This is a genomic window from Janthinobacterium sp. GW821-FHT03A03 (assembly GCF_059421435.1).
Genome location: NZ_JBWKUZ010000029.1, coordinates 1 through 55,056 on the forward strand (window position 1 = coordinate 1; position 55,056 = coordinate 55,056).

Below are 55,056 nucleotides of genomic sequence, written 5' to 3' on the forward strand. Positions count from 1 at the left end.
ACAGGACCGTGAAACAACTTTGCGCCGATGATAGTGCTGCAACCAGTGTGAAAGTAGGTTATCGTCAGGCTTGTTATATAAAAAAACCCCGCATCAGCGGGGTTTTTTTTCGTCTGCGGCATTCATCGGTCTAGATGCCCCAGGTGATGCTTTCACCTTCTGCCTTGGCCGAGCGCAGCATTTCCATCAAGGGATAGGCGCGCTGGGAAAAATGCACTTTTTGCGCGCGCGCGTGGGCGCCCGTTTCACCGTCTTCCAGTGTCTCCGGCGTATGCGCATCGTGCTCGATGTCATTTTCCGGATGCAGTTTGCTTTCCGCGACTTCTTTTTCCAGCAAGGTCAGGGCGTCGCCCGCTTCCGCCGGCGTGATGACGCCGCGCGTGGGATTCTTGTGCAGGATGTCGAGGATACGCTGGGCATGTTCCTGGTACATCAGGACTTCAGGGGCGGATTTAGATTTGAATGAGATCAACATAAGCGCTTTCTGAAACTTGTTGTTAGTGTCGAAACAATATCACGACTTGAAATGTCACACAGGCCGTCCGATTGTCCGGATTGCACATTTGCAAGCCGGATACGGCCATCTGTTGGACAACGCACGTATTTACAAGAGCTTGCCGGCCGTGAACATACCCGTTTAAGCGAGCGTTAAGCCTCAATCCAGTTTCACTGAGTCCATGAAAGTGTCGATGGTTTCACGCGACAGCTTGCTTTCCTCGCCGACAATGATGATCTGGAAGATGTGCTTGTCCTGTGCCACAAAGCGGCCGACCAGCAGGACTGGCTTGCCTTGCTGCGTCCCCGTCGCCTCGATAGCCAGTGAGCTGCGTTGGTGGCTGCCGGCCGCCGTGCTGCTGGCTGCCGACGCCAGCTTTTCGCTGCGCACGACGCCATTGATATTTTTCAATAGTGCCGTTTTCATGACGGGCAGGGCCGCTTGCGCCTGTTCTGAGCTGTCGAGAACAGCGTTGCCGATGGCGAAGGTATTGCCGTCGATTTCGCTGGCCGTCATGGTCAGGCTGACTTTCTTGCCATCAAGGTCAATTTCGCGCGTCAGCACGGCCGGTTTGCTGGGAAACAAGGCCGTGAACCGGGCGTCGGGGCTGCGATAGTCGCGCCAGTCGAATTTCGGGCTGCAGGCGGACAGGACGCTGGCAGTGGCGAGCGTCGCCAGAATGCAGGCAAGTGATGTTTTTTTCATCAGACGATGGTAGCAGCGTCGCCCGTCGTGCGCAATCGTGCGCGTGTGCGCGCTCCTATATTTCACGCAGCACGCGCCGGTACTGGATCGCTTCGGCAATATGCGGATGCGCGATCGTGCTGCTGCCTGCCAGGTCGGCGATGCTGCGAGCCACGCGCAGCACGCGGTGATACGTGCGCGCCGACCAATGCAGGCGCAGCATGGCACTGTGCAATAGCCGTTCGCCATGCGTTTCCAATTGGCAATATTGCGTAATTTCCGTGTTACTCAGGCGCTGGTTCGATTTTCCCTGGCGCGCCAACTGCAAGGCAAAGGCGGCCGCTACCCGCCCGGCGATGCGCTGCGTGCATTCGGCGCTTGCCGCTTGCCGGCCCAGCAAGGCTGGCGGCAGGGCGGCTACTTCGATTTGCAAGTCGATGCGGTCAAGCAGCGGCCCGGATAAGCGGCTGTGATAGCGCAACACGGCGTCGGCGGTGCAGCGGCAGCGGCCTGAAGCGTGGCCCAGATAGCCGCAAGGGCAGGGATTCATGGCCGCGATCAGTTGAAAGCGCGCGGGGAATTCAGCCTGGCGGGCCGCCCGTGAAATATTGATAAGGCCCGACTCCAGGGGCTGGCGCAAGACATCGAGCACCTTGCGGTCAAATTCGGCGATTTCGTCGAGAAACAGGACGCCGCAGTGGGCCAGCGAGATTTCACCGGGCCGCGGGACATTGCCGCCGCCCACCAGCGCCACGCCCGACGCCGTCTGATGCGGGGCGCGATAGGGACGCCGCTTCCACTGTTCCACCCTGAAGTGTCCGCCCAGCGAGTGCACGGCAGCCGATTCCAGTGCTTCCTCGTCGCTCATCGGCGGCAAGATGCCGGGAAAACGGCTGGCCAGCATGGTCTTGCCTGCACCGGGCGGCCCCACCATGAGGACGTTATGACCGCCTGCGGCCGCCACTTCCAGTGCGCGCCGCGCCTGCTGCTGCCCTTGCACGTCGGCGAAGTCAGGGTACGGAGAGGTGGCCACCGGCAGCATGGGTTGGTGGCGCTGCAGCGGGGTCTGGCTGGCCGGCGCGGCAAAGTGCGCGCAGACCTCGAGCAAGGTGTGCGCGGGATAGATGCTGGCGTTGCCGACGAGGGCCGCCTCGTCGGCATTTGCGTGCGGCAGGATAAAGGCGCGCGGCAGGCCAGCTTTACTGCGTTGCATGGCAAAGGTCATGGCCAGCGCACCGCGAATGGGGCGCAGCTGTCCCGACAGCGACAGTTCGCCGGCAAATTCATAGTGGTGTAATTGTTCGCCCGGCAATTGGCCGGAGGCGGCCAGAATGCCCAGTGCGATGGGCAGATCGAAGCGTCCAGATTCCTTCGGCAAGTCTGCGGGCGCCAGGTTGGCCGTGATGCGCCGCGCCGGCATTTCGAAGCCGCAGTTTTGCAGCGCGGCCCGCACGCGGTCGCGCGATTCTTTCACTTCCGTATCGGGCAGGCCGACGATGGTAAAAGAAGGCAAGCCATTGGCAAGGTGGACTTCGACATTCACCTCGGGCGCCTCCATGCCGGCCAGGGCACGGCTTTTCAGGACTGCCAGACTCATCAGACCCCCTGCACCGCGGACGCGGGCAGTACCAGTCTAGCCCTTGCAACAGCCTGAAGCTTGATGTGTGCCAGCAAGGCTGCCGATTGCGGCGCCTTGCCTGCGCTGAATTAAGCCTTCGGGTCGTTCAGGCGAGTTTCCAGTTCGATCAGGCGCAATTCCAGTGCATCGAGCTTGGCGCGGGTCTTGGCCAGCACTTGTGCCTGGATATCGAATTCTTCGCGCGTGACCAGGTCCAGGCGGGCGAAGCCCTGGGTCATCATCGATTTGACATTTTTCTCGATATCCTTGGCCGGCGAGTTCTCGATGGCCTGGTGGATCTTGCCTTGCAAGTCGTTAAAGAAGGTATTCATGTCCATGGTCTGTCCTTTTATGGTGCGGCATGTGCATCGCACCATTGCGGTGCACAGCAGTGTTAATCTGGTGCGAAAATAGGCAAATCCACAACGCCTCAACAGCGTATTCCCGCATGCCCAGCGGCGTGCAGGGTATGTATGGACGGAAATGCACCTGTCAAGGTGGCAATATAGCTGGCACGCATTCTGCTATAGAAGTGATGAACGCTTTGTGATCTCCAGCCAAGATTTTAAACCTCAACCGCTTTAAAAGTTCAATAAAAGGGAATCGCCATGAAGAATCTGTCCAAGAACATGACTTTAGCAGCCGCATTGACGTTGGCCATGACCGCCCTGAGCGGCAGCGCCATGGCCCAGGATGCGGCTGCGGCGGCACCGGCTGCGGCCGAGGCCGTGCCCGACAATGTGGTGAGCTACAACGTGGCGCTGACCAGCGATTACCGCTACCGTGGCATTTCGCAAAGCCGTCTGAACCCGGCCGTCAGCGGCGGTGCCGACTATACCCATAATCCGACGGGGCTGTATGTGGGCACCTGGTTGTCGAGCATCAAGTGGATCAAGGACGGTGGTGGCGATACCAATCTGGAATGGGATATCTACGGCGGCAAACGGGGCGAGATCAGCAAGGATTTTACCTATGACGTGGGCGGCCTGTACTATTTCTATCCCTCGAATGGCTTGAGCACCAATGCCAACACCTTCGAGCTGTACGGCCAGCTCGGCTATGGCCCCGCCTATATCAAGTATTCGCACTCGACCACCAATCTGTTTGGTGTCGCCGACAGCAAGAACAGCGGCTACCTTGACGTGGGCGCCAACGTGGACGTGCATGATGGCTACACGCTGAACCTGCATGCCGGCCGGCAGAAAGTCGCGCACAACGATTCCCTCAGCTACAACGATTACAAGATCGGCGTGACCAAGGACTTTGGCGTGGTGACCGTTGCACTGGCGGCCGTGAAAGCCAACATCACGTCGTTGGCGCCCAACGGCAAGAATCTGGCGAAATCCGGTCTCGTGCTGACCGTGTCCAAAACCTTTTAAGCGAGACTGCCATGAAAATGATTACTGCAATCATTAAACCGTTCAAACTGGACGAAGTGCGCGAAGCCTTGTCGGCTATCAATGTGCAAGGCATAACCGTCACCGAAGTCAAAGGCTTCGGCCGCCAGAAAGGTCACACGGAACTCTACCGTGGCGCCGAGTATGTCGTTGATTTCTTGCCAAAAACCAAGATTGAAGCGGCCGTCGATGACGCCATTGTCGACCAGGCCATCGAAGCGATCGAAGGTGCCGCGCGTACCGGCAAAATCGGTGATGGCAAGATTTTCGTCTACAACCTGGAACAGGTTATCCGCATCCGTACCGGTGAAACCGGCAACGAAGCGCTCTAAGGGGAATATTGATGCCTAAAAATATAACAAAATTGCTCGCCGGGATAGCCTGTCTGTGTGCGTTTGGCTTCGTCACGCCGAGCTTTGCCGATGCCCCCGCCAAGACGGAGGCGGCCACGACTACGGCCGTTGCCGCCCCCGCCGTCACGCCGGTGCCTGACGCCGCGCCCGCTGCCGCCGCTCCGGCCCCGGCTGCTGCCGCGCCAGCAGCAGCCCCCGTCGCCAACAAGGGCGATACCAGTTTCATGATGATTTCCACCTTGCTGGTGATCCTGATGACGATTCCTGGCCTGGCCCTGTTTTACGGCGGCCTGGTGCGTTCCAAGAACATGCTGTCGGTGCTGATACAAGTGTTCATGGTATTCGCGCTGGTGATCGTGCTGTGGTGCATTTATGGCTATTCCATTGCCTTCACGGAAAAAAATGCCTTCTTCGGTGGCTTCGACCGCCTGTTCCTGAACGGCATCTGGGATCCGGCCAAGGGCACGTTTGCCGCCGCCGCCACCTTCAGCAAGGGCGTCGTCATTCCCGAGTTCGTCTTCGTGGCTTTCCAGGGCACGTTTGCCGCCATCACCTGCGCGCTGATCGTCGGCGCCTTTGCCGAGCGCGCCAAGTTTGCCGCCGTGCTGGCCTTCGTCGTGCTGTGGTTCACGTTCGCCTACCTGCCGGCCGCTCACATGGTGTGGTTCTGGACCGGTCCTGACCTGATCACCAATGCCGCCACTTCGGCCAGCGAAGCCCTGAAGGCGGGCTGGATCTGGCAAAAAGGCGCGCTGGACTTCGCCGGCGGTACCGTGGTGCACATCAATGCCGCCGTTGCCGGCCTGGTGGGCGCCATCATGATCGGCAAACGCGTCGGTTATGGCCGCGAATCGATGGCGCCGCACTCGCTGACGATGACCATGATCGGCGCTTCCTTGCTGTGGGTGGGCTGGTTCGGCTTCAATGCGGGCTCTTCGCTGGAAGCGGGCGACGTGGCGGCATTGGCTTTCGTCAACACCTTGCTGGCAACGGCCGCCGCCACCCTGTCGTGGGTATTTGGCGAATGGATCACCAAGGGCAAGCCCTCGATGCTGGGCGGCGCCTCGGGCGCCGTCGCCGGCCTGGTGGCGATCACCCCGGCGGCCGGCTTTGTCGGTCCGATGGGCGGTCTGGTAATGGGCTTGCTGGCCGGTATCATCTGCCTGTGGGGCGTGAACGGCCTGAAACGCCTGATCGGCGCCGACGATTCGCTCGACGTCTTCGGCGTGCATGGCGTGGGCGGTATCCTGGGCGCCTTGCTGACGGGCGTGTTTGCGGCACCGCAACTGGGCGGCCAGGGCATCTTCGACTATGTCACCAACAAGATGTCGGCCGACCCGTACTCGATCGGCCATCAGGTGTGGGTGCAGGCGCAGGCAGTCGGCACGACCATCCTCTGGTCGGCCCTGGTCTCCATCGTCGCCTATAAGCTGGTCGACATCGTCATCGGCTTGCGCGTGCCGGAAGAAGAGGAGCGCGAAGGTCTCGATATCACCAGCCATGGCGAGCAAGCTTATCATGGCTAAATGATAATTATCTGGTGTGCCAGCGCTGCGGCGCGGCATGCCAGACTGGAAAAGGCGCCTCCTTGAGGCGCCTTTTTTTCGTTATGGGAATGGAAAAGGTCTTTAAAACAAGGCTTTTGCCCCGATTTGGGGTACTTACACGGTAATATAGTCGGCAGTTCTGTGTGCTTTTTTGAATACTGCACATAATTTAAGGATGTAACTATGGTTCCCCATCTCGTCACGGCCCTGACCGGACCGCTGCTCGACCTCGAAAAAAAGATTCTGGCAGCGACGCCGGCCATTGAGCGCTGGTTTCGCATGGAGTGGCAGGAGCACACGCCGCCCTTCTATTGCTCGGTAGACTTGCGCAACGCCGGCTACAAGCTGGCCCCTGTCGATACCAATCTGTTCCCTGGCGGTTTCCATAACCTGGCCACGGAAATGCTGCCCCTGTCCGTGCAGGCGGCCATGGCCGCCATCGACAAGTATTGCCCGGATGCCCGCAACCTGCTGATCGTGCCGGAATTGCACAACACCACGCCGCAGTACCTGCAGAACGTGGCGCGCCTGATGCAGATCTTCCGCCAGACGGGGCTGCACGTGCGCTTCGGTTCGTGGTCGCCCGACATCACCCAGCCGACGCCCTTGGCGTTGCCGGATGGCAACATGCTCGTCATCGAGCCCCTCGTGCGCCTGAACAATGGCCGTCGGCTGGGCTTGAAGGATTTCGACCCGTGCACGATTCTGCTGAATAACGACTTGTCGGACGGCATCCCCGATATCTTGCAAAATATTCATGAGCAAAGCCTGTTGCCGCCCTTGCACGCGGGCTGGGCCTTGCGCCGCAAGAGCAACCACTACACGGCCTACGATGAAGTGGTGAAAAAATTCGGCAAGATGATCGATGTCGACCCGTGGATGCTCAATCCCTTCCACGCCAAGTGCAGCGACGTCAACTTCCAGGAAGGCGAGGGCGAGGACGCGCTGGCCGCCAGCGTCGACGTGCTGCTGGCCAAGATCCGCAAGAAATACAAGGAATACGGCATCAAGGAAAAGCCGTTTGTCATCGTCAAGCCCGACGCCGGCACGTATGGCACGGGCATCATGACGGTGCGCGACGCCAGCGAAGTGCGCGACCTGTCGCGCAAGCAGCGCGACAAGATGTCCATCGTCAAGGACGGCAAGGTCGTCACGGACGTGATCATCCAGGAAGGCGTGCCGACCTTCGAAAGCATCAAGGATGCCGTGGCCGAGCCGGTCGTCTACATGATCGACCGCTATGTGGTGGGCGGTTTCTACCGCGTGCACGCGGAGAAGGGCGTCGACCAGAACCTGAACGCGCCCGGTTCGCAGTACGTGCCGCTGGCGTTTGCCCAGCAGCACGCCGTGCCGGACTTGAAGGCCAAGCCGGGCACGGCCGCGCCGAACCGCTTCTATGTGTATGGCGTGGTGGCGCGCCTGGCCTTGCTGGCCGCCTCGCTGGAAATGGAACGCACGGACCCGAATCCCGAGGTGTATTGATCCATCAAGGAGACGTGCCGGGCGCGGCGACCACTGCGCCCGGCGATCTCGGCTAGAATCAGGCATTACCCAGGCACCCCGATTGGACCGACTCATGAAAATTGCATTCCTCGCCGACCCGCTGGCAGGCTTCAAGACTTACAAGGATTCCACCTTCGCCATGATGCGCGAGGCGGCCAGGCGTGGCCATGCCGTGTATGCCTTTGAACAGAAGGACATGGCGCTCGAGGAAGGTATCGTCACGGCCCACGTGCAGCATATCGAGCTCACGGGCGACGGACACGACTGGTACAAGGTGGTATCCAGCGAAGAAGTGCGCCTGTCGGCCCTGGACGCCATCATCGAACGCAAGGATCCGCCGTTCGACATGGAATACGTGTACGGCACGTATCTGCTGGAACTGGCGGAAAAGCAGGGCGCGCGCGTCTTCAACAAGCCGTCCGCCATCCGCGACAACAATGAAAAGCTGGCCATTGCCCAGTTTTCCGAATTCACCTCGCCGACCCTGGTGACGTCGAACGAAGCGCGCCTGCGCGCCTTCCACGCCAAGCACCAGGACGTCATCTTCAAGCCGCTCGACGGCATGGGCGGCACGGGCATCTTCCGCGTCAAGGCCGATGGCCTGAACCTGGGCGCCATCATCGAGACGCTGACGGACAACGGCGCGCAAACCATCATGGCGCAGCGTTTCATCGCCGATATCGTCAAGGGCGACAAGCGCATTCTCGTCATCGGCGGCAAGCCGGTGCCGTTTTCGCTGGCGCGCATCCCGCAGGCGGGCGAAGTACGGGGCAACCTGGCGGCCGGCGGCACCGGCGTGGCGCAGCCATTGACGGCGCGCGACCTGGAAATCGCCGAAAAGCTGGGCCCCATCCTGGCCGCGCGTGGCCTGATGCTGGTAGGATTGGACGTGATCGGCGACTATTTGACGGAAGTCAATGTCACCAGCCCGACCTGCTTCCAGGAAATCATGCAGCAGACGGGTTTTGATGTGGCCGCCATGTTCATCGATGCGGTCGAACACGGTGTTGCGTCCGCGCAGCAGCGATAACAGGCGAAATGACTATGGTAGGGATATTGCTCATGACACACGCACCGCTGGGACAGGCGTTCATCGCCGCCTGCGCGCATGTGTTTCGCGGGCCAACGGAACGTTTTGAAGCCATCGACGTCGTCGCCGACCAGGATCTGGCGGAAGTGCAGAAGCTGGCATCGGAAGCCATCTGCCGCCTCGACGACGGCTCCGGCGTGCTGGTGATTACCGATGTGAAGGGCGGTACGCCGTCGAACTGCTGCAACAAGCTGGCCGATGCGGGCCGGGTGGAAGTCATCGCCGGCATCAGCCTGCCGATGCTGCTGCGCGCGATCACGTATCGCCGCGATACGCTCGACGTGGTGGTGGAGATGGCGCTGGCCGGTGCGCAAAGCGGCGCCGTGCGTGTCGATAACCGCATTCGCGTGGGCGAATAAGAGAGTGAATGGCCGCCGCCTTGAAGGCGGCGGGTTTTATAGGCCAAGATTGTCATCAGCGTAGTGCATTCAGGGATAGAGACCATACAAAAATGATTCAAAAAGAACTCGAAATCATCAACAAGCTGGGATTGCACGCACGCGCCTCCGCCAAATTTACCCAGTTGGCCGCCAAGTTCAAGAGCGATGTCTGGCTGACCCGCAACGCGCGCCGCATCAATGCCAAGTCCATCATGGGCGTCATGATGCTGGCTGCCGGCAAGGGCGCGAAAGTGACGCTGGAAGCCGAGGGCGATGATGAGCAGGCATGCGTCGACGCGCTCACCGCCCTGATTAACGACAGGTTTGGCGAAGGCGAGTAATGCCCGCCGAACGCAGCCGCAGCCGCATTCCGACAGGTCAACCCATGGCATCCTTCACGCTCCACGGCATCCCGGTTTCCCGCGGCATCGCCATCGGCCGCGCGCACCTGCTGGCGCCGGCCGCCCTTGACGTCAAACATTACCTGGTAGCCCAGGAACAGATCGAAGCCGAAGTACAGCGCCTGCAAAACGCCATCGCTACCGTTCACAAGGAACTGCAAACCTTGTGGAACGATTTGCCCAAGGATGCGCCCACCGAACTGGGCGCCTTCATCGACGTACACGCGCTGATCCTGTCGGACCCGATGATTTCCGAAGCGCCGCTCGACATCATCCGTTCGCGCCACTACAACGCCGAATGGGCGCTGTTGACGCAGATTGACGAATTGTCGGCCCAGTTCGACGAAATCGAAGACCCGTATTTGCGCGAACGCAAGGCCGACATCCAGCAAGTGGCCGAGCGCGTGCTGAAGGTCTTGCTGGGGACCGAGCAGCTGCTGCCGAAAGCGGCCACTGCGGACGAGTTGGTGGCGCAGATGATCGTGGTCGCCCACGACATTTCTCCGGCCGACATGCTGCAGTTCCGCGACCGCTCCTTCATCGGTTTCATCACCGACGTGGGCGGGCAGAACTCGCACACGGCCATCGTCGCGCGCAGCCTCGATATCCCCGCCGCCGTCGGCATGTCGCAGGCGTCGATGCTGATCGAGCAGGACGACTGGCTGATCATCGACGGCGACGCCGGCGTCGTTATCGCCAACCCCAGCGCGCTGGTGCTGGAGCAGTACCGCGAGCGCCAGGTGGCCATGCAGCGCGCGCGCAAAAAGCTGGGCAAGCTGAAAAAGACGCCGGCCGTGACCAAATGCGGCACGCCCGTCACCCTGCTGGCGAATATCGAACTGCCCGACGATTGCGCGTTTGCGCTGGAATCGGGCGCCAGCGGCGTGGGCCTGTTCCGTTCCGAATTCCTGTTCATGGGCCGTGCCCACAAGATTCCCACCGAGGACGAGCAGTTCGAGGCTTACCGCAACACCGTGCAGTCGATGAAAGGGCGCGTGGTGACCATCCGCACGCTCGACATCGGCGCCGACAAGCCGCTCGACCAGTCCGAGCACACGGCCCTGAACCCCGCCCTGGGCTTGCGCGCCATCCGCTATTGCCTGGCAGAGCCGCAGCTGTTCCTGACGCAGCTGCGGGCGATTCTGCGCGCCTCGGCCTTCGGCAAGGTGCGCATCCTGATCCCGATGCTGGCGCATGCGTTCGAGATCGACCAGTCGCTGGCCATGATCGCGCAAGCGAAGGCCAGCCTGCGCGAGGAAGGCGTCAAGTTCGACGATGAGGTCGAAGTGGGCGCCATGATCGAGATTCCCGCCGCCGCGCTGGCGCTGCCCATGTTCGTCAAGCGCATGGATTTCCTGTCGATCGGCACGAATGACCTCATCCAGTACACGCTGGCCATCGACCGCGTCGACTATGAAGTGGCGCATTTGTACAATCCGCTGCATCCGGCCGTGCTGCAACTGATTTCCATGACGATCGCCGCCGGTCACAAGGCGGGCATCGACGTGGCCGTCTGCGGCGAGATGGCGGGCGACGTAAAGCTCACGCGCTTGCTGCTGGGCATGGGCTTGCGCGAGTTTTCCATGCATCCGGCCCAGCTGTTGGCGGTCAAGCAAGAGATTCTCAACAGCGATCTGGCCCTGATTGCACCACAAATGCGCAAAATTATGCGTTCGATGGAGCCAAATGTGATCGCGGAAGCCGTCCAGCAACTGCAGCTCATGTAAACTGTCACCTTAAGCATCAGGACACATCGCGCGCGGCAAGATGTGTCCTGGTGTTAAAGTTGCAGCACCTATCATCGCGGTGCTGCATCGACCATGGCCCGTGGGGCCGCCCCCCTTTTATAAACCGACACACATGTCATCCATTGGAATCGTTTCGCCGCAAACCATGTATTTTGCGCAACCCCTGCAGCTGCAAAGCGGCGCATCGCTGCGGGACTATATGTTGATGTATGAAACCTACGGCACCCTGAACGCCGACAAATCGAACGCGGTGCTGGTCTGCCACGCCCTGAACGCCTCGCACCACGTGGCCGGCGTGTATGCGGACGAACCGAAGAGCACTGGCTGGTGGGACAATATGGTCGGTCCCGGCAAGCCGCTCGACACCAACAAATTCTTCGTCATCGGCGTCAACAACCTCGGCTCCTGCTTCGGCTCGACGGGCCCCATGCACACCAATCCCGCCACCGGCAAGCCGTATGGCGCCTCCTTCCCCGTCGTCACGGTGGAAGACTGGGTCAGCGCGCAGGCGCGCCTGGCCGATGAACTGGGCATCCGCCAGTTCGCCGCCGTGATGGGCGGCTCTCTGGGCGGCATGCAGGCGCTGGCGTGGAGCATCATGTTTCCCGAGCGGCTGCGCCATTGCGTGGTGATCGCCTCGACGGCCAAGCTGTCGGCGCAGAACATCGCCTTCAACGACGTGGCGCGCCAGGCCATCCTGTCCGATCCCGATTACCACGGCGGCGACTTTTATGCGCATGGCGTGGTGCCGAAGAACGGCTTGCGCGTGGCGCGCATGGTGGGACACATCACCTATCTGTCGAACGATGACATGGCGGAGAAATTCGGCCGCAAGCTGCGCGACGCGGCGCAGACGGGCGACTACAAGTTCGGCTTCGGCATCGATTTCGAGATCGAGTCGTATCTGCGTTATCAGGGCGACAAGTTCTCCGAGTACTTCGACGCCAATACCTACCTGCTGATCACCAAGGCGCTCGACTACTTCGACCCGGCGCGCGCGCATGGCGGCGACCTGGCCAAGGCCCTGTCGGGCACCAGGGCCAAGTTCTTCCTCGCCTCGTTTTCCACCGACTGGCGTTTCTCGCCCGAGCGCAGCCGCGAAATCGTCGAAGCCCTCGTGCGCAACCGCCGCCAGGTGACCTATGCCGAAATCGATGCGCCGCATGGCCACGACGCCTTCCTGCTGGAAGATCCGCGCTACATGAACATGGTGCGCGCCTATTATGGCCAGGTTTGGAACGACATCGGCGCGGGCTTGCCCGCTCCGGCACAGCACACCGCCGTCCGCCAGGGCGCCAAGGAGACCGCATGACTTTTGACGAATTGAGCGCGCTGCGCCCCGACCTGGCCTTCATCGCCCACTGGGTGCCGAAGAACGCGCATGTGCTGGACGTGGGCTGCGGCGAAGGCGTGATGCTGCAGTACCTGCAAAGCGACAAGGAATGCAGCGGCTACGGCATCGAGATCGCCGACGACAAGGTGCTGGCCAGTACTTTGCGCGGCGTCAACGTGATCCAGCAGGATATGGAAAAAGGCCTGGCCATCTTTGGTGACAACAGCTTCGACACGGTGCTGTGCCTGTCGTCGCTGCAGATGATGAAGCAGGTCGAGCCGCTGTTGCGCGACATCGTGCGCGTGGGCGCCGAGGCCATCGTCTCGTTTCCCAACTTTGCCTACTGGCCGCACCGCGTGGCACTGCTGAAAGGCCGCATGCCCGTGTCGAAGTCGCTGCCTTACCAGTGGTATGACACGCCCAACGTGCGCTGCGCCACCATCAACGATTTCCGCGAACTGGCCGAGGAATGCGGCCTGGAAGTGATTGAATGCGTGGCCCTGGCAGAAGGCAGGATGGTCTCCGTGCTGCCTAACCTGCGCGGCGACCTGGCCGTTTTTCGCCTGCGTAAAAAAGCGGTGCATTGATGAATGTCAGCCCGGCGCCAGGATGGCGTTCCTATGCCAATGGCCGCATGCTGGCCGTGCTGGTGCTGGGCTTCAGTTCCGGCCTGCCCCTGTTCATCCTGCTGTACCTGCTGCAGGCATGGCTGGCCAAGTCGGGACTGAACGTCAAGGCACTGGGGCTGTTCGCCCTGGTGCAGTTCCCGTACATCTGGAAATTCCTGTGGGCCCCCCTGATGGACCGCTACCGCATCCTGGGACTGGGACGCCGGCGCGGCTGGATGGCCGCCACGCAGGTGGCGCTGTTTTTCTCCATCGGCGGCATGGGCATGCTGGACCCGCTCACGCAGATCGGGCTGATCGCGGCCGCTGCGGGCGGCGTGGCCTTTTTGTCCGCCAGCCAGGACATCGTCATCGACGCCTACCGGCGCGAAATTCTCAGCGATAACGAGCAGGGCCTGGGCGCCGCCGTCATCGTCAACGCGTATAAAGTGGCTGGCATGGTACCGGGTGCGTTGTCGCTGATCCTGGCCGACCGCATGCCGTGGCAGCCCGTGTTCTGGATCACGGCCGCCTTCATGCTGCCGGGCCTGGTCTGCACCTTGCTGATCAAGGAACCCGCCGTGTACGGCTCGCCGCCGAAGACCATGCGCGAAGCCATCATTTTGCCATTCCAGGAATTCATCGCGCGCGATGGTTGGCGTAACGCAATGTGGATCCTCGCCTTTGTATTACTCTACAAGATAGGCGACAGCATGGCGACGGCGCTGGCGACGAAGTTTTATCTCGACCTGGGTTTTTCCATGACGCAGATCGGCCTGGCCGCCAATACCACGGGTTTCTGGGCCAGCCTGGCCGGCGGCGTGGTGGGCGGCGTGTGGATGCTCAAGCTGGGCATCAACCGGGGTCTGTGGGTATTCGGCGCGCTGCAGGCGATCGCCATTCTCGGCTTCGCCTGGCTGGCGCAGGTGGGGCCGAACACCATGTTATTGAGTGCCGTGATCGGTTTTGAAGCGTTCGCCAGCCTGGGGCTGGGCGCGGCCGCCTTTGTCGCGTTCCTGTCGCGCAGCACGGACCCGCGCTATACGGCCACGCAATATGCCTTGTTTTCCAGCCTGAGCGCCGTGCCGCGCACCCTGATCAATGCCTCGGTGGGCTTTCTGGTCGCCGAGCTGGGCTGGTTCTCATTTTTCATCGTCTGCTTCTTCCTGGCCTTCCCGGCCATGATGATGCTGCCTAAAATTGCTCCATGGAGGTCTGCCAATGGCACCAATATCCCTTAAACGTTATGCCGTCCTGGCCAGCCTGTGCGCGCTCACCGCGCTGGCGCCGCTGTCCGCCTATTCACAGCAGGCGGTGCTCCAGGATGGCATCAAGGTACGCCCCCTGTCGGGCACGCGCATTTTCGCCGGCGGTGAAAATTTCAATGAAAAATCGAAGCTGCAGTACGCGGAACTGGTGCGCGACGCGAAGGAAAAGAATGCGCTCGTGCCGGACAGCGATCCGCAGGTGAAACGCCTGCGTGCGATCGCCCAGCGCATCATCCCGTATGCCGCCCGCTGGAACGACGCGGCCAGCAGCTGGCAATGGCAGATCAACCTGCTCAATTCGGACGAGGTGAACGCCTTCTGCATGCCGGGCGGGCAGATCGCCTTTTACAGCGGCATTATCAGCAAGCTGAATCTGACCGACGATGAAGTAGCCGTCGTCATGGGCCACGAGATCTCGCACGCACTGCGCGAGCACGCACAGGCGCAGGCGGGCAAGGGCAATCTGGCGGCCGTGGGCGCCAAGCTGGCCGGCGCCGGCCTGTCGGCCTGGCTCGGCGTCGACCCGAACCTGACCAGCACCGCGACGAATATGGCGGCCAAGGGCGTGATGCTGAAGTTCTCGCGCGACGACGAACGCGAAGCGGACCTGATCGGCATGGATCTGGCCGCGCGCGCCGGCTTCGACCCGCGCGCCGGCGTGGTGCTGTGGCAGAAAATGGCGGCAGTGAGCAAGGGCGCGCCGCCGGAATTCCTGTCCACCCATCCTTCGGGCAGCGACCGCATCTCGCAGATGAATGAGCACATGGCGCAAGTGCTGCCCTTGTACGCGCGCAGCAAGGGCGTCAGCGTCGACGCCTTGCCGCCGTACCGCAGCACCGCCATCGCGACACGCTAGCATGCCTGGACGCAGCAGCAAACCGGCGCCCCTGCCCATGCGCGACGGCGTCGCACCCAGCTATCTGTGGCTACCGGAAGGGCAGTGGCCGGACATGCTGGCCTTTCTCGTCGAACGCTATCCGCAGATCGGCGCCGCGCAATGGCGGGAGCGCATGGCGCGCGGCGAAGTGGTCAACGGCGACGGCGCCGTGCTGGGACCGGGCAGCGCGTACCGGCGCGGCATGCGTATTTTTTACTACCGTGAACTGGCGCGTGAAACACCGATCCCGTTTCACGAAGAGATCCTGTTTCAGGATGAGCATTTGGTCGTGGTCGACAAGCCGCATTTCCTGCCGATGACGCCGGGCGGCCGCTTCGTGCAGGAGACCCTGTTGACGCGCCTGAAGAGAAAGCTCGATTGCGCCGACCTCACGCCCATCCACCGTCTCGACCGCGAGACGGCCGGCGTGGTGATTTTCTCGCGCCAGATCGCCAGCCGCGGCGCCTATCAAACGCTGTTCCAGCGCCGCGAGGTGCGCAAGACATATGAAGCGCTGGCGCCCGTTCTGGAGGGCCGTGATTTTCCGTTTACCTACCGCAGCCGCATGGTCGATGGAGACAAGTTTTTCCTCATGCGCGAGGAAGCGGGCGAGCCGAACTCGGAAACCATCATCGACGTGATCGAGCGGCGCGGCGGCGTGAACTTGTACCGGCTGCAGCCGCACACGGGCCGCAAGCACCAGCTGCGCGTGCACCTGGCGTCGCTGGGCATTCCCATCGTCAATGATGCGTTTTACCCGGTGGCCCTGCCGTGCAAGGAAGACGACATGTCGCAGCCCTTGCAGCTGCTGGCGCGCGCGATCGATTTTACGGACCCGTTGACGGGTGAGCCGCGCCACTTCGAAAGCCGGCGCAGCCTGTAGCGGTGCTTACGCCTTGGTGGTGTAATCGATGATCAAGGGCGCGTGATCGGAAAAACGTTCGTCCTTGTAGACGCTGACCGTATGCGCCTGGGCCGCGATGCCTGGCGTGGCGACGTGATAATCGATGCGCCAGCCCACGTTCTTCGCATAGGCTTGTCCGCGGTTGCTCCACCAGGTGTACTGGTCTTCGCGCTTGTCCAGGCCGCGGTGCACGTCGACAAAGCCCACTTCGTCGAAGACGCGCGTCAGCCATGCGCGTTCCTCGGGCAGGAAGCCGGAGTTCTTCTTGTTGCCCTTCCAGTTTTTCAGGTCGATTTCATGGTGGGCGATGTTCCAGTCGCCGCAGATGACCACTTCGCGGCCCAGCGCCTTCAATTCCAGCAGGTGCGGCAGGAACAGTTCCATGAAGCGGAACTTGGCTTCCTGGCGCTCCGGGCCGGACGAACCGGACGGGCAGTACACGGAAATGACGGACAGGTTGCCAAAATCGCAGCGCACGTAGCGGCCTTCGGCGTCGAATTCGGGGCTGCCGAAGCCGATATGCACGGCGTCCGGTTCGACCTTGCTGTACACGCCCGTGCCGGAATAGCCCTTTTTCTCGGCGTAGTGGAAATGGCCATGGTAGCCGTGCGGATTGAGGAATTCCGGCGTCATGTCGGGTAGCTGCGCCTTCAATTCCTGTACGCAGATGAAATCGGCCGTCTGTGTGCCCATCCAGTTGAAAAAGCCTTTTTTGGCGGCGGAACGGATGCCGTTCAGGTTGGCGGAGATAATTTTTGGCATAGATTGAGAGTGAAAAGGGCGCTGGACGGGGCCGGCGGGCGCGGCATGGCGATTGTCTCGCCGCTGCGCGCGGATTAAAATACAGGCACTTTTAAAAAATGAGGCTAATGTGAATAATTTACGCCAGCAGTTTATCGCGTTTTCAGTATCCAAGGGAGTCTTGCGGTTTGGCGAGTTCACCACCAAAGCCGGGCGCCAGTCGCCGTACTTCTTCAATGCAGGCCTGTTCCACGACGGCGCCACCCTGGCCGAGCTGGCGCAGTTCTACGCGCAGACCCTGCTCGACTCGGGCGTGGAATTCGACATGCTGTTCGGCCCCGCCTACAAGGGCATCACCCTGGCGTCGGCCACCGCCGTGGCGCTGGCCGGCAAGGGCCGCAACACCTCGTTCGCCTTCAACCGCAAGGAAGCCAAGGACCACGGCGAAGGCGGCACCATCGTCGGCGCCAAGCTGCATGGCAAGGTTGTCATCATTGACGATGTGATCTCGGCCGGCACCTCGGTACGCGAATCGGTGGACATGATCCGCGCCGCCGGCGCCGAACCATGCGCCGTGCTGATCGCCCTCGACCGCATGGAGCGCTCGGGCCCGGACGGCCAGCTGTCGCCAAGTTCGGCGGTGCAGGAAGTGTCGAAACAGTACGGCATTCCCGTCATCTCGATCGGCAACCTGGACGATTTGTTCGGCTACCTGAACGGCGCGGGCGCCGATCCGGAACTGCTGAAACATAAAGAAGCTGTCTCCGCCTACCGCGCGCGCTACGGCATCTGAGGTTCAGGCGCGCTTGAACGTCCTGTTCGTTTGCAGCCGCAACCAGTGGCGCAGTCCCACGGCGGAGCGGGTATGGCGTCGCCATCCCGCCCTGTCCGTGCGTTCGGGCGGTACCAGTCCGAACGCGCGCCATCCCGTCAATGCGAATGACCTGGCCTGGTGCGAGGTGATTTTCGTGATGGAGGAGAAGCACAAGTCGCGCTTGCGCGCGCAGTTTGGCCGCCTGCTTGAGCACAAGACCATCCACGTGCTCGATATCCCCGACGAGTATCAATTCATGCAGCCGGAACTGGTCGAGCAACTCGAATTGTCGGTCGCGTCCATTCTCTGCCTCGATTGACCCAGCGCACCTGTGCATAGCGCCGCTGGATTTCGCGCATCAATGCCCTGGCCACGCCGCGATGGCGAAATGGCGGTTTCACGAACAGCATATTGAGCGTGGCCTCGCCGCCGCAGGGGCTGAAATCGAGCATGGCCACCTGTTGCCCGTCGATGCAGGCCGACAGCGCATGCTCGCCCCAGGGCACCACGTCTATCATCCCAGCCATGGTTTGACCGCCGCATGCAGGCCCAGGGCGAACAGGCCGATAAAAAAGCAGCGCTTGAATACCTGTTGCGCGATGCGTCCGCGCAGCCATTGTCCGGCCAGCATGCCGGCCAGCGCCGGCAGCAGCGCATACGCAGAAGCGCCGGCCGCGCCGGGACTGAAGTCGCCGTGCAGGGCCAGGCTGGCCGCCAGCGCCACGGTCGATGCCGTAAAGGCCAGGCCCAGCGCCTGTACCAGCGTGTCGCGCGCCAGTCCGAGTCCCTGCAGATACGGTACGGCGGGAATCACGAACACGCCCGTGGCGGCCGTCACCAGTCCCGTCGCGGCGCCCGTCACGGGCCCCAGCCAGGCTTCGTGCCGCGCCGGCACGCGCAGCTGCAGCGAGCATAGGCCCGCCAGCGCATATACCATCAGCGCCGCGCCCAGCGCGACGACGGCCCAGGCGCCGCTGTCCTTCGGCAGCAGCGCGCCGCCCGCCAGGGTGCCGGCCATGACGGCGGCCAGCATGGGCCACAGGCGCCGCAGCAGGACGCGCAGGCCGGGGCCGGCCGCCAGTTGCCACAGGTTCGTCACCATCGATGGCACGATCAGGAGGGCTGCCGCCTGCACGGGCGGCATGACGAGGCTGAGCGTGCCCATGGCTACCGTCGGTAGGCCCAATCCGACTACGCCCTTGACGAAGCCAGCGACGAGGAAGCTGGCGCCGACAGCCAGCAGGAATGACGTCTCCATTTTTTCTATTCCACAGTGATTTGCGTGGATTCTGCGCGTGCTTGCGGATTTCGCCAAGGTGGATTATTTTGAGTCAGCCTCAGTAAAATACGAAGGCTGGTAAGATGGTGAAAAGGGGAGCCGTTATGCGCTTTGATCTGGTTGATTTGCAGCTGTTCGTCAACGTGGTGGAGGCGGGGAGCCTGACGGCGGGCGCCGCGCGCAGCCATCTGGCGCTGGCGTCAAGCAGTGCGCGCGTGCGCGGCATGGAAGAGATGCTGGGCATGCCCTTGCTGCTGCGCGGCCGGCGCGGCGTCGAGCCGACCCCCGTGGGCCAGACCCTGCTGCATCACGCGCGCCTGGTATTGCTGCAAATGGAGAAAATGCGCGGCGAACTGGGCGAATTTACGCGCGGCTTGAAAGGGCAGTTGCGCCTGCTGTGCAATACGGCGGCGCTCAGCGAATTCCTGCCCGAGGCCCTGGGCGCTTTTCTCGACCGCCATCCGAACCTGACCATCGACCTGGAAGAGCGTCTCAGTTACGATATCGTCAAAGCCGTCTCGGAAGGGCTGGCCGACATGGGCATCGTTTCCGACTCGGTCGACATGCGCGGCTTGCAGACGTTTTTGTTCCGCCCCGACCGGCTGGTGGTCATCGCCGCGGCAGATGGCGTGCATCACCGCGCGCTCGGACAGGACGGCGCCGTCGATTTCGCCAGTGTGCTCGATCACGATTTCATCGGCCTGGCCGACGACAGCGCGATGCAGCAGTACCTGGGCCTGCATGCGGCGCGCCTGGGGCGTCCGTTGAAGGTGCGCGTGCGCCTGCGCAGCTTTGATGCCGTCTGCCGCATGGTGGCCAGCGGCGTGGGCATCAGCGTGGTGCCGCTGGCGGCGGCGCGCCGCAGCCAGCAGTCGATGGCGCTGCGCTGCCTGGAATTATCGGATCCCTGGTCGGTACGCAACCTGACAATCTGCGTGCGCCAGTTCAGTGAATTACCCCTGTATGCGCGCCAGTTGATCGATCATCTGAAGGCGTGACAGGGCATGACAGGAGTTGCGATGCGTTTTTCAGAAGACAAGATGGCCAGCCTGCTGTGCAGCGACCAGGTCGAGCGGCCCATCCACATCTGGCAGCCGGAGCAGCCGCCACAGCCACGCGCCGTGATCCTGGCGATCCACGGCGGCATGGCGCATGCGGGCGACTACGTCACGCCGGCGCTGACCTTCCGCCAGCACGGCATCGCCACCGTCAGCTTCGATATGGTGGGCCACGACGGCAAGCGCAAGGTGGACATCCCCTCGTTCGAGGCCTTCCTCGACGACGAGGAGCTGTTCCTCGCCTGGGTCAAGCAGGCGTATCCGGGCGTGCCGATCTTCGTCATGGGCCACTCCATGGGCGGCCTGATCGCCACCCACCTGGGGCTGCGCCGCTTTGCGGGCGATCCGGCCATCAAGGGATTTGTGATTTCATCGCCGTATTACGTGAATGCGATACCCGTGCCGAAGGTGCTGCAGATGCTGTCGGGCTGGCTGGCGCAGCGCTTCCCGACGATGAAAGTGCCATTGGGCAACTTGACCATGCTGCTCACGCATGATCAAACCATCACCGCGCGCCATTTCCAGGACGAGCGCGACGGCATCCGCGCCAGTGCGGCGTCGGTGCGTTTCGCCCATGCGCTGACGTCGGCGCAAAAGGAACTGGCGGGCGGCCTGTCGGACTGGCGTTTCCCCCTGTTCGCCGCGGTGGCGGGCGACGACAAGCTGGCCGACAGCCGCGCCACGGAGAGCCTGCTGCGCAGCGTGCCCGATGGCTTGCTCGACTATCATTTTTATCCGGCCAACTATCACGAGAATTTCAATGAAGTGAACCGCGAGGCGATCTTTGCCGCCATCCTGGCCTGGATGGAAAAATTGCTGGCACCCGTGCAGGCTTGACGGCCGGGTATCGTTATAATCGGTTTGACTGCATTTACCGCCGGCGCATGCCGGCCCGGTCCCCGCGGTACAGGGGAATACTCAAGGAACGAACGATGCGCTTGCTGATTGCCCTGTTACTGCCGTGGCTGACCTTTTTCACGATCGGCCGCCCCATTGCCGGCATCATTTGCCTGATCCTGCAAATCACCTTGATCGGCTGGCTGCCGGCGACGATCTGGGCCGTGTATGCGCTGAGCCAGTTCAAGACGGACCAGAAGATCGCCGAGGCCATGCGCCGGCGCTAACCTAAGACTGGCCTAAGCTGCGCTTCCTATCTTGATTCAACCGACACGAGGAGAGTGAGATGGCACCAGACAGATGCAGTACCTTGACCCTGGCGGCGGCAATGCTGGCCGCCGGGCTGTTGCTGGGAAGTGCGGCGCAGGCGCAAAGCGACGCCGCACTGCCGCCTGTGCAGAAGAGCGGGGCGGTGGAATACCTGAGCGGCGGCATCGGCCTCGATGAGTCGGCGGCCATCAAGAGCGCCAGCCGGCATTGGCCTTTGAGCCTCGTGTTTTCCGTGCAGGCGGCGGGCAAGGCGGAATTTGCTTCCGACGTGAAGCTGGAAATACGCGACGCCAAGGGCGCTGCGGTGCTGGAAACGACGGCTAGCGGACCGTTCCTGCTGGCGAAACTGCCGCCGGGCAGCTACAGCCTGCGCGCTACCCTGGCCGGCAAGACATTGGAACGCAAGGTGCAGGTCAAGGCAGGCAGTTCCGCGCAGGTGGAGCTGGTCTGGCCGGCGGGAACGAACCAGGGCCGGCCTTGATGTAGCGACGGCAGCCCGATCAGCTGACCGCGAGCACGCGCCCTTCGGCGGCGCTTTGCAGCGCCAGTTCGATCAGGCGTATCGTCGCTGCCGCATCCTCGGCAGCCACGGGTGCCGCTGCGCCGTGGCGGATGGCGTCGGCCATGCCCTGGTAGAAATCCTGGTAGCAGCCAGGCTGCATCGCCAGGTGGTCGAAATGGCCGTCTGGCTGCGTGCCCAGGTGCAGCGCGCCGCGCACGGGATCGACGCCCCAGCCGGGCTGGCCCGGCCTGGCGCCCGCCTTCAGCGCGTCTTCCTGCGGGTCGAGGCCGAATTTCACGAAACTGCCTTTATCTCCATGCACGGCGAAGCGCGCCGTCGGCGCCTTCACCAGACAGCCTGCTTGCAGCACCACGCGTAAGCGGTCATAGTGCAAAACGATGTGCATGTAGTCGACGGCTTGCGCGCCATCGCGCTGCAGGACGATATCGGCGTACAGCTTTTCCGGCTTGCCGAACAGCTGCATGGCCTGGTCCAGCATGTGCGGACCCAGGTCGTACAGCAAGCCGCCGCCCGGTGCGCCGGACTCGCGCCAGCGCTGGCGGATCTCGGGGCGGAAACGGTCGAAGTGCGATTCGACGCTGGCGATGCGCCCCAGGGTGCCCTGCGCCAGCAGCGCTTTCAGGGTCAGGAAGTCGCCATCCCAGCGCCGGTTGTGGTACACGCTGAGCACCAGCTTGCGCTCTTTCGCCAGGGCGATCAGGCTCTGCGCTTCAAAGCTGGAAATGGTGAAGGGCTTGTCGACCACCACGTGCTTGCCCGCCTGCAGGGCCGCTTGCGCCAGGCTGAAATGGGCCTCGTTGGGAGCGGCGATGACGACCAGTTCGATGGCTGGATCGGCAAACAGCTGTGCGGGTTCCGCGTACACGGTCGCCTGCGGCCAGTCCTTGTGCACGAGTTCCGGCTTGCTGGAGGCGACGGCCGCCAGTTCCAGGGCATCGATGGCGGACAGCACGGGAGCGTGGAAGGTGGAGCCGGCAAAGCCGTAGCCGACGAGGCCGGTTTTGATCTTGTTCATGGCGTGTTCACAGGTGCGTGGATGAATCCATGATCATACCCGCAAGCGGGCGGCAGCTCCGCTGTTGCGATGCTGCCGCTGATACATTAGTTCAGGCTCCAGACATATTGCACCTTGACGCTGGCGCTGACCGGCTTGCCGCCAGCCAGGGCCGGCTTGAACGTGCACTTGGCAATGCCGCTGCGCGCCGCCTCGTCGAGGGCTGGATGGCCGCTGCTTTTGACCACGCTTGAGTCCAATACCTTGCCGGTGGCATTCACGTCGAAGGACATGATGACCGTGCCCTCTTCCTTCGCCTGCAGCGATGCCGCCGGGTAGACCGGTTTGCCGCACACGCCAAAGTCGATGACGGGGCGGCGCTCCGGCACGGGCGCGCTGTCGGCGGCGACGGCCTGGCCGTAGATGCCGAGGCAGGCGCTGGCCAGTGTCAGCAGCGGCACGGCCGCCTTCCAGTTCAGCGCTTGTGGTGCGGGGCGCAGCAATCGTTTGATACGTGACATAAGATCTCCTCCGTTGGCCGCCTGGGCCAGGTGGTGGGTTGAGAACTGGAGACGTTCCAGTTCCGAGAGTGCAAGAGCCAGACGCCGCGGTTCGCCCAGTTGTCTTGCTGCGAAATCATCTGCAATATGTTCGCGTTCAAGGCGCACGCCGCGTGAAATCCACCAGACGGCAGGGTGGAAGAACAGCAGCGCCTCGATGGCGTTTTGCAGCAGGTTGAGCAGATAATCGTGGCGCCGGATGTGCGCCAGTTCGTGCGCCAGCAGCGCGTCGAGCAGGTGGGGCGGCATGCCGGTGATCAGTGCAGCAGGCACCAGTACCATGGGACGCCAGATGCCGGCCGTGAGCGGACTGGCGATGTTGTCGAGCACGCGCAGCCGCACGGGCCGCGCCACGCCGGCATCGTGCGCCATGCGCGACAGCCTTGTCTGGAGCTGTCCATGCGTGGCGCCCGTGTTCCTGGCGCTGCGCTCTATCCACAGCATGCCCAGCGCCATGCGCACGGCCAGCACGGCGGCGCACAAGGCCCACACGCCGACGACGGCGCGCAGCAGCAAGTCCAGGTCGGGCAGGCTGTCGGGCGCCAGCAGGGCGGCAGGCAGCAAGGCGCTGGAGTACAGCGCGCCCGTGGCCTCGCCACCGGCCAGGCGCAGATACAAGCCCGCCGCCGGCCACGCCAGGCAGGCCAGCAGGGCGCCGCAACCGACGGCGTAGCGCGCCTCCGGACGCGCATTGCGCAAGGCCCCCCACGCCAGCGCCGTGGCGCAGCCGATCAGCAGCCCTTGCCACAGGAAGTGCAGCAGGGTCCAGCCCAGCGCCGGCACGAAGCCGCTCATGACTGATCGTCCTTGAGCATTTTTTCGATTTCCTCGCGTTCGGCGCGCGACACGCCCGTGCGCAGCGCCGCCAGCACCAGCGCCTTGGCCGAACCGGCAAAAGCCTTCTGCATCAATTCCTTGAGCAAATTCGTCTGCAGGCTGTCCTGCGCCTGCGCCGGCGCATACACGTGTGAGCGCTGGCTTTCGTCGCGGATCAGCAAGCCCTTGCCGTGCATGATCTGCATCAGGCGCAGCACCGTGCCATACGTGATGGCCGGCTTGGCCATCGCCATCGCCTCGTGCACCTGCTTGGCTGTGGCCGCACCCAGCGGCCACAGCGCCTGCAGCAGATCGAGTTCGGCTGCCGTCGGTTTCGGGATGTCGTGCGTCTTGGTCATGCGGTTTTCCTCTTGCCTGAAATTCAATAGGGCTAGATTAAACCTTGTAGACAAAAATGTATACTTTAATTTTCAGTGGCGTATAAACGCCTTTCAGGCAAGGGATAAAAGCTAGACAAACTTGTTTATGCGCGGATCGTTCAGACGAAAAAAAAGACGCCGCAGCGTCTTTTTTTGGGGCGAGTGAAAATTATCCCGCCAGCTTGGCTTTCAGCAGTTCCGTCAGCTGGGCCGGGTCGGCCTTGCCTTTGGAGGCCTTCATGGACTGGCCGATCAGCGCGTTGATCGCCGCTTCCTTGCCGGCGCGATACTGCTCCACCGACTTGGCGTTGGCCGCCAGCACTGCGTCGACGATGGCTTCCAGGGCGCCCGAGTCCGAGATTTGTCTCAGATCCTTGGCATCGATGATGGTATCGACCAGGTGCTCGTCGTTTGACTTCGCTTCCCACATGCCAACGAAGACTTCTTTTGCCGCCTTGTTCGAGATCGTGCCATCGGCGATGCGTTTGAGCATGGCCGCCAGCTGCGCGGCAGAGACAGGCGCCTCGTCCAGGTCCACGCCTTCGCGGTTCAGGGTCGACGATACGTCGCCCATCAGCCAGTTGGCGGCGGCCTTGGCGTTTTCCTTGCCGGCCTTGTCGACCACGGCGACGAAATAGGTGGCCATGGCTTTCGACTGCGTCAGCACCAGCGCGTCGTAGTCCGGCAGCGCGTATTCGCTGATGAAACGGGCGCGCATGGCGGCCGGCAGTTCCGGCATCGAGGCCTTGACCGTGGCGATCCACTCGGGCGAGATGACCAGCGGCGGCAGGTCCGGGTCCGGGAAGTAGCGGTAATCCTGTGCGTCTTCCTTGCTGCGCATTTCGCGCGTTTCCTTGCGCTCCGGATCGTACAGGCGCGTGGCCTGCACGACCTTGCCGCCGTCTTCGATCAGCTCGATCTGGCGGCGCACTTCGACGTGCACGGCTTCTTCGATGAAGCGGAAGGAGTTCAGGTTCTTGATTTCGCAGCGCGTGCCGAATTCCTTCTGGCCGACGGGGCGCACGGAGACGTTGACGTCGCAGCGGAACGAGCCTTCCTGCATGTTGCCGTCGCAAACGCCCAGCCACATGACTAGCGAGTGCAGGGCCTTGGCATAGGCCACGGCTTCGGCGGCGCTGCGAATTTCCGGCTCCGAGACGATTTCCAGCAGCGGCGTGCCGGCGCGGTTCAAGTCGATGCCGCTCATGCCCGCGTAGTCTTCGTGCAGGGATTTGCCGGCGTCTTCCTCCAGGTGGGCGCGCGTCAGGTTCACCGTCTTGGTGACGAATTCGCCATCCTTTTCATAGCCGAAGGTCAGGGCGCCGCCGATGACGACGGGGTCCTCGAACTGGCTGATCTGGTAGCCCTTGGGCGAATCCGGATAAAAATAGTTTTTACGCGCGAAGACCGAGTGCGGCGCGACGGTGGCGCCCACGGCCAGGCCGAAGCGGATCGCGCGGTCGACGGCTTGCTTGTTCATCACGGGCAGCACGCCTGGCAGCGCCAGATCGACGGGGCTGGCCTGCGTGTTGGCGTCGGCGCCGTACTTGATCGGCGAACCGCTGAAAATTTTGGATTCGGTCGTGAGCTGCACGTGGTTCTCAAGACCGATGACGACTTCCCATTGCATAGTGTTCTCGCTTATTTTTTGGTGGCGCCGCCTGGGCGGCGCAAATTTTTTCTTAGATGCCGGCCGGGCTGCGCGTATGCCAGTCCGTCACTTGCTGGAACTGGTGGGCCACGTTCAGCAGCTTCGCTTCGCCAAAATAATTGCCGATGATTTGCAGGCCGACGGGGCGCTTGCCGTTTTTCTCGCCTGCGCCGAAACCGCAAGGGATCGACATGCCGGGCAGGCCGGCCAGGCTGGTCGACAGGGTGTAGATGTCGGCCAGGTAGTTTGCCACCGGGTCGTCCGTCTTGTCGCCCAGGTTCCAGGCGACGGTTGGCGCGACGGGGCCCATGATGACGTCGCAGACGGCGTTCGGGCCATTCAGGACGGCGTCGAAATCCTGCGCGATCAGGCGGCGGATCTTCTGCGCCTTCAGGTAGTAGGCGTCGTAGTAGCCGTGGCACAGCACGTAGGTGCCGACCATGATGCGGCGCTGCACTTCCGGACCGAAGCCCTGGGCGCGCGACTTCTTGTACATGTCCTGCAAGTCCTTGTACTCGGCGGCGCGGTGGCCGTAGCGCACGCCGTCGTAGCGCGACAGGTTCGACGACGCCTCGGCCGGCGCGATCATGTAATAGGCGGGAATCGACAGGGCCGTATTCGGCAGCGAGATATCGACCAGGGTGGCGCCCAGCTTTTCATACTGCGCCAGCGCGTCGCGCACGGCCGCTTCCACGTCCTTGGCCAGACCCTCGCCGAAGTACTCGCGCGGCACGCCGATGCGCAAGCCCGTCAGGGGGTGATCCAGGTCGCGCGAAAAATCTTCCGCCACGCCGCCCTGTTCCGGCGACAGGCTGGTCGAATCACGCTCGTCGAAGCCGGCCATGGCGGTGAGCAGCAGGGCGCAGTCTTCCGCCGAGCGGGCCATCGGGCCGCCCTGGTCCAGCGACGAGGCAAAGGCGATCATGCCGAAGCGCGACACGCGTCCGTAGGTCGGCTTGATGCCGGTGATGCCGCAAAAGGCGGCCGGCTGGCGGATCGAGCCGCCCGTATCGGTGCCGGTGGCCGCCGGCGTCAGGCCGGCCGCCACGGCGGCGGCCGAGCCGCCGGACGAGCCGCCCGGCACGGCCGTCTTGTCCCATGGGTTCTGTACGGCGCCGAAGGCCGAGTTCTCGTTGCCGGAACCCATGGCGAATTCATCGCAATTGACCTTGCCCAAAGTGACCATGCCGGCCGCCTGGAATTTTTCCACCACGGTGGCGTCAAACGGGCTGGCGTAGTTGGCCAGCATTTTCGAGCCGGCCGTCGTGCGCCAGCCTTTCGTCACGAACAAGTCCTTGTGGGCGATCGGCACGCCCGTCAACGGCGTGGCCGTGCCGGCGGCGATGCGCGCATCCGCTGCGGCAGCTTGCGCCAGGGTCAGGGCACGGTCGACGTGCAGGAAGGCGTTCGAGTTGTCCGCCTCGATGCGGTCGAGGAAATGCGTCGCCAGTGCAACGGCGGAAATTTCCTTGTTCTGCAAAAGCGTGGACAGCTGTTTGATGGATTTTGTATGCATGGCGTTTCTATTTTGATATTCAGCAAGAAGGCGGGAACGGCGCAGCGGCGAGTTTATTCGATAACCTTGGGGACGAGATACAGGCCATCCTGGACTTTCGGCGCCACGGCTTGGTAGGCGTCGCGGCGATTCTGTTCCGTGGCGACGTCCTCGCGCAGGCGCAGGGCGATATTGTCCATGTGGGCCGCCAGCGGGTGGCTCAGGGGAGCCACGCCATCGGTATTGACGGCTTGCATTTGTTCCGCCAGGGCAAAAATCTTGTTTAATTGTTCCAGCGAGGTGACGGCCTGGTCGTCGGCCATGTCAAGTTGTGCCAGATGGGCGATGCGTTTTACGTCGGAGAGTGTCAGGGACATGGCGAAGGGCGCGGAGTGCCGCGCATTAGTATTAAGTTGGCGTTTTGATAAAACGCGGGTATTTACTGCTATTTTGCTCACAAAAATCGAGGAATGCCGCGTAACTCGCGGCTGCAAGAGTCGCACTTTTCCATGGTTTTTGAGCAAATCGCATTCAAATTATAAGGTAGAATGGCGGGTTAATGCGTTGCCGGCGCTGATGGACTGCTGCCGCAGCATAGAAAAGATTGCGCAAGCGCCAAGCGAAACCCGGAAAAATCGCCTTTTGGATTTTCAGGGTGCCTGAAAGCGCCCGCTTTGAAACTCCCCATAAACAGCTTTTGCGCAGCTCGATGCGCTACAGGACACTCATGTTTGGTTTTTTACGCAGGTATATCTCCACCGATCTGGCCATTGACTTGGGCACGGCCAACACCCTAATTTATGTACGCGGCCTCGGTATCGTCCTGGACGAGCCATCCGTCGTCGCCATCCGCCAGGAAGGCGGTCCGAATGGCAAGAAGACCATTCAGGCAGTCGGCAAGGAAGCCAAGCAGATGCTGGGCAAGGTGCCGGGCAATATCGAAGCGATCCGTCCGATGAAAGATGGCGTGATCGCCGACTTCACCGTGACCGAGCAGATGCTCAAGCAATTCATCCGCATGGTGCATGACTCGAAATTCTTCCGTCCATCGCCGCGCATCATCATTTGCGTGCCTTGCGGTTCGACCCAGGTCGAGCGCCGTGCGATCCGCGAATCGGCACTGGGCGCCGGCGCCTCGCAGGTGTACCTGATCGAAGAACCGATGGCGGCAGCCATCGGCGCGGGCCTGCCCGTGTCGGAAGCGACCGGTTCGATGGTGGTCGACATCGGTGGCGGTACCACCGAAGTGGGCATTATCTCGCTGGGCGGCATGGTCTACAAGGGTTCCGTGCGCGTGGGCGGCGACAAGTTCGATGAAGCCATCGTCAACTACATCCGCCGCAACTACGGCATGCTGATCGGCGAACAGACGGCCGAAGCCATCAAGAAGGCCATCGGTTCGGCCTTCCCTGGTTCGGAAGTGAAGGAAATGGAAGTCAAGGGCCGCAACCTGTCCGAAGGCATCCCGCGTTCGTTCACCATCTCGAGCAACGAGATTCTCGAAGCGCTGACCGACCCGCTGAACAACATCGTCTCGGCCGTGAAGAACGCGCTGGAACAGACGCCACCGGAACTGGGTGCCGACATCGCCGAAAAAGGCATGATGCTGACGGGCGGCGGCGCGCTGCTGCGTGACCTGGACCGCCTGCTGATGGAGGAAACCGGCCTGCCGGTGCTGGTGGCCGAGGACCCGCTCACCTGCGTGGTGCGCGGTTCCGGGATGGCACTGGAACGTATGGACAAGCTCGGCTCGATCTTCTCCTACGAATAATCTGACAGAAGGGCCGGAACTTCAGTTTCCGGCCTTTTTTTGGTTTTGGCGCCGGCGTTTGCCCGGGGCCCGCACGTTGGCGCACTGCGCCTGATTACTGGATGTCATGGAATACAGTCCTCCGCCACTTTTCAAACAAGGCGCCTCCGCCCGCGTCAAGATGATGGTGTTCGCCGGCATTTCTATCGCCCTGCTGCTGGTCGATTCGCGCATGCACGCGCTGACGGCCGTGCGCCAGGCCGTCGGCACCGTGCTGTATCCGGTGCAGATGGCGGCCCTGGTGCCGCGCGATGTGGCGCTCGGCGTCGGCAATTACTTTTCTTCGTTGTCCGCGCTGGAAAAGCAGGTGCGCGACCTGAAACACGAACAGATCGCCTCGGCGCAGATCCTGCAACAGGCGCAACTCAACATCGTTGAAAACAACCATTTGCGCAAGCTGATGGAAGCGCGCGAAAGAGTCCCTGTCAAGACCATGATGGCCGAAGTCCTGTATGACACGCGCGACTCGGCCTCGCGCAAGATCGTGCTGGACCGGGGCATTCAGAACGGCGTCGAACTGGGCCGTCCAGTGATCGATAACCTCGGCGTGGTGGGGCAGGTCACGCGCGTGTTCCCGTTCACCTCCGAAGTGACCTTGCTGACGGACGAAGAGCAGGCGATCCCCGTGCAACTGCTGCGCAATGGCGTGCGCAGCGTGGCCATCGGCCGCGGCAAGTCCGGCACCATGGAATTGCGCTTCACGGCCCCCAGTGCTGATATCCAGATCGGCGACATTGTCATTACCTCGGGCCTCGATGGCCTGTACCCGGCCGGCCTGGCCGTGGCCCGCGTGACCCTGGTCGAACGCAATGCACACGGTCCGTTCGGCCGCGTCGTGTGCCAGCCGCTGGCCGGCATCGAACGCAACACCCAGCTGCTCATCTTGATGACATCGCCCGAGATTGCTCCGCGCCCGCCCGCCGAAGATATCAAGACGGGCCGCAAGATCGCCGGCAAGATGGCGCCGATCAAGGACCCTGCCAAGGAGCCTGCTGCCGTCCCGGCGGGCGCGCCGGCCAACGCGGCCGCCGCAACGGCCGCGAAACCGCCTGCCAGCCCGGTAGCGAAACCGGCAGCGCCGGCTGCCGCAACAACACCTGTCGCCGTGCCACCGAAGGAGGCGACACGATGAACCGCCCGCATTACATCCTGCTGCCTGTCAGCCCCCTGTTCATCGGCTTTTCCCTGCTGTGCGCGTTCCTGTTGAATTTGCTGCCCTGGGGGCAGTTCGTCGGCGTACCCGATTTCGTCGCGCTGGTACTGGTCTTCTGGGGCGTCCATCAGCCACGCAAGGTTGGCATCGGCGTGGCTTTCTTCATGGGTTTGATGATGGACGTGCACGACTCGACCCTCCTGGGCGAAAATGCGCTGGCCTACACCCTGCTGTCGTATTTCGCCATCATGATGCACCGCCGCGTACTGTGGTTCCCCATCATGACCCAGGCGCTGCATGTGCTGCCGCTGCTGCTGCTGACGCAGGCGCTGCAATTGCTGACGCGCCTGATCGTCTCGGGCCGCTTTCCTGGCTGGCTCAATTTCATCGAGAGCTTCGTCGCCGTCGCCCTGTGGCCCTTCGTTACCTGGATCCTCCTGGCGCCGCAACGCCGTGCCGTGGACCGGGATCACAACCGGCCGATTTGACGGGCGCCTGCAATGACTGAACTTAAGAATAACGAGCGCGAACTGCATTTCTTCCGGATGCGCCTGACCGTCCTGGGCGCGCTCGTGTTTATCTGCTTTTCGCTGCTGCTGGCGCGCTTCATCTGGCTGCAGGTGATCAAGCATGAAGACTATGCCACCAAGGCCGAGGACAATCGCATCGCGGTGGTGCCCATCGTACCCACGCGCGGCTTGATCCTCGACCGTAATGGCGTGGTCCTGGCGCGCAATTACTCGGCCTATACGCTGGAAGTGACGCCATCGAAGCTCAGTGCCAGCCTCGATTCCGTGATCGACGAGCTGTCGACCCTGGTGCAGATCGACGTCAAGGACCGCCGCCGCTTCAAAAAGCTGCTGGAAGAATCCAAGAACTTCGTCAGCGTGCCGTTGCGCACGCGCCTGACGGATGAGGAGGTGGCGCGCTTCACGGCGCAGCGTTTCCGCTTCCCAGGGGTGGAAGTGCAGGCGCGCCTGTTCCGCCAGTATCCGATGGGCGAAGTGGCATCGCATGTGGTGGGCTTCATCGGCCGCATCAACCGTAATGAAGCCAAGGCACTGGAAGAGGGCGAGGACGCGGCCAATTACAACGGTACCGATCATATCGGCAAGGAGGGCCTGGAAAAAAGCTACGAGAAGCAGCTGCACGGCACCACCGGCTATGAGGAGGTGGAAGTGTCGGCCGGCGGGCGCGCCATGCGCACGCTGTCGCGCACCGCCGCGACTCCTGGCAACAACCTGATCCTGTCGATCGACATCGAACTGCAAAAGGTGGTCGAGGAAGCGTTCGGCGAGTGGCGCGGCGCCGCCGTGGCGATCGACCCGGCCACGGGCGACATCCTGGCCTACGTGTCCAAGCCAGGCTACGATCCGAACCTGTTCGTCGACGGCATCGACCAGCAAAGCTGGAATGAACTCAATACCTCGCTGGACCGGCCGATGGTCAACCGGCCCCTGTCCGGCACGTACGCGCCCGGCTCGACCTTCAAGCCCTTCATGGCGCTGGCCGCACTCGAATTGGGCAAGCGCACGCCGAGCCAGTCGATTTCCGACCCCGGCTTTTTCATCCTCGGCGGGCACACCTTCCGCGACGACAAGGTGGGTGGCCACGGTACGGTCGACATGCACAAGTCCATCGTCGTCTCGTGCAATACCTATTATTACCAGCTGGGTCGCGACATGGGCATCGACGCCATCCACGACTTCATGAAGCCGTTCGGCTTCGGCCAGCTGACGGGCATCGACCTGAATAATGAAAAGACGGGCGTGCTGCCGTCGACAGAATGGAAGCGCAACCGCTTCAAGACCCCGCAGCAGAAAAAATGGGTGGGCGGCGACACGATTTCGGTGAGTAACGGCTCCGGCTACAATTCCTACACGCCGCTGCAGATCGCCCATGCGACGGCCAACCTGGCCAATAACGGTGTCGTGATGAAGCCGCATCTGGTGAAAATCATCGAGGACGCCAGCACGCGCGCGCGCACCCTGACGGTACCTAAGGAAAGCTACCGCATCGCGCTCAAGCAGGAAAATATCGACATCATCAAGCGCGCCATGGTGGGCGTGACGAGCGAACAGGGCGGTACGGCCGCGCGCATCTTCACCGGCGTGCAGTATACGGTGGGCGGCAAGACAGGCACGGCGCAGGTGGTGGGGATCAAGAAAAACGAGAAGTACAACGCCAAGCTGCTGGCCGAGCGCCTGCGCGACAATGCCCTGTTTACGGCTTTCGCGCCGGCCGACAAGCCGCGCATCGCGATCGCCATCGTGGTGGAAAACGCGGGCTTCGGCGCCGGCGTGGCCGCGCCGATCGCGCGCAAGGCGCTCGACTACTACCTGTTGGGCAAGCGCCCGAGCGACAAGGAAAAGGACACCACCAAGGTGCCGAAGGAAGATGTCGACGAAGTGCGCACCCTGGAAGAAATCACGGACGAGCAGGCTGCCCCGGCGCCGCCTGCCAGGCAATAAGGAAGCACATGCCCATTAACGAGAGGCGTTCGCTGTGGCGGCGCGCCAAACCCTACCTGGCGGTGTTTGATCCGCCGCTGATGATCATCATCCTGATGCTGCTGTGCACCAGCCTGCTGACCCTGTATTCGGCCAGCATCGGCATCCCCGGCAAGATCGAGGATCACCTGCGCAACATCCTGCTGTGCTTTTTCGTCATGTGGGTGGCGGCCAACGTCACGCCGCAGATGATGATGCGCATCGCCGTGCCCGCGTATACGGTGTCGGTCATACTGCTGGTGGCCGTGGCCCTGTTCGGCACCATCAAACTGGGCGCGCGGCGCTGGCTGCATATTGGCGTAATCGACATCCAGCCTTCCGAATTCCTGAAGATCGCCACGCCGCTGATGCTGGCCTGGTTCTTCCAGCATAATGCGGGCGCCTTGCGCTGGAAGTCGTTCCTGATGGCGGCCGTGCTGCTGCTGGTGCCCGTCTACCTGATTGCGCGCCAGCCCGACCTGGGCACGGCGCTGCTGGTGGTGGCGGCCGGCTTTACGGTCATCTTCCTGGCCGGCCTGTCGTGGAAGGTGCTGGCTGGCTTGCTGATCACCTTTGTCTCTTGCCTGCCGATCGCCTGGTCGCACCTGCATGATTACCAGCGCGACCGCGTGATGATGCTGATCGACCCGACCAAGGACCCGCTGGGCAAGGGCTTCCATATCATCCAGTCCATCATCGCCATCGGTTCCGGCGGCATGACGGGCAAGGGCTGGACGCACGGCACACAGGCCCACCTGGAGTTCGTCCCGGAGCGCACGACCGACTTCATCTTCGCCGTGTATTCGGAGGAGTTCGGCCTGGTGGGGAATCTGATCCTGATGCTGATGTATTTGCTGCTGGTGGGACGGGGGATGATGATCGCCGCCAACGCCCCCAGTTTTTTCACTCGCCTGCTGGCAGGAGCGATAACAATGATTTTCTTTACGTATGCGTTTGTAAACATGGGCATGGTCAGCGGCATTGTGCCGGTGGTCGGTGTTCCCCTGCCTTTCCTCAGCTACGGCGGCACTGCGCTGCTGACCCTCGGCGTCGCCTCCGGCATCCTGATGAGTATTCAGCGCCACCGCAAGTTGGTGCAGACCTGATGCGCGCGCCAGTCGATACCTTCGCCCTGCGTGGCCTGGGCCTTGCGGCCTTGCTGACCCTGGCCGCCTGCGGCACCACGCCGCAAAAGCCCGCTTCGAGCAACGTGCCCATGCCATCTGGAGGCAAGGTCAAGGCGCCTGTGCGCCAGGACCCCACCTTGCCGGCCTTGCCGGCGGCAGGTTCCGGACGCGGCGGCTACTACAAGGACGACGGTCCGGGCGACAATCCGCCGCCGAACCTGCGCGACGTGCCCGATGCGGAAGTGCGCAACGAGCCGTATTCCACGCGCTCGAACCGGCCCTACGTCGTCTTCGGCAAGACCTACACGCCGATCACCGGCAACGAACCGTTTACGCAGAAGGGCACCGGCACCTGGTATGGCAAGAAATTCCATGGCCAGCGCACCTCGTCCGGTGAAATCTACGATATGTACAAGATGACGGCCGCCCATCCGACCTTGCCGATTCCGTCTTACGCGCGCGTGACGAGCATCGACAGCGGTGAGCAGGTGATCGTGCGCATCAACGACCGCGGGCCGTTCCACGCCACGCGCGTGATCGATGTGTCGTACACGGCGGCGCTGAAACTGGGCTTCCTGGGCAAGGGCAGCCACCAGGTGGTGGTCGAACGGCTGCTGCCGGCCGATATCGATGCCATCCTGGCCGCCCGCGCGGCGCCGAAGCCGGCGCCATTGACGCCATCCGTGGTAGCCATCTCCATCGACACGCCGGTGGAGACGGGCGCCGTGGTACAGCCGGAAGTGACGACGCAGATGCTGCCGGTTGACGCGACGGTGGCCGCACCCGCGCCGGCGGCCCTGGCCAGCGGCTTTTATTTGCAACTGGGCGCCTACTCGCGCGCCGACAATGCGGAAACGGGGCGCTCGCGCCTGGCGCCATATGCGGCGGCCCTGGGCACCTTGGGCGTGGTGCAGGCAGGTAACCTGTTCCGCCTGTACGGCGGGCCTTTTTCCAGCCGCGCCGAGGCTGCGCGTGCGGCGGCAAATCTGCCGGAATCGACGGGGATCAAGCCTATCGTCATCCAACGCTAGGCGCGCGCCTGGGGTTTATTTGCAGTTGCGCAGTTCCTGCTCCGGGAACTGCGCCTTGATCTTTTCCAGGCGCGCGCGCGTGGCGGCGTCGAGGTCGCGGAACTGGTAGGCCAGCTGCTTGCTGGAGCTGTAGCGGGGGCCGATGCGCGCGCTGTGCACCCCCTGTTTGTTGAGCGACGCCAGCTGGCTTTGCGCACCGCTTTCCGACTTGAATACGCCCAGTGAGATGCCCCAGCGCATCGGGCTGCCGTCGCCCATGATGAAGTAATTCGTCACCCCCAGCTGCTTCAACTCGCCAGCCTTGCGCTCGGCGCCTTCCTTGCTGCCCTGCGGCGGGATATACACCATGTAGCTCGATATTTCCTGGCCGGCCACGTTGCGGCGCGACTGGCGGTCGCCCAGGTCCAGCGCGGCCACTTGCGCCTCGAAACGGCGGCCATCGGCCAGCACGAAATTGCCCACCTCCGTGCAGGCATACGATTGCGGCAGCGGCGTCGGTGCCGGCGTTTCCGCGGCCGCCGGCGCTGGCGTTGCCGGCATGGCCGGTGCGGTCGCCTGTTCCTGGGTCAGCAGCTTGATTTGTCCGGTGTGCAGCTGGTTCTTCAGGCGCGCCGGTTCGCGCGTCTCGCTGCGAAAACTGCCCAGGTAACCCTGGCCGATGGCCAGCACCAGCAGGTTCACCCCGGCCAGCAGCCAGAAGACGAATTTCAGCATGCGTGTTCTCCTTGCGTGTCGCCCGCGGCGCGCGCGGCGGCCTGCAGGCCGATCATGACGATGTTGTCGACCAGGTGCAGCGGAATCGGCAGCGCCAGGGCCGGCGCGATGCGTTGTGCGGCGCCGCCCGACAGCAGGCAGACGCTGGCGCCATGCATGCGCACGGCCCGTTCGATGGCGCCCGCCTGCGCCGCCAGGCAGCCGGAAAGGATGGCGTCGTCCGTATTGTCGGCAAAGCCGTCCGGCAGCCCGGCGTCGCTGGCGATTTGCGGCAGCTGCGCCGTGTTGCGCGCCAGCGAACTGGCCATCAGTCCCAGGCCCGGCAGGATCATCCCGCCCAGGAAGACGCCGTCGGCCGTGATGGCGTCGATGGTCGTGGCGGTGCCGCAATTGGCGACGATGACGGCCTGGCCTGGCGCCAGCGCATGCGCGCCGATGGCGGCAGCAAAGCGGTCGCATCCCAGTTGGGCAGGATCGCGATAGTGATTACTCACACCCGCCTGCTGCGGCAACGAAGCGAAGGTGGTGATGGCGGGCGCCGGCAGGGCCGGAAGCTGCGCCCGCAGGCGCGCGCCGATGGCCGCTCCGGCCACGTTCGACAGCAGGACATGGGAAATATCCAGGCCGGACCATGCCGCCTGCAAGGTGTCGAGCTGGGCGTGGGCCACTGCGCCGCTGGCCAGCCAGGCGCCTGCCGCGCCGACGGAGTCGCTCAAGGCCCATTTGATGCGCGTGTTGCCGGCGTCGATGAGGAGCAGCATGCGCCTACTCCTGCGCCAGGCGCAGCGAGACGTCGCCGGACATGATTTCCTGCAGGCCGTCGTCGGTACGCAGCAGCAGCCGGCCCAGCTGATCGACGCCGGCCGCCACGCCTTGCTGCAGCAACTGGCCATTGTCGACGATTTTCACGTGTTGGCCCTGCCACGCGTGCAGGGCGTTCCAGCGCTCCGTAAATGGCGCAAAGCCCGTGTCGTCGAATTCGGCCAGCACGCCGGCCAGGCGGCTCAGGAGCGCCGCCACCAGGGTGTTGCGCTCCATCTGCGCCAGCCAGGGCACGGCCGAGACGCTGCGGCCGATCCGCTGTTCCAGCGCATCGGGCATCAGCAGATTGATGCCGCAGCCGATGACGGCCCACACGCCGCCGTCCGCCACCTGCTGCGTCTCGACGAGGATGCCGGCCAGCTTGTGGCCATCCTTGAGCAGGTCATTCGGCCATTTCAGTTGCACCGGCACGCCCAGCGCCGTCATGCTTTCGGCCAGCGCCACGCCGACGGCCAGCGGCAATCCCACCAGCTGGTGCAGCGGTCCCTTGAAGCGCCAGGCCAGCGAGAACATCAGACTGGCGTCCGGCTGCGACAGCCACGGCCGTCCGGCGCGTCCGCGTCCGGCCGTCTGCTGGCCGGCGACGCGCAGGGTTGGGCCGGCCAGGGTGGCGCAGCGTGCCAGCAGGTCGGCGTTGGTCGATCCGGTTTCGTCGACCACTTCGATGGCCACGTGGGCGGCGCCCGTGGCGCAATGGGCGGCGATGGCCGCGCTGTTCAGGTCTGAGTGCTTCGTCATGGTGATGGGGTCAGTTGCGCGCCTTGTGCGGCGCATGGGCGAACGCCAGGTCGTACACGGCATTGGGCAGCACGCGCAGCAGCTTGGCGACGACGCCCATCTGCCATGGAATCACGCGGTAGCTGTCGCCGTCGGCGATGGCGCGCGCGGCGCGTGCGGCGAATTTATCGGCCGGCATGAGGAAGGGCATGCGGTAGGCATTGTGGCGCGTCATTGGCGTGTCGATGTAGCCTGGCGTGATGGTGACGACCTTGATGCCGGCAGGTTTCAATTCCAGGCGCAGCGATTCGCAGTAGCTGATGACGGCCGCTTTCGAGGCGCTGTAGGCTTCGGCGCCGGGCAGGCCGCGGATGCCGGCCACGCTGCCGATGCCCACCAGGCGTCCGCTGCCCTGGGCCTTCATGGCGGCGATGAATGGGGCGAAGGTGGCCACGGTGGCCGTGACGTTGATGGCGATGAGGCGTTCGAAGGCGTCCAGGTCTTCCGCGTGTTCTGTCAGGGTGCCGTACGACACGCCGGCGCTGGCGATGACGGCGTCGATGCGGCCGGCGCAGGCGATGAAGTCCTGCGCCGCGCTTTTCAGGGCGGCGTGGTCGCACACATCGACGGCGTAGGCGCGGTGGCGTTCAGGGTGGGGCAGGGAGGCGATCAGCTGCTGCAGCGCGTCGCCGCGGCGCGCCAGCAAGCCCAAATGGGCGCCCTGGCGCGCGTACTGCAGCGCCAGGGCGGCGCCCAGTCCGCTCGACGCCCCCGTGATGAAAACGCCGTGCATCAGGCGATGCGCGCGTGCCGGGGCTGCGCCAGGGAAGTCGACATGCTTATTTCTTTTCCGCTTTGGCTTTCGCGACCAGCACGTCCATCACGGTGAGCGCCTGGGCGTTCAGCTGTTCTTCGTTCCTGGCCGACTTGCTGCCTTGATCGGCCTGCGATGGCGAGGTGATGTAGCGGCCGTCGATGGCGATCATGGGCCAGAACGTGACGTTATAGGCCTGCATCATGGCATCGGCCTTGCGCACGCGTGCCGAGATACCCATCGAGCGGTAGGTGTCGATGAATTTCTGGCGGTCCACGCCTTGCCGGGCGGCGAAGTCGAACACGGCTTCATCGGTGGCCAGGCGGTTGCGCTCGACGTGCATGGCGTGGAAGACCGTGGTGTGCAGCTTGTCGAGCAGGCCCATGGCTTGCAGGGTGAAAAACAAACGCTGTTGCGGCGCCACGCTTTCGTCGCGCGACACGTGCACGCGCTTGAAGACGATGTTGTCGCCCTGTTTCTTGACCCAGGCGGCCAGCTGCGGTTCGAGCACATTGCAATGCGGGCAGTAATAGGCGAAGAATTCCGTCACTTCGATCTTCTTGCCCGATTCCGTCGCCTGCGGCGCGGGCAGGGTTTCGTATTCGACGCCGTTCTTCGGCTCGGACGGCGAGGCCGATGCGCCCATGGCGGCGCTGCACAGGGCGGCGGCAAACAACAGCTTCTTCAGAAAACGCATGCTGGTTCCTTATTTTTGGTTGCGGACGACGGCGACATCGATGCCGTTTTCAGACAGCTTGGTGCGCGCGCGGTTCATCGCTTCGAGCTGGTTGAACGGACCGACGCGCACGCGGTGCAGCACGCCGGCGTCGGTGCTGCGGTCGCTGATGGCCGCTTCGAAGCCGAGCAGCGCCAGTTTGCCGCGCGTGCTTTCGGCGTCCGCCATGTCATGGAAGGCGCCGGCCTGCAGATAATAAATCCATTTATCGCCGGCTGCATCGGCCTTGGCCTCGGTCTTCGTTTCGGCCTTGGCCTGCGGCGCCGGTGCGGCGGCAGGCGTTTTCGGCGCCGGCTTGTCCTTCAGGGTGCCGATCAATTCCTGCAGCGCGTCCGGTGGCGGCGCCTTCGGCTGCTGCGCCGGTACTGGTGCCGGTGCCGGTGCCGGTGCGGCCGGCTGCGCCGGCGTGGTGATTTCGCGCGGCTCACGGGAGAAGTCGCGCGCCGCTTCCTTGGCCGCTTCCTTGTTGCCGTACATCGGCTTGTTCGGGTCGGCGATCTGGCCGGCCGTCGGTTCGGCCGATTTGCCGGCCTTGGGCGACTTGTCGGTGAATGGCGATGAACCCTTGGTGATCACCAGGGCGACCACTACGGCGATGCCCAGGCCGATGACCAGGCCGATGATGATGCCGACCAGGGTGTTGCCCTGCTGGCGCCGGGTCGAAGTAAAGCGGGAAGCGTGATTCATTGACGGTTAGACCTTCGCGATTACATTTTGTTTGGCGCGGATACGCCGATCAGTGCCAGGCCGTTGCGCAGCACCTGGCGCGCGGCGATCACCAGCGCCAGGCGGGCCATCTTGACGGCTTCGTCTTCGACCAGCACTTTTTCAGCGAAGTAGAAGCTGTGCAGGTTGGCGGCCAGTTCGCGCAGGTAGAAGGCGACCTGGTGCGGCCCCAGTTCAGCTTGCGCGCGCGCCAGCATTTCCGGGTAGGCGGCCAGGGTCGCCAGCAGGGTCGCCTCGGTCGGCGCCGTCAGGGCGGCCAGGTCGACGCCGGCGATGCTGCTTTCGTCGCCGCCCCAGTTTTCCAGGATGCGGCAGATGCGCGCATGCGCGTACTGCACGTAATAGACCGGGTTTTCATCGGTGGTTTTCAGCGCCACGTCGACGTCGAAGACGAATTCCGTGTCGGCTTTGCGCGAGATCAGGAAGAAGCGCACGGCGTCGCGGCCCTTGGCGATGTCGCCGCCGCCCGACCATTCGATCAGGTCGCGCACGGTCACGTAGGAGCCGGCGCGCTTGGAAATCTTGACTTCTTCGCCGTCCTTCATGACGGTGACCATCTTGTGCAGCACATAGTCTGGGTAGCCTTGCGGGATGCCCATGTCGACGGCCTGCAGGCCGGCGCGCACGCGCGCGATGGTGCCGTGGTGGTCGCTGCCCTGGATATTGATGGCCTGCACGAAGCCGCGCTGCCATTTCACCAGGTGATACGCCACGTCCGGCACGAAATACGTGTAGGTGCCGTCCGTCTTGCGCATGACGCGGTCCTTGTCATCGCCGAAGTCGGTGGTGCGCAGCCACAGCGCGCCATCCTGTTCATACGTGTGGCCGGCCTTGATCAAGGTTTCCACTGCGCTGTTGACCTTGCCGTCGGCGTACAGCGACGATTCCAGGTAGTAATTGTCGAACTTCACGCCGAACGCCTGCAGGTCGATATCCTGCTCGTTGCGCAGGTAGGTGACGGCGAACGGGCGGATCGAATCGATGTCGTCGACGTTGCCATTGGCCGTGGCGGGCAAGCCATCGCTGGCCGACACCGTCTTGCCGGCCTTGAAGTCGTCGGCGATGTCGGCGATGTAGTCGCCGTTGTAGGCCGACTCCGGCCATTCGGCGTCGCCCGGCTTGAAGCCGCGCGCGCGCGCCTGCACGGAACTGGCCAGGGTCTGGATCTGCACGCCCGCGTCGTTATAGTAAAACTCGCGCGTCACTTGATAGCCTTGCGCGTCGAACAGCGACGACAGGGCGTCGCCCAGGGCCGCCTGGCGGCCGTGGCCCACGTGCAGCGGACCGGTCGGGTTGGCCGAGACGAACTCCAGGATGACCTGCTTGCCGGCGCCGGCCGTGCTGCGGCCATAGCTGGCGCCTTCGGCCAGGATGGTCTTCACCACGGCTTGCTTGGCGGCAGCGGACACGCGCACGTTGATGAAGCCGGGACCGGCGATTTCCACCGCTTCGACCAGGCCCTTGCCGGCCGGATTGGCCAGCACGGCGGTGACGATGGTTTGCGCCAGTTCGCGCGGATTCTGTTTCAGCTGCTTGGCCAGTTGCATGGCGATATTGCAGGCGACGTCGCCATGCGATGCATCGCGTGGTCGCTCGAGCACCACGATAGGGGTCAGCGAGGTGCCGGCCAGGACGGGAGCGAGGGCGGCCTGGAACAGGGCGATGATTTCTTGTTTCTGTTGGGCGAGCATGAGCAGGATGGCGGCGAAACCGCGTTAAGAATGAATAGAATGAATCAAAAAGCAAAACGGACGGCAAGTACCCAAGCCGCCCAGACTGCGTTAATTATACTGGTTTGCTGCCGGGAACAATACGCTTGCCGGCGGGCGCGCCGTCGCGCCGCTTTTCACGATATTATCAGGAAGGCATGTCCATGTTGGTGCATGAAAACATCAGCATGGCGCATTCTGCTTGTATATATGCGGTTTTTTGCCGCAATTTACATTTATCACTGCAATCGCTTGGGCCAGAGGGCGCTACAAACGCTACAATCGACCCTTTATTGATGACGCGCGGCCGCGAGTGCCACCAGCTGCGCGCAGCTACACCGGATAACTATGAACAAGCGCCCCACGCTGAAATTGAAAACCAAGCCGGCGCCAGGCCAGGCGCCTGCCGCACCGAAATTGCGTCCCAGCTACCATCCCGACCTGAAACCGGTCTTGCAGCCGGGCTTCCAACCCGATTTGCGGGCCGACTCGCTGGCGTTTTGCCTGCTGGGCGCTGCCAATGCCGTGGCGCAAGTGCGCACGGGCACGGCCCTGCCGCAGGCGCTGGCCAAGGTATTTGCGCAATCGAACGCCAGCCCGCAGGCGCGCGGCGCCATCCAGGATATTTCCTACCGCACCATGCGCCAGCTGGGCCGCAGCGAAACCCTGGTCGGCCTGATGACGTCGAAGGCGCCGGAGCCGCCGATGCTGGCCGCGCTGCTGTGCTGCGCGCTGTCGTTGATGTCGGCCGAGCCGGGCGAACAGCCCTACGAAGAATTCACCGTCGTCGACCAGGCTGTCACGGTGGCGACATCGCACCCTGACCTGGCGCATGCCAAGGGCATGGTCAACGCCGTTTTGCGGCGTTTCTTGCGCGAGCGCAAATCCTTGCTGGAAGCGGCACTGCAACAGCCATTGGCGCAATGGAATTATCCGCAGTGGTGGATCGATTCGCTGCGCCTGGCCTATCCCCGCGACTGGCAAGCCATTTTGACGGCAGGCAATGCCGTGCCGCCGCTGACCCTGCGCGTGAACCGCCGCAAGAGCACGGTGGAAGCCTATCTGGCCGTGCTGGCCGGGGCGGGCATCGCCGCGCGCCAGGTGGGGCCGTTCGCCGTGCGCCTGGACAAGCCGATCGGCGTGGCCCTGATCCCCGGCTTCGAGCACGGTGTCGTCTCCGTGCAGGATGCTGGCGCGCAACTGGCCGCGCCGTTGCTGGACTTGCACGACGGCATGCGCGTGCTTGACGCCTGCGCGGCGCCGGGCGGCAAGACCTGTCATATCCTGGAGCTGGCCGACGTGCAGGTGACGGCCATCGATGCGGACGCCAAGCGCCTGCCGCGCATCGCGGAAAACCTCGAGCGCCTGGGCCTGGAGGCGACCCTGAAGGCGCAGGATGCGCAATCGGGCGCGTGGTGGGACGGCCAGCAGTACGACCGCATCCTGGCCGACGTGCCGTGCACGGCGTCGGGCATCGTGCGCCGCCATCCCGATATCCGCTGGTTGCGCCGTAAGGGCGACGCGTTCCAACTTGCAACACTTTCCTCCAAAATTCTGGACAACCTGTGGCAGATGCTGCGCCCCGATGGTAAATTGCTGTTCGTGACTTGTTCATTGTGGCCGCAGGAGTCCGAGGCACAGGCGGCTGCATTTGCGGTGCGCAATAATGCGACCCGTTTGACGGCGCCCGGTCAGCTGTTGCCAACTGGCAGCGCGGAGCAGGACCATGACGGTTTGTTCTATGCGCTGTTCCAAAAAAATGCGGCTTGAGCGATTCGTTCATACTTTTCCTACGGACACTATCGGCACACTTGTGACAACACGACTCTTCCGACTCCTGGCCCTGCTGCTGATGCTGGCATGTACCATGCCACGCGCGCATGCCGCCGATATGGTCGAGATCACGCGTGCCTACATCGAGGCTAGCGAAGAGGGCTACAAGCTGGCCGCCGCCTATTCGTTCGAGCTCAATCACGACCTCGACGACGCCGTGCAGCACGGCGTCCCCCTGTTTTTCACGACGGAAATTGAACTGACCCGGCCCCGCTGGTACTGGTTCGATGAAAAAGCCATCGTCGCGCGCCAGACCAGCCGCCTGTCGTACAACGTGCTGACGCGCCAGTACCATGTGTCGGGCGGCGGCCTGCAGCAAAGCTTTGCCAGCCTCGACGACGCCCTGCTGCTGATCCGCCGTCCCAGCCGCTGGCTGGTGGCGCGGCGCGGCGAGCTGAAAGTGGGGCAAACGTATAACGTGACCTTGCGTATGGGCATGGACCGCGACTATCTGCCCAAGCCGATACAGGTCAATGCCTTCAATAACAGCGACTGGCGCCTGGCTTCGAATAAAAAAACCTTCTTGTATACGGCGGAGTAGTGAGTCAAGCATTGCGCTATTTGCTGGTGGTGGGCGGCGGCATTGTCAGTATCCTGCTCTTCCTGCTGGCGTCGGCTTCCGACAATTCCGGCTTCTTCGACCGTTATTATTCCTGGCTGCTGGGGCTCAACGCGGCCGTGGCCGTGTCGCTGCTGGCGCTGGTCGGCATTTCGCTGGGCCGCCTGTACGCGCGCTACAAGAGCGGCAAGTTCGGTTCCAAGCTGATGACGCGCCTGGTGATGCTGTTCGCCGCCGTCGGCATCCTGCCCGGCCTGGTGATTTTTCTTGTCTCCGTGCAATTCGTTTCCCATTCCATCGAATCGTGGTTCAACGTCAAGATCGAGGCGGCGCTGGAATCGGGCCTGGAACTGGGCCGCGCGGGTCTCGATGCGGCCCTGGTCGAACTCGACCGCCGCGGCCACAAGGCCGTCGACGAGCTGCGCGCCGATCCCGTGGCCGGCCCGGCAGTGCTGACCAGCCTGCTGCGCGAAGAGGGCATGCAAAATGTCATGATCGTCAGCGGCGACGGCGTCCTGCTGGCCAGCGCCGGCCCGCACAGCGCGGCCGACCTGCCTACGCCGGCCATGCTGGCGCAGGCGGCCTTGCCGGCCGGCTACGCTTCGGCCGAGGGCGGACTGGAACTGCATGACGATGGCACGGAATCGGGCGGCGGCGGCATCCGCGCCGGGCCGCCGGCGGCGCTTGATGCGGCCGCCAGCCTGCGCCTGCGCGTGCTGGTGTCCGTGCCGGGGCCGTCCGTGTCGCCCCGCTACCTGCAATTGCTGCAATCGGTGCCGCCCAAGCTGGCCACCAACGGCGAGATGCTGCGCGCCGCCTACAGCGAATACAAGGAACGTTTCGTCGCGCGCGTGGGCTTGCGCAAGATGTACATGGAAATCCTCACCTTGACCTTGCTGCTGGCCATCTTTGGCGCCATCGGCAGCGCCTTCCTGATCGCGGGCAACCTGGCCCAGCCCCTGCTGCTGCTGGCCGAGGGCACGCGCGCCGTGGCCGAGGGCGATTTGTCGCCGCGCCCCATCGTCGCTAGCAAGGATGAATTGGGCACCCTGACGCAATCGTTCAACATCATGACGCGCCAGCTGCTCGATGCGCGCACGGCCGTGGAAAGCAACCGCGCCGCGCTGCAGAATGCCAAGGCCCACCTCGAATCGGTGCTGGCGAACATGTCGGCCGGCGTGATGGTGCTCGATGGCGATTTCAAACTGGTGACCTGCAATGAATCGGTGGAACGCATCCTCCAGCATTCGGGCGCCAGCATGGTGGGCCAGCCGCTGGCAAATATTGCCGGGATGGAAGAGTTTGGTTCCGCCATCATCAGCGCCTTCACGGCGCAGAGTGCGCAGTCGGCGTCGGGCCGCAACCTGCAGCGCCTGCACTGGCAACGCCAGATCGAGATCCCGCGCCGCCTGGGCAGCAGTGCCGACGAACACGACATCACCCTGCTGGCGCGCGGCTCGCGCCTGCCGCTGGAATCCGGCAACGGCTACATCGTGGTGTTTGATGATATTTCCGACGTCATTTCCGCGCAGCGCTCGATCGCCTGGGGCGAAGTGGCGCGCCGCCTCGCGCATGAGATCAAGAACCCGCTGACGCCGATCCAGCTGTCGGCCGAGCGCCTGCAGATGAAGCTCGATGGCAAGCTGGAGCCGCGTGACGCCGAACTGCTCAGCCGCGCCACCACCACCATCGTCAAGCAGGTGGACGCCATGAAGCGCATGGTCGACGACTTCCGCGACTATGCGCGCACGCCGCCGGCCGTGCTGACCCCGCTGCGCTTGAACGAGCTGATCGAAGAGATCCTGAACCTGTATTTGCGCGGCGACGACGGCGACATCATCCACCCGCAGCTGGCGCCGAATTTGCCGATGGTGATGGGCGACCCCACGCAATTGCGCCAGGTCATACATAACCTGTTGCAGAACGCGCAGGACGCCATGGCGGACCTGCCGCCGGAATCACCGCATCCGCGGATTGACGTGAGGACGGAAGCAATTCATTATCGCAGTGCGGACGGCGGCGTGAATATCGCCGTGCGGCTGGCCATCACCGACAATGGCCCCGGTTTTGCGCCGAAGATCCTGGCGCGGGCCTTCGAGCCCTACGTCACGTCGAAGGCGCGCGGCACGGGGCTGGGCCTGGCGATGGTGAAGAAAATTATCGATGAACATGGTGGACGCATCGATATCGAGAACCGGGTCGACGGCAATGGCGCTTCGGTGGTCATTTTGCTGTTAAAGTTAGCTCCCGACGCTCCGGCCCAGGAATTCCTGGCTTGAGAGTCTGGTTTAGTATTTAAAACACTAATAAAATCATAGTTGTCCGCGCGTGCCTTTTGTACGCGACGGCCGGCGAAATGAGGAAGGCAAGACACGAATGGCAAACATACTCGTAGTGGATGATGAAATGGGTATCCGTGAGTTGCTCTCGGAAATTCTGGGCGACGAAGGGCATGCTATCCAGCTGGCCGAAAATGCGCAGCAGGCGCGTGAAGCGCGTGCCGCCGGTGCGCCGGATCTGGTATTGCTCGATATCTGGATGCCGGACACCGATGGCGTGACCCTGCTCAAGGAGTGGCAGCGCGATGGCTTGCTGACCATGCCGGTGATCATGATGTCGGGTCATGCCACCATCGATACGGCCGTCGAGGCGACGCGTATCGGTGCGCTGAATTTCCTGGAAAAGCCGATTGCCCTGCAGAAACTGCTGAAAGCGGTCCAGCAAGGCTTGACGCGGGCGCAGGAAACCGTGCGCTCGCCGAGCGTGGCGCCGCGTCCCGCGGCGGCCGTCGTGGCCGAGGAAAGCAGCCATCCCGTGCCCAGCTTTGGCGGCAGCGCGCCGCAACAGCTGATGGTGCGCCCGGGCATCGCCGTGCCGGCGGTGGCCGAAGGCCATGGCTACAACCTGTCGTTCGACCTGCCGCTGCGCGAGGCGCGCGATGCCTTCGAGCGCATGTACTTCGAACACCACCTGGGCCGCGAAGGCGGCAGCATGACGCGCGTGGCGGAAAAAACGGGGCTGGAACGCACCCATTTGTACCGCAAGCTGAAACAGCTGGGCGTCGAACCGGGCAAGCTGGCCAAGAAAAGCCTGTGACGGCAGCCGCACGGCACGCTACGCCGCTGACCCTGGTCAGCGGCGGGCGTGCCGGTGAGCGCGAGGCTAGCATTGCGCAAGTCTTGCTGCCGCACCAGCCGTCGGCCGTGATCCTGGAAGGGTTGGCTGACGGCAACTCCATCCTGGCCGACCTGGCCGAGCACACCTCTCCATCGTTTCCATTGCAACTGTTGCGCATCGCGCCCGGTTGCCTGTGCTGCAGCGGCAATCTCGTATTGCGTGTAACATTAAATCGTCTGCTGCGCCATCCACCCGCGCGCCTGTTCATCAGCCTGGCCGACGCCTCGCACATCGAACAGCTGCGCACCTGGCTCACCGCCAGTCCCTACGATGCCCTGCTGGCGCTGCAAGCGGACATACTGGTTTCCTGATCGACGCTTTCCTGATCGAATTACCGCAGTCGCAGTTTGCATCTCGTTACAACTCTGTAGCCCCGCAGGGTGGCCCGGCCGCTTGAAATGGCGGGTGGGAACCCCACCTCTGTCCTGAAACCGCAGGAGCGTCTCCTGCCTGAGCGAAGGATGCAAAATGAACCTGATCTATAACAGCGAACAATATAGCGTCGTGGAATTCGGCGCCGACGTCGACCTGGAAGCCCTGCGCTTTGGCGGCTATGAAATCGTCGACAAGGGCGGCAAGCGCGAGACTTTCATTGCCGGCGTCCTGGCCCAGCATTTTCGCCGCGACGTCACGGAACTGATCGCCAGCGAACCGAGCATGGAAGAAATCGATGAATTTTTGGGCAGCTATGATTCCCTCATGAGTCAACCGGTCCTGTTGCACTGATGCTGGCTCTCTGATGGCCATCGACACCATACCCAACCGCCGCGCGGCATGGTATGGTGGCCGTGTTATTGAGCTGCAAACAGACCATGTGCCAACTTCTCGGAATGAATTGCAATGTCCCCACGGACATTGTCTTTAGTTTTACCGGCTTCGCCATGCGCGGCGGCCAGACCGATACCCACCATGACGGCTGGGGCATCGCCTTTTTCGAGGGCGCCGGCGTGCGCCATTTCGTCGACCACCAGGCGGCCATCGCCTCGCCCGTGGCCGAACTGATCAAACGCTATCCGATCAAGTCGCGCAATGTCATCGCGCATATCCGCAAGGCCACGCAAGGCCAGGTGGCACTGGAAAACTGCCACCCGTTCGTGCGCGAGCTGTGGGGTCGCTACTGGGTATTCGCCCACAATGGCGACCTGAAAGCGTTCCACCCCGTGTTGACGGGCAGTTACCGCCCCGTCGGCTGCACCGACAGCGAGCTGGCCTTTTGCTACCTGCTGCAGGAGCTGCACGCGCGCTTTGGCGACGCCCCGCCTGCCTTGCCGGCGCTGCATGCGGCGCTGGCCGAGCTGCTGCCGGGAATTGCCGCCCACGGCACCTTCAACATGATGCTGTCCAGCGGCGAAGCCCTGTTTGCCCATTGCTCCACCAGCTTGCACTATCTGGTGCGACAACATCCATTTCCAACTGCTACACTCTCCGATGACGACTTGAGCGTGGACTTTTCCCAGGTGACCACGCCGCTGGACCGGGTGGCCGTGATTGTCACGCAGCCGCTGACGACCGACGAGCAATGGACGGCGTTTGCGCCAGGCGAATTGAAATTATTTGTCGACGGGATGGTGCAAGTGGCCCCCGCCGCCTGATTTTTGACGACAATCGCCTTGATTGCTGCCAAAATACCCACAGCGCGGGCGGAATTCAGCTAAAGTATTGTCAATAGTGAACCTTGATGCGGGCGCTGCGCGGCCGGTGTCACTCGACGTGATTGATGAAGAGTTAATGATCGATATTTCCAGCAACGACATCACCCCGAAACCCTTGCGCGTGCGCGAGTTCTATCTGGGGCGACAACCTATCCTTGACCGCAATCAAGCCTTGTTTGGCTATGAGTTGCTATTTCGCAACGCCCCGGTCGGGCCCGCCAACATTACCAGCGACCTGTCCGCCACGGCTTCCGTCATCGCCCACGCTTCCCAGCTGGGCATGGAAAAAGTCATCGGTGACGCGCTCGGTTTCGTCAACGTCGATGCCGACGTGATCATGAGCGATATCTTCGTTTTCCTGCCGCGCGAGAAAGTCGTGCTGGAAATCGTCGAATCGATGCAGGTCACGCCTGCCTTGCGCGCGCGCATCAGCGAACTGGTGGGCCATGGCTTCACCTTCGCGCTGGAAAACGTGGTGTCCGATACGTCGCAGGTGCAGGAATTGTTGCCGTTGGTGCAATACGTCAAAATGGATATGAGCACCGTCGACCCGAAGGTGCTGGCAGCGCTGGCGCCCCGTTTCAAGCAGGAAAACAAGAAACTGGTGGCGGAAAAGGTCGAGACGCGCGAAGAATTCAAGTCGGGCCTGGACCTGGGCTTCGATTACTTCCAGGGTTATTACTTTGCCAAGCCCGCCATCATGACGGGCAAGAAGCTGTCGCCGTCGCAACTGGCCGTCATGGAACTGATGACTTTGGTCACCTCGGACGCCGACAACATGGATATCGAGCGCGCCATCAAGCGCGACGTCTCGCTGGCCCTGAACCTGTTGCGTTTGGTCAATACACCAGCCGTGGGCGCCCGCCAGCGCATCGATTCGCTGAGCCAGGCCGTCACCGTGCTGGGCCGCCGCCAGCTGCAGCGCTGGCTGCAAATCATGCTGTACGCGGAACCAAGCAAGCGCGGCCATAGCATGACGCCGCTGCTGATGCTGGCGACCACGCGCGGCCGCCTGCTGGAATTGCTGGCCCATAAACTGCGCCCGAACCACGCCCACTCGGCCGATATCGCCTTTACGGTCGGCATCATGTCCCTGATGGACACCCTGTTCGGCGTGCCGATGGCGGAAATCCTGAAACAGATCGAAGTGATCGACGAAGTGTCCGAAGCGCTGCTGTCGCGCGAGGGTTTTTACGGCGACCTGCTGCGCCTGGCCGAATGCATCGAGCGCATCGAAGACATGGAAGGCGAGATCGTGCCGACCCTGCGCGACCTGGCCATGTCGCCGGACGACCTGGTGGAGCTGGAAATGGCGGCCTACGAATGGAGCGACAACGTCGTCCGCTACGCTCTGTAGTTGGCACCTGACCAAACCTACTGCGCGTCGGCATAGGCGGCTTGCGATGCTCACCGGCTCGGCTTCCCCGTACTGAGTACGGCTCCGCTTCTCGGCCACCTCTTCCTTCCGCTCGCTACGGTTTTGTCAGGCGCTGAGACGTCGCGTATCTGCGGTGCTGTTCGTATTTTGAAAAGCCCTGCACGGCTTAGCCGTGGCAGGGCTTTTTTGCGCCGCTACGCGGCGGCGCCGGGCCAGTGCTTGTGCAGCTCGGGGTCGGTGCGCAGTTCCCACAGGGCCAGCACGACGACGGCGATGCCGACGAGCAGCTCATTCCACATGACGACGCGCTGATCGGCCAGCCGCAATACCCACGGCGAAACGGCGACCCAGACGCCTACCAGCAAATTGACGACGACGGCCCAGAAATAGGTCTTGTACAGGTCGAAGGCGGCCAGCACGGCGATCACCAGGCCCGAGATAAAGGCGTTGAGCATCTGCGGCGAGCCTTCGGGATAGGAAAAGGCCCAGGGCGAAACGATCAGCCACAGGCCCAGCAACAGGATCACCTGATCCTGCCAGCGTTTCAGTTTGAAAGTGGTTGCCATAATACCTCCTTGCCGGTTAGGGAACGGGCCGGAGCGGGCATGCAGCATGCCGGCCGGCATACTGCGTTAGTGCGCTGCGGCGCGCGATAAGTTCCGCGCGCCTTGTGCTTATATTATGACAGATTCGGCGCCAGCCAGCGTTCCACGTCCTCGACCCTGGCGCCGCGGCGCCTGGCCATGTCTTCCACCTGGTCCATGCCGACCTTGCCGACGACGAAGTATTTCGACTCCGGGTGGGCGAAATAGAAGCCGGAGACGGCCGCGCCGGGGAACATGGCATACGATTCCGTCAGCTGCATGCCGATTTCCCCGGCCTGCATGACTTCGAACATCTCTTTCTTGACCGTGTGCTCGGGGCAGGCCGGGTAGCCGGGCGCCGGGCGGATGCCGACATATTTCTCGGCGATCATGTCGTCGTTGCTCAGGTGCTCATCGGGCACATAGCCCCACAAATCCTTGCGCACGCGCTCATGCAGGTATTCGGCAAACGCCTCGGCCAGGCGGTCCGCCAGCGATTTGAGCATGATGGACGAGTAATCGTCGTGCGCATCCTCGAAGCGCTTTTCGTACTTTTCGATGCCCAGGCCGGACGTCACGGCGAACATGCCGATGTAATCCTTCACGCCCGAAGCCTTCGGCGCGATGAAGTCGGCCAGGCACTGGTTCGGCCGCTGCACGCCGTCGACCACGGGCTTGACGCCTTGCTGGCGCATGCCGTAATACGTGAACGCCACCGTACTGCGCGTATCGTCGGTGTACACCTCGATATCGTCGTCATTGACGCTATTGGCCGGCAGCAGGGACACGACACCGTTGGCCGTCAGCCAGCGCCCGTCGATGAGCTTTTTCAGCAAGGCCTGGCCTTCCGCATACACCTTGGTGGCCGCGTCGCCCACCACTTCATCCGTCAAGATGGCGGGGAAGGGGCCGGCCAGGTCCCAGGTCTGGAAGAACGGGCCCCAGTCGATGTAGTTGGCCAGGCTGGCCAGGTCGACATTTTTAAACACGCGGCGGCCGATGAACTTCGGTTTCACGGGCGTGCACGGGCCGTCGAAGGGCACCACCATCCGGTTGGCGCGCGCCTGCGCCAGCGGCAGGATGGGCAGGGCCTTCTTGTTGGCGTGCTGTTCGCGGATGCGCGCGTAGTCGAGTTCGATGTCTTCCACGTACTTGTCGCGCTGTTCCGGCGTCAGCAGCGATTGCGCCACGGACACGGAACGCGAGGCGTCCGGCACGTAGATGACGGGGCCGTCGTAGTTGTGCGCGATTTTCACGGCCGTGTGGGCGCGGCTGGTCGTGGCGCCGCCGATCAGCAGGGGAATCTTGAGCATGCGGAAGTGTTCGTCGCGCTGCATTTCCTTGGCGACATACGCCATTTCTTCCAGCGACGGCGTGATCAGGCCGGAAAGGCCGATGATGTCGGCGTTTTCCACCTTGGCGCGGGCGAGGATTTCCGAGCAGGGCACCATCACGCCCATGTTCACCACTTCGAAGTTATTGCATTGCAAGACTACCGTGACGATATTCTTGCCGATGTCATGCACGTCGCCTTTCACGGTCGCCATGATGATCTTGCCTTTCGGCTTGGCCACGATGCCCGTGCGCTGCTCTTCCAGCAGCTTTTCTTCCTCGATGAACGGAATCAGGTGGGCCACGGCCTGCTTCATCACGCGCGCCGATTTCACCACTTGCGGCAGGAACATCTTGCCCTGGCCAAACAGGTCGCCGACCACGTCCATGCCGGCCATCAAGGGACCCTCGATCACGTGGATGGGGCGCCCGCCATTGTGCAGCAGTTGCTGGCGCGCTTCTTCCGTGTCTTCCACGATGAATTGCGTGATGCCGTGCACCAGCGCGTGCGACAGGCGTTCCTGCACCGTGCCTTCGCGCCAGGCCAGGGTTTGCGCTTCGGCCTTGCCGCCCGCCTTCAGGGTGCCGGCAAATTCGATCATGCGCTCGGTCGAGTCTTCGCGGCGGTTCAGCACCACGTCTTCCACGCGCTCGCGCAATTCCGGGTCCAGGTTGTCGTACACGCCCACCATGCCGGCGTTGACGATGCCCATGGTCATGCCGGCCTTGATGGCGTGGTACAGGAAGACGGTATGGATGGCTTCGCGGGCTGGATCGTTGCCGCGGAAACTGAACGACACGTTCGACACGCCGCCCGAAATTTTCGCGTATGGCAAGTTTTCCTTGATCCAGCGCGTGGCGTTGATGAAGTCGACGGCGTAGTTGTTGTGCTCTTCGATGCCGGTGGCGACGGCAAAGATGTTCGGGTCGAAAATGATATCTTCCGGCGGGAAGTCCAGCGCATCGATCAACAAGTGATATGCGCGGGCGCAAATCTCGATCTTGCGCTCGAAGGTGTCGGCTTGCCCTTTTTCATCGAAGGCCATGACGATGACGGCGGCGCCGTAGCGGCGGCACAGTTTTGCCTGGCGCAGGAATTCCTCTTCGCCTTCCTTCATGGAAATCGAGTTGACGATGGCCTTGCCCTGCACGCATTTCAGGCCCGCTTCGATGACCGACCATTTCGACGAGTCGACCATGATGGGCACGCGCGAAATATCGGGTTCCGAGGCGATCAGGTTCAAAAAGCGCGTCATGGCGGCCAGCGAGTCGAGCATGGCCTCGTCCATGTTGATATCGATCACTTGCGCGCCGTTTTCCACTTGCTGGCGCGCCACGGACAGGGCTTCGTCGTATTGCTCGTTGAGAATCATGCGCGCAAACGCCTTCGAGCCCGTGACGTTGGTGCGCTCGCCCACGTTGACGAACAGCGATTCGTCGTTGACGACGAACGGTTCCAGGCCCGCCAGGCGCAGGTCGCGCGACGGCGCCGGCACGGTGCGCGGCGTGTTTTTCGACAGCAACGCGCCGATGGCGGCGATGTGCTCGGGCGTGGTGCCGCAGCAGCCGCCCGCCATGTTCAAAAAGCCCGCGTCGGCAAATTCGCGCAGCAGGGCGGACGTGTCGGCCGGCAACTCGTCGAAGCCCGTGTCGCTCATGGGATTGGGCAAGCCCGCGTTCGGGTAGATGCAAACAAAAGTGTCGGCGATCTTGGCCAGTTCTTCCGCATACGGGCGCATCAGGGCGGCACCCAGCGCGCAGTTCAGGCCGATGGTCAGCGGTTTCGCGTGGCGCACGGAATTCCAGAAGGCGGGCACGGTCTGGCCCGACAGGATGCGGCCCGAGGCGTCCGTGACGGTGCCGGAAATCATCAGCGGCAGGCGCACGACGGTCGGATTTTGCTCGTAGAACAGGTCGATGGCGAACAGGGCCGCCTTGCAGTTCAAGGTATCGAAGATGGTTTCCACCAGCAGCACGTCGGCGCCGCCTTCCACCAGGCCCTGCGTCTGCTGCAGGTAGGCGGCCACCAGCTGGTCGAAACTGACGTTGCGCGCGGCCGGGTCGTTCACGTCGGGCGAGATCGACGCCGTCTTCGGCGTGGGGCCCAGGGCGCCGGCGACGAAGCGCGGCTTGTCCGGGGTGGAATACTTGTCGCAGGCGGCGCGCGCCAGCCTGGCCGCCTGCACGTTCATTTCATAGGCCAGGTGGGCCATGTGGTAATCGTCTTGCGCAATCGTCGTGGCGCCGAAGGTATTCGTTTCGATCAGGTCGGCGCCGGCCGCCAGGTAGCGCTCGTGGATTTCCTGGATGATGTGCGGCTGCGTCAGGGTCAGCAGCTCATTGTTGCCTTTGACAAACAGTTCGCGCGCGCCGCTGTCGGCCGGCGCGGCGAAGTCGATGAAGCGGCCGGCGGGGCCGCCACGGTACGCTACTTCGTCGAGCTTGTATTGCTGGATGATCGTGCCCATGGCGCCGTCGAGGATCATGATCCGCTGCGCGAGGATGGCGCGCAAGGTGGCTTCGGTCGGGGACATGGCGGGGATCACGGTATCGTTCATTTCATGCTTTCAATAGGCAAACGGGCGGCGGCGCGGCGACAGGGCGGTTGCAGGCCAGCGGGGTCAGCTGGCGGGGAGAGCCGGCCCGGTAGGGCAGGCAGAAGGTGGCAATCGCCTGAATCACCGGGTCTAAAATTATACGGCATCAGGCTGCTTTGGTTTTGGGCAAAAGCGGTGCCAGGCCCGTCCGTGGTGACCCGCGCAACACTTTGGCCCGCTCGCGGCCATGCGGTGAAATGACATGCCTGGAAATCTTGCCGAAAAAGTTGATTTCTCCGGAAAATTGCATCAATGACATTTGTTTTGTGCTGTGGGGAAATATCCACATGTGCCGGGCGACGATGTTGGCATGGATGGCGGGGCTGTCGCCGTGGCGGGAAACAACCTTGATGTCAAGCAATGCAGAGCGCGGCGAGTCATGCTTGAAATCAAATTCGTGCGAGTTGCCTTGTC

The 55,056-nt window shown here is 62.9% G+C and carries 57 protein-coding genes; 34 read left to right on the forward strand and 23 right to left on the reverse strand.

Translation table 11 applies throughout. The features are described from left to right. Positions 1-130: 130 nt before the first annotated feature. The 4 genes from AC07VI_RS27670 to AC07VI_RS27685 form a co-directional block, all read right to left on the reverse strand. Positions 131-475, reverse strand: coding sequence for a DUF1840 domain-containing protein (locus AC07VI_RS27670; protein ID WP_492992415.1), 345 nt, complete (start codon positions 473-475; stop codon positions 131-133). 180 nt (positions 476-655) lie between these two features. Next, positions 656-1,201 carry a hypothetical protein gene (locus AC07VI_RS27675; RefSeq protein ID WP_226936269.1) on the reverse strand — a complete coding sequence of 182 codons (546 nt, stop codon included), beginning with the start codon at positions 1,199-1,201 and terminating at the stop codon, positions 656-658. A 55-nt stretch (positions 1,202-1,256) separates the two neighbouring features. Beyond that, a complete protein-coding gene (locus AC07VI_RS27680) occupies positions 1,257-2,777 on the reverse strand; it encodes a YifB family Mg chelatase-like AAA ATPase (protein WP_086144971.1) in 1,521 nt (506 codons plus the stop codon). A 110-nt stretch (positions 2,778-2,887) separates the two neighbouring features. Further along, complete coding sequence (locus AC07VI_RS27685; RefSeq protein ID WP_035824443.1) at positions 2,888-3,136, reverse strand: accessory factor UbiK family protein; 249 nt, start codon at positions 3,134-3,136, stop codon at positions 2,888-2,890. Positions 3,137-3,406: 270 nt separating this feature from the next. On the opposite strand from AC07VI_RS27685, the gene AC07VI_RS27690 reads away from it, so the two are divergent. From AC07VI_RS27690 to AC07VI_RS27750, 13 genes are all read left to right on the forward strand, one after another. Next, positions 3,407-4,177 carry a TorF family putative porin gene (locus AC07VI_RS27690; RefSeq protein ID WP_086144970.1) on the forward strand — a complete coding sequence of 257 codons (771 nt, stop codon included), beginning with the start codon at positions 3,407-3,409 and terminating at the stop codon, positions 4,175-4,177. 11 nt (positions 4,178-4,188) lie between these two features. Then, positions 4,189-4,527, forward strand: coding sequence for a P-II family nitrogen regulator (locus tag AC07VI_RS27695; protein ID WP_010393464.1), 339 nt, complete (start codon positions 4,189-4,191; stop codon positions 4,525-4,527). 11 nt (positions 4,528-4,538) lie between these two features. Next, a complete protein-coding gene (locus AC07VI_RS27700; RefSeq protein WP_492992419.1) occupies positions 4,539-6,074 on the forward strand; it encodes an ammonium transporter in 1,536 nt (511 codons plus the stop codon). Positions 6,075-6,278: 204 nt separating this feature from the next. Further along, positions 6,279-7,577 carry a glutamate--cysteine ligase gene (gene gshA, locus AC07VI_RS27705; protein ID WP_077399358.1) on the forward strand — a complete coding sequence of 433 codons (1,299 nt, stop codon included), beginning with the start codon at positions 6,279-6,281 and terminating at the stop codon, positions 7,575-7,577. Positions 7,578-7,671: 94 nt separating this feature from the next. After that, entirely contained in the window at positions 7,672-8,628 is a 957-nt protein-coding gene (gene gshB, locus AC07VI_RS27710; protein ID WP_086144968.1) for a glutathione synthase, read from the forward strand. A 14-nt stretch (positions 8,629-8,642) separates the two neighbouring features. Continuing rightward, positions 8,643-9,047 (forward strand): PTS sugar transporter subunit IIA, encoded by a 405-nt coding sequence (locus tag AC07VI_RS27715; RefSeq protein WP_029496035.1) that lies wholly within the window; start codon positions 8,643-8,645, stop codon positions 9,045-9,047. A gap of 92 nt (positions 9,048-9,139) precedes the next feature. Continuing rightward, complete coding sequence (locus AC07VI_RS27720) at positions 9,140-9,409, forward strand: HPr family phosphocarrier protein (RefSeq protein ID WP_010393142.1); 270 nt, start codon at positions 9,140-9,142, stop codon at positions 9,407-9,409. 44 nt (positions 9,410-9,453) lie between these two features. Beyond that, positions 9,454-11,196 (forward strand): phosphoenolpyruvate--protein phosphotransferase, encoded by a 1,743-nt coding sequence (ptsP, locus tag AC07VI_RS27725; RefSeq protein ID WP_086144981.1) that lies wholly within the window; start codon positions 9,454-9,456, stop codon positions 11,194-11,196. A gap of 133 nt (positions 11,197-11,329) precedes the next feature. Then, a complete protein-coding gene (gene metX / locus AC07VI_RS27730; protein ID WP_086144967.1) occupies positions 11,330-12,529 on the forward strand; it encodes a homoserine O-succinyltransferase MetX in 1,200 nt (399 codons plus the stop codon). Then, positions 12,526-13,137, forward strand: coding sequence for a methionine biosynthesis protein MetW (gene metW, locus AC07VI_RS27735; RefSeq protein WP_086144966.1), 612 nt, complete (start codon positions 12,526-12,528; stop codon positions 13,135-13,137). The genes metX and metW overlap by 4 nt, the downstream gene beginning before the upstream one ends. Then, a complete protein-coding gene (locus tag AC07VI_RS27740) occupies positions 13,137-14,396 on the forward strand; it encodes an AmpG family muropeptide MFS transporter (protein WP_086144965.1) in 1,260 nt (419 codons plus the stop codon). Before metW ends, AC07VI_RS27740 begins: the two co-directional genes overlap by 1 nt. After that, positions 14,377-15,279 carry a M48 family metallopeptidase gene (locus AC07VI_RS27745; protein ID WP_086144964.1) on the forward strand — a complete coding sequence of 301 codons (903 nt, stop codon included), beginning with the start codon at positions 14,377-14,379 and terminating at the stop codon, positions 15,277-15,279. Before AC07VI_RS27740 ends, AC07VI_RS27745 begins: the two co-directional genes overlap by 20 nt. A gap of 1 nt (position 15,280) precedes the next feature. Then, on the forward strand, positions 15,281-16,183 hold the full coding sequence (locus AC07VI_RS27750; RefSeq protein ID WP_086144963.1) for an RluA family pseudouridine synthase: 903 nt from the start codon (positions 15,281-15,283) through the stop codon (positions 16,181-16,183). Between the two features lie 6 nt (positions 16,184-16,189). On the opposite strand, the gene AC07VI_RS27755 is transcribed toward AC07VI_RS27750, so the two are convergent. After that, entirely contained in the window at positions 16,190-16,966 is a 777-nt protein-coding gene (locus tag AC07VI_RS27755; protein ID WP_492992423.1) for an exodeoxyribonuclease III, read from the reverse strand. Between the two features lie 109 nt (positions 16,967-17,075). Between AC07VI_RS27755 and pyrE the strand changes: the two genes are divergently transcribed. Then, positions 17,076-17,738 carry an orotate phosphoribosyltransferase gene (gene pyrE, locus AC07VI_RS27760; protein ID WP_076568256.1) on the forward strand — a complete coding sequence of 221 codons (663 nt, stop codon included), beginning with the start codon at positions 17,076-17,078 and terminating at the stop codon, positions 17,736-17,738. 13 nt (positions 17,739-17,751) lie between these two features. After that, the gene (locus AC07VI_RS27765) at positions 17,752-18,078 is read left to right on the forward strand and encodes a low molecular weight protein tyrosine phosphatase family protein (protein WP_216356323.1); all 327 of its coding nucleotides are present in this window, start codon (positions 17,752-17,754) and stop codon (positions 18,076-18,078) included. Here the strand turns inward: AC07VI_RS27765 and AC07VI_RS27770 are convergent. Both AC07VI_RS27770 and AC07VI_RS27775 read right to left on the reverse strand, forming a co-directional pair. Next, a complete protein-coding gene (locus AC07VI_RS27770; protein ID WP_139842436.1) occupies positions 18,014-18,376 on the reverse strand; it encodes a GNAT family N-acetyltransferase in 363 nt (120 codons plus the stop codon). The genes AC07VI_RS27765 and AC07VI_RS27770 overlap by 65 nt on opposite strands. Continuing rightward, the gene (locus tag AC07VI_RS27775) at positions 18,274-19,017 is read right to left on the reverse strand and encodes a sulfite exporter TauE/SafE family protein (protein ID WP_099375355.1); all 744 of its coding nucleotides are present in this window, start codon (positions 19,015-19,017) and stop codon (positions 18,274-18,276) included. The genes AC07VI_RS27770 and AC07VI_RS27775 overlap by 103 nt, the downstream gene beginning before the upstream one ends. Positions 19,018-19,142: 125 nt before the next feature. Between AC07VI_RS27775 and AC07VI_RS27780 the strand changes: the two genes are divergently transcribed. The 4 genes from AC07VI_RS27780 (at position 19,143) to AC07VI_RS27795 (ending at position 21,744) form a co-directional block, all read left to right on the forward strand. Next, the gene (locus AC07VI_RS27780; RefSeq protein WP_086144959.1) at positions 19,143-20,036 is read left to right on the forward strand and encodes a LysR family transcriptional regulator; all 894 of its coding nucleotides are present in this window, start codon (positions 19,143-19,145) and stop codon (positions 20,034-20,036) included. A 21-nt stretch (positions 20,037-20,057) separates the two neighbouring features. Next, a complete protein-coding gene (locus tag AC07VI_RS27785) occupies positions 20,058-20,933 on the forward strand; it encodes an alpha/beta fold hydrolase (RefSeq protein ID WP_099419662.1) in 876 nt (291 codons plus the stop codon). Between the two features lie 95 nt (positions 20,934-21,028). Further along, complete coding sequence (locus tag AC07VI_RS27790; protein ID WP_086144957.1) at positions 21,029-21,220, forward strand: YqaE/Pmp3 family membrane protein; 192 nt, start codon at positions 21,029-21,031, stop codon at positions 21,218-21,220. A 59-nt stretch (positions 21,221-21,279) separates the two neighbouring features. Next, on the forward strand, positions 21,280-21,744 hold the full coding sequence (locus AC07VI_RS27795; RefSeq protein ID WP_139842435.1) for a carboxypeptidase-like regulatory domain-containing protein: 465 nt from the start codon (positions 21,280-21,282) through the stop codon (positions 21,742-21,744). A 19-nt stretch (positions 21,745-21,763) separates the two neighbouring features. On the opposite strand, the gene AC07VI_RS27800 is transcribed toward AC07VI_RS27795, so the two are convergent. The 6 genes from AC07VI_RS27800 to gatC all read right to left on the reverse strand — a co-directional run bounded on the left by AC07VI_RS27800 (position 21,764) and on the right by gatC (position 28,059). Beyond that, a complete protein-coding gene (locus tag AC07VI_RS27800) occupies positions 21,764-22,801 on the reverse strand; it encodes an oxidoreductase (protein WP_086144955.1) in 1,038 nt (345 codons plus the stop codon). An 86-nt stretch (positions 22,802-22,887) separates the two neighbouring features. After that, positions 22,888-24,135 carry a TonB family protein gene (locus tag AC07VI_RS27805; protein ID WP_492992428.1) on the reverse strand — a complete coding sequence of 416 codons (1,248 nt, stop codon included), beginning with the start codon at positions 24,133-24,135 and terminating at the stop codon, positions 22,888-22,890. Further along, positions 24,132-24,515: a BlaI/MecI/CopY family transcriptional regulator gene (locus tag AC07VI_RS27810; protein WP_492992430.1), complete on the reverse strand. Its 384-nt coding sequence runs from the start codon at positions 24,513-24,515 to the stop codon at positions 24,132-24,134. The genes AC07VI_RS27805 and AC07VI_RS27810 overlap by 4 nt, the downstream gene beginning before the upstream one ends. Before the next feature lie 190 nt (positions 24,516-24,705). Then, positions 24,706-26,181, reverse strand: a complete 1,476-nt coding sequence (gene gatB, locus AC07VI_RS27815; protein ID WP_301178800.1) for an Asp-tRNA(Asn)/Glu-tRNA(Gln) amidotransferase subunit GatB — start codon at positions 26,179-26,181, stop codon at positions 24,706-24,708. A gap of 37 nt (positions 26,182-26,218) precedes the next feature. After that, positions 26,219-27,703, reverse strand: a complete 1,485-nt coding sequence (gene gatA, locus AC07VI_RS27820; RefSeq protein WP_492992432.1) for an Asp-tRNA(Asn)/Glu-tRNA(Gln) amidotransferase subunit GatA — start codon at positions 27,701-27,703, stop codon at positions 26,219-26,221. Between the two features lie 53 nt (positions 27,704-27,756). After that, positions 27,757-28,059 carry an Asp-tRNA(Asn)/Glu-tRNA(Gln) amidotransferase subunit GatC gene (gene gatC / locus AC07VI_RS27825; protein WP_086144950.1) on the reverse strand — a complete coding sequence of 101 codons (303 nt, stop codon included), beginning with the start codon at positions 28,057-28,059 and terminating at the stop codon, positions 27,757-27,759. Between gatC and AC07VI_RS27830 the strand changes: the two genes are divergently transcribed. The 7 genes from AC07VI_RS27830 (at position 28,058) to AC07VI_RS27860 (ending at position 35,292) form a co-directional block, all read left to right on the forward strand. Then, complete coding sequence (locus AC07VI_RS27830) at positions 28,058-28,345, forward strand: hypothetical protein (RefSeq protein ID WP_143450713.1); 288 nt, start codon at positions 28,058-28,060, stop codon at positions 28,343-28,345. The two genes, gatC and AC07VI_RS27830, sit on opposite strands and share 2 nt — an antisense overlap. A 64-nt stretch (positions 28,346-28,409) precedes the next feature. Further along, on the forward strand, positions 28,410-29,453 hold the full coding sequence (locus AC07VI_RS27835; protein ID WP_010393186.1) for a rod shape-determining protein: 1,044 nt from the start codon (positions 28,410-28,412) through the stop codon (positions 29,451-29,453). A gap of 106 nt (positions 29,454-29,559) precedes the next feature. Further along, on the forward strand, positions 29,560-30,624 hold the full coding sequence (gene mreC / locus AC07VI_RS27840) for a rod shape-determining protein MreC (RefSeq protein ID WP_086144949.1): 1,065 nt from the start codon (positions 29,560-29,562) through the stop codon (positions 30,622-30,624). Further along, on the forward strand, positions 30,621-31,133 hold the full coding sequence (mreD, locus tag AC07VI_RS27845; RefSeq protein WP_076568268.1) for a rod shape-determining protein MreD: 513 nt from the start codon (positions 30,621-30,623) through the stop codon (positions 31,131-31,133). Before mreC ends, mreD begins: the two co-directional genes overlap by 4 nt. A gap of 12 nt (positions 31,134-31,145) precedes the next feature. Further along, positions 31,146-33,116 carry a penicillin-binding protein 2 gene (gene mrdA / locus AC07VI_RS27850; protein WP_086144948.1) on the forward strand — a complete coding sequence of 657 codons (1,971 nt, stop codon included), beginning with the start codon at positions 31,146-31,148 and terminating at the stop codon, positions 33,114-33,116. A gap of 8 nt (positions 33,117-33,124) precedes the next feature. Further along, complete coding sequence (rodA, locus tag AC07VI_RS27855) at positions 33,125-34,240, forward strand: rod shape-determining protein RodA (protein WP_086144947.1); 1,116 nt, start codon at positions 33,125-33,127, stop codon at positions 34,238-34,240. Further along, the gene (locus tag AC07VI_RS27860; protein WP_086144946.1) at positions 34,240-35,292 is read left to right on the forward strand and encodes a septal ring lytic transglycosylase RlpA family protein; all 1,053 of its coding nucleotides are present in this window, start codon (positions 34,240-34,242) and stop codon (positions 35,290-35,292) included. The genes rodA and AC07VI_RS27860 overlap by 1 nt, the downstream gene beginning before the upstream one ends. 15 nt (positions 35,293-35,307) lie before the next feature. Here the strand turns inward: AC07VI_RS27860 and AC07VI_RS27865 are convergent, their stop codons facing one another. From AC07VI_RS27865 to argS, 7 genes are read right to left on the reverse strand one after another with little or no spacing between them, the layout of a single operon-like run. Continuing rightward, entirely contained in the window at positions 35,308-36,006 is a 699-nt protein-coding gene (locus AC07VI_RS27865) for a hypothetical protein (protein ID WP_086144945.1), read from the reverse strand. Beyond that, positions 36,000-36,767, reverse strand: coding sequence for a type III pantothenate kinase (locus AC07VI_RS27870; protein WP_086144944.1), 768 nt, complete (start codon positions 36,765-36,767; stop codon positions 36,000-36,002). Before AC07VI_RS27870 ends, AC07VI_RS27865 begins: the two co-directional genes overlap by 7 nt. Positions 36,768-36,771: 4 nt before the next feature. After that, positions 36,772-37,566 (reverse strand): biotin--[acetyl-CoA-carboxylase] ligase, encoded by a 795-nt coding sequence (locus AC07VI_RS27875; RefSeq protein ID WP_492992437.1) that lies wholly within the window; start codon positions 37,564-37,566, stop codon positions 36,772-36,774. Positions 37,567-37,576: 10 nt separating this feature from the next. Then, positions 37,577-38,338 carry an SDR family oxidoreductase gene (locus AC07VI_RS27880; RefSeq protein ID WP_086144942.1) on the reverse strand — a complete coding sequence of 254 codons (762 nt, stop codon included), beginning with the start codon at positions 38,336-38,338 and terminating at the stop codon, positions 37,577-37,579. Between the two features lie 46 nt (positions 38,339-38,384). Then, on the reverse strand, positions 38,385-39,056 hold the full coding sequence (locus AC07VI_RS27885; RefSeq protein ID WP_086144941.1) for a thiol:disulfide interchange protein DsbA/DsbL: 672 nt from the start codon (positions 39,054-39,056) through the stop codon (positions 38,385-38,387). A 9-nt stretch (positions 39,057-39,065) separates the two neighbouring features. Then, positions 39,066-39,782 carry an SPOR domain-containing protein gene (locus tag AC07VI_RS27890; protein WP_492992440.1) on the reverse strand — a complete coding sequence of 239 codons (717 nt, stop codon included), beginning with the start codon at positions 39,780-39,782 and terminating at the stop codon, positions 39,066-39,068. A gap of 20 nt (positions 39,783-39,802) precedes the next feature. Continuing rightward, on the reverse strand, positions 39,803-41,512 hold the full coding sequence (gene argS / locus AC07VI_RS27895) for an arginine--tRNA ligase (protein ID WP_099419653.1): 1,710 nt from the start codon (positions 41,510-41,512) through the stop codon (positions 39,803-39,805). A gap of 366 nt (positions 41,513-41,878) precedes the next feature. Between argS and rsmB the strand changes: the two genes are divergently transcribed. From rsmB to AC07VI_RS27935, 8 genes are all read left to right on the forward strand, one after another. After that, positions 41,879-43,300: a 16S rRNA (cytosine(967)-C(5))-methyltransferase RsmB gene (rsmB, locus tag AC07VI_RS27900; RefSeq protein WP_086144938.1), complete on the forward strand. Its 1,422-nt coding sequence runs from the start codon at positions 41,879-41,881 to the stop codon at positions 43,298-43,300. A gap of 97 nt (positions 43,301-43,397) precedes the next feature. Further along, complete coding sequence (locus AC07VI_RS27905; RefSeq protein WP_226936265.1) at positions 43,398-43,904, forward strand: DUF4390 domain-containing protein; 507 nt, start codon at positions 43,398-43,400, stop codon at positions 43,902-43,904. After that, positions 43,904-46,201: a sensor histidine kinase gene (locus tag AC07VI_RS27910; RefSeq protein ID WP_492992443.1), complete on the forward strand. Its 2,298-nt coding sequence runs from the start codon at positions 43,904-43,906 to the stop codon at positions 46,199-46,201. The genes AC07VI_RS27905 and AC07VI_RS27910 overlap by 1 nt, the downstream gene beginning before the upstream one ends. Before the next feature lie 97 nt (positions 46,202-46,298). Further along, positions 46,299-47,018 carry a response regulator gene (locus tag AC07VI_RS27915; protein WP_086144935.1) on the forward strand — a complete coding sequence of 240 codons (720 nt, stop codon included), beginning with the start codon at positions 46,299-46,301 and terminating at the stop codon, positions 47,016-47,018. Further along, complete coding sequence (locus AC07VI_RS27920; RefSeq protein ID WP_086144934.1) at positions 47,015-47,410, forward strand: GTPase; 396 nt, start codon at positions 47,015-47,017, stop codon at positions 47,408-47,410. The genes AC07VI_RS27915 and AC07VI_RS27920 overlap by 4 nt, the downstream gene beginning before the upstream one ends. 157 nt (positions 47,411-47,567) lie before the next feature. Then, the gene (locus AC07VI_RS27925; RefSeq protein ID WP_010393222.1) at positions 47,568-47,825 is read left to right on the forward strand and encodes a BTH_I0359 family protein; all 258 of its coding nucleotides are present in this window, start codon (positions 47,568-47,570) and stop codon (positions 47,823-47,825) included. Between the two features lie 86 nt (positions 47,826-47,911). Then, a complete protein-coding gene (locus tag AC07VI_RS27930; RefSeq protein ID WP_492992446.1) occupies positions 47,912-48,691 on the forward strand; it encodes a class II glutamine amidotransferase in 780 nt (259 codons plus the stop codon). Between the two features lie 136 nt (positions 48,692-48,827). Next, complete coding sequence (locus AC07VI_RS27935; RefSeq protein ID WP_086144933.1) at positions 48,828-50,108, forward strand: EAL and HDOD domain-containing protein; 1,281 nt, start codon at positions 48,828-48,830, stop codon at positions 50,106-50,108. A gap of 215 nt (positions 50,109-50,323) precedes the next feature. Here the strand turns inward: AC07VI_RS27935 and AC07VI_RS27940 are convergent, their stop codons facing one another. The 3 genes from AC07VI_RS27940 to AC07VI_RS27950 form a co-directional block, all read right to left on the reverse strand. Next, positions 50,324-50,695, reverse strand: coding sequence for an SPW repeat protein (locus AC07VI_RS27940; RefSeq protein ID WP_086144932.1), 372 nt, complete (start codon positions 50,693-50,695; stop codon positions 50,324-50,326). A gap of 113 nt (positions 50,696-50,808) precedes the next feature. Beyond that, on the reverse strand, positions 50,809-54,603 hold the full coding sequence (gene metH, locus AC07VI_RS27945; protein WP_226936262.1) for a methionine synthase: 3,795 nt from the start codon (positions 54,601-54,603) through the stop codon (positions 50,809-50,811). 145 nt (positions 54,604-54,748) lie between these two features. Further along, positions 54,749-55,003: a hypothetical protein gene (locus tag AC07VI_RS27950; RefSeq protein ID WP_139842434.1), complete on the reverse strand. Its 255-nt coding sequence runs from the start codon at positions 55,001-55,003 to the stop codon at positions 54,749-54,751. Positions 55,004-55,056: the final 53 nt, after the last annotated feature.

What these genes read in the sequence shown, in the direction of transcription:
- AC07VI_RS27750 (WP_086144963.1), top strand. Translation starts at nt 15,281, where the DNA reads ATGCCTGGACGCAGCAGCAAACCGGCGCCCCTGCCCATGCGCGACGGC.
- AC07VI_RS27775 (WP_099375355.1), bottom strand. Translation starts at nt 19,017, where the DNA reads ATGGAGACGTCATTCCTGCTGGCTGTCGGCGCCAGCTTCCTCGTCGCT.
- AC07VI_RS27680 (WP_086144971.1), bottom strand. Translation starts at nt 2,777, where the DNA reads ATGAGTCTGGCAGTCCTGAAAAGCCGTGCCCTGGCCGGCATGGAGGCG.
- AC07VI_RS27885 (WP_086144941.1), bottom strand. Translation starts at nt 39,056, where the DNA reads ATGCGTTTTCTGAAGAAGCTGTTGTTTGCCGCCGCCCTGTGCAGCGCC.
- AC07VI_RS27670 (WP_492992415.1), bottom strand. Translation starts at nt 475, where the DNA reads ATGTTGATCTCATTCAAATCTAAATCCGCCCCTGAAGTCCTGATGTAC.
- AC07VI_RS27865 (WP_086144945.1), bottom strand. Translation starts at nt 36,006, where the DNA reads ATGCTGAAATTCGTCTTCTGGCTGCTGGCCGGGGTGAACCTGCTGGTG.
- rsmB (WP_086144938.1), top strand. Translation starts at nt 41,879, where the DNA reads ATGAACAAGCGCCCCACGCTGAAATTGAAAACCAAGCCGGCGCCAGGC.
- AC07VI_RS27875 (WP_492992437.1), bottom strand. Translation starts at nt 37,566, where the DNA reads ATGACGAAGCACTCAGACCTGAACAGCGCGGCCATCGCCGCCCATTGC.
- mreD (WP_076568268.1), top strand. Translation starts at nt 30,621, where the DNA reads ATGAACCGCCCGCATTACATCCTGCTGCCTGTCAGCCCCCTGTTCATC.
- AC07VI_RS27935 (WP_086144933.1), top strand. Translation starts at nt 48,828, where the DNA reads ATGATCGATATTTCCAGCAACGACATCACCCCGAAACCCTTGCGCGTG.
- AC07VI_RS27675 (WP_226936269.1), bottom strand. Translation starts at nt 1,201, where the DNA reads ATGAAAAAAACATCACTTGCCTGCATTCTGGCGACGCTCGCCACTGCC.
- AC07VI_RS27790 (WP_086144957.1), top strand. Translation starts at nt 21,029, where the DNA reads ATGCGCTTGCTGATTGCCCTGTTACTGCCGTGGCTGACCTTTTTCACG.
- AC07VI_RS27880 (WP_086144942.1), bottom strand. Translation starts at nt 38,338, where the DNA reads ATGCACGGCGTTTTCATCACGGGGGCGTCGAGCGGACTGGGCGCCGCC.
- AC07VI_RS27830 (WP_143450713.1), top strand. Translation starts at nt 28,058, where the DNA reads ATGGCGAAGGGCGCGGAGTGCCGCGCATTAGTATTAAGTTGGCGTTTT.
- AC07VI_RS27720 (WP_010393142.1), top strand. Translation starts at nt 9,140, where the DNA reads ATGATTCAAAAAGAACTCGAAATCATCAACAAGCTGGGATTGCACGCA.
- AC07VI_RS27780 (WP_086144959.1), top strand. Translation starts at nt 19,143, where the DNA reads ATGCGCTTTGATCTGGTTGATTTGCAGCTGTTCGTCAACGTGGTGGAG.
- AC07VI_RS27695 (WP_010393464.1), top strand. Translation starts at nt 4,189, where the DNA reads ATGAAAATGATTACTGCAATCATTAAACCGTTCAAACTGGACGAAGTG.
- AC07VI_RS27905 (WP_226936265.1), top strand. Translation starts at nt 43,398, where the DNA reads ATGCCACGCGCGCATGCCGCCGATATGGTCGAGATCACGCGTGCCTAC.
- AC07VI_RS27795 (WP_139842435.1), top strand. Translation starts at nt 21,280, where the DNA reads ATGGCACCAGACAGATGCAGTACCTTGACCCTGGCGGCGGCAATGCTG.
- AC07VI_RS27940 (WP_086144932.1), bottom strand. Translation starts at nt 50,695, where the DNA reads ATGGCAACCACTTTCAAACTGAAACGCTGGCAGGATCAGGTGATCCTG.
- AC07VI_RS27860 (WP_086144946.1), top strand. Translation starts at nt 34,240, where the DNA reads ATGCGCGCGCCAGTCGATACCTTCGCCCTGCGTGGCCTGGGCCTTGCG.
- AC07VI_RS27690 (WP_086144970.1), top strand. Translation starts at nt 3,407, where the DNA reads ATGAAGAATCTGTCCAAGAACATGACTTTAGCAGCCGCATTGACGTTG.
- AC07VI_RS27755 (WP_492992423.1), bottom strand. Translation starts at nt 16,966, where the DNA reads ATGCCAAAAATTATCTCCGCCAACCTGAACGGCATCCGTTCCGCCGCC.
- AC07VI_RS27930 (WP_492992446.1), top strand. Translation starts at nt 47,912, where the DNA reads ATGTGCCAACTTCTCGGAATGAATTGCAATGTCCCCACGGACATTGTC.
- argS (WP_099419653.1), bottom strand. Translation starts at nt 41,512, where the DNA reads ATGCTCGCCCAACAGAAACAAGAAATCATCGCCCTGTTCCAGGCCGCC.
- AC07VI_RS27810 (WP_492992430.1), bottom strand. Translation starts at nt 24,515, where the DNA reads ATGACCAAGACGCACGACATCCCGAAACCGACGGCAGCCGAACTCGAT.
- AC07VI_RS27785 (WP_099419662.1), top strand. Translation starts at nt 20,058, where the DNA reads ATGCGTTTTTCAGAAGACAAGATGGCCAGCCTGCTGTGCAGCGACCAG.
- mreC (WP_086144949.1), top strand. Translation starts at nt 29,560, where the DNA reads ATGGAATACAGTCCTCCGCCACTTTTCAAACAAGGCGCCTCCGCCCGC.
- AC07VI_RS27800 (WP_086144955.1), bottom strand. Translation starts at nt 22,801, where the DNA reads ATGAACAAGATCAAAACCGGCCTCGTCGGCTACGGCTTTGCCGGCTCC.
- AC07VI_RS27835 (WP_010393186.1), top strand. Translation starts at nt 28,410, where the DNA reads ATGTTTGGTTTTTTACGCAGGTATATCTCCACCGATCTGGCCATTGAC.
- AC07VI_RS27715 (WP_029496035.1), top strand. Translation starts at nt 8,643, where the DNA reads ATGGTAGGGATATTGCTCATGACACACGCACCGCTGGGACAGGCGTTC.
- AC07VI_RS27700 (WP_492992419.1), top strand. Translation starts at nt 4,539, where the DNA reads ATGCCTAAAAATATAACAAAATTGCTCGCCGGGATAGCCTGTCTGTGT.
- metW (WP_086144966.1), top strand. Translation starts at nt 12,526, where the DNA reads ATGACTTTTGACGAATTGAGCGCGCTGCGCCCCGACCTGGCCTTCATC.
- gatC (WP_086144950.1), bottom strand. Translation starts at nt 28,059, where the DNA reads ATGTCCCTGACACTCTCCGACGTAAAACGCATCGCCCATCTGGCACAA.
- rodA (WP_086144947.1), top strand. Translation starts at nt 33,125, where the DNA reads ATGCCCATTAACGAGAGGCGTTCGCTGTGGCGGCGCGCCAAACCCTAC.
- gatA (WP_492992432.1), bottom strand. Translation starts at nt 27,703, where the DNA reads ATGCATACAAAATCCATCAAACAGCTGTCCACGCTTTTGCAGAACAAG.
- AC07VI_RS27925 (WP_010393222.1), top strand. Translation starts at nt 47,568, where the DNA reads ATGAACCTGATCTATAACAGCGAACAATATAGCGTCGTGGAATTCGGC.
- ptsP (WP_086144981.1), top strand. Translation starts at nt 9,454, where the DNA reads ATGGCATCCTTCACGCTCCACGGCATCCCGGTTTCCCGCGGCATCGCC.
- AC07VI_RS27890 (WP_492992440.1), bottom strand. Translation starts at nt 39,782, where the DNA reads ATGAATCACGCTTCCCGCTTTACTTCGACCCGGCGCCAGCAGGGCAAC.
- AC07VI_RS27870 (WP_086144944.1), bottom strand. Translation starts at nt 36,767, where the DNA reads ATGCTGCTCCTCATCGACGCCGGCAACACGCGCATCAAATGGGCCTTG.
- AC07VI_RS27745 (WP_086144964.1), top strand. Translation starts at nt 14,377, where the DNA reads ATGGCACCAATATCCCTTAAACGTTATGCCGTCCTGGCCAGCCTGTGC.
- gshB (WP_086144968.1), top strand. Translation starts at nt 7,672, where the DNA reads ATGAAAATTGCATTCCTCGCCGACCCGCTGGCAGGCTTCAAGACTTAC.
- AC07VI_RS27685 (WP_035824443.1), bottom strand. Translation starts at nt 3,136, where the DNA reads ATGGACATGAATACCTTCTTTAACGACTTGCAAGGCAAGATCCACCAG.
- gshA (WP_077399358.1), top strand. Translation starts at nt 6,279, where the DNA reads ATGGTTCCCCATCTCGTCACGGCCCTGACCGGACCGCTGCTCGACCTC.
- AC07VI_RS27770 (WP_139842436.1), bottom strand. Translation starts at nt 18,376, where the DNA reads ATGGCTGCGCGGACGCATCGCGCAACAGGTATTCAAGCGCTGCTTTTT.
- AC07VI_RS27740 (WP_086144965.1), top strand. Translation starts at nt 13,137, where the DNA reads ATGAATGTCAGCCCGGCGCCAGGATGGCGTTCCTATGCCAATGGCCGC.
- metH (WP_226936262.1), bottom strand. Translation starts at nt 54,603, where the DNA reads ATGAACGATACCGTGATCCCCGCCATGTCCCCGACCGAAGCCACCTTG.
- AC07VI_RS27915 (WP_086144935.1), top strand. Translation starts at nt 46,299, where the DNA reads ATGGCAAACATACTCGTAGTGGATGATGAAATGGGTATCCGTGAGTTG.
- AC07VI_RS27805 (WP_492992428.1), bottom strand. Translation starts at nt 24,135, where the DNA reads ATGAGCGGCTTCGTGCCGGCGCTGGGCTGGACCCTGCTGCACTTCCTG.
- metX (WP_086144967.1), top strand. Translation starts at nt 11,330, where the DNA reads ATGTCATCCATTGGAATCGTTTCGCCGCAAACCATGTATTTTGCGCAA.
- mrdA (WP_086144948.1), top strand. Translation starts at nt 31,146, where the DNA reads ATGACTGAACTTAAGAATAACGAGCGCGAACTGCATTTCTTCCGGATG.